Source organism: Actinomadura macra NBRC 14102, from assembly GCF_001552215.1.
GTDB lineage: Bacteria > Actinomycetota > Actinomycetes > Streptosporangiales > Streptosporangiaceae > Spirillospora > Spirillospora macra.
The window spans coordinates 114,084-171,338 of the sequence record NZ_BCQT01000015.1 but is presented as its reverse complement, the minus strand read 5'-3'; the positions used below and the strand labels follow the sequence as shown (position 1 = coordinate 171,338).

Genomic DNA, 57,255 nt, shown 5'->3' with positions numbered 1-57,255 from the left:
CCACGCCGCGGCTGTGCGGGGAGGTCCCAGGCGTGCACAAGGGACCGCATCCGTACGAGGGGAAGGCGGAGATCTTCTGATGCGGACTCTGGATGCCCTTGCGCGGGTCTGCGGCGATGTCCGTCCAGGTGAGCCCGCTGAGGGGATACTCGGTGTCGAACCGGCGATGGTGGCGGCGCCGAAGACCCTGGACGAGGCCGCAGAGGTCATGCGCGTGGCCGCGCAGACGGGTCTCACCGTCGTTCCGCGTGGTGCCGAGACACGTCTGGATTGGGGGGCTCCCCCGCGACGCTGCGATCTGCTGGTGGACACCCACCGGCTGGACGAAGTGGTAGAGCACGCTTCGGGTGACCTTGTGGTGAAGGCGCAGGCGGGACTTTCCATGGACCGCCTTGGTGAGGTGCTGGCCGAGAAGGGTCAGCGGCTGACCTTGGACGTGCCCCTGCCAGGTTCCACGGTCGGCGGCACGGTCGCGGCGGGTGCGGCGGGTCCGCTCCGGTTCTTGTACGGCTCGCCCCGCGATCTGGTCATCGGGCTCACGATCGTCCGCGCGGACGGCCAGGTGGCCCACTCGGGCGGCAAGGTCGTCAAGAACGTCGCCGGGTACGACCTGGGCCGGCTCTTCTGCGGCTCGTACGGGACGCTGGGGCTGATCGTGGAGGTGACCTTCCGACTGCATCCGATCCCGGCCGCACGGGCGTGGGTGTGCTGTCCCGTGGGTGATGCTGGGGAGGCGTACGAGGCCGTGCAGTCCGTACTGCATTCGACGGTGGCACCGAGCGCGATCGAGTACCTCGGCCCCGGCTCGGTCGCGGTCCTGCTGGAAGGTGTCCCAGACGGGGTCGCCGCCCGCGCTCAGCGGACAGCTGATCTTCTGGGTGGCCAGGTCGCAGAGAAGGCCCCGGCCGGGTGGGGCGCCTACCCAGAGGGCAACGCCCTTGTCGACGTCACCGCACCGCCCACGGCTCTCCCCCAGCTGATCACCGCGGTGGAACAAGCGGCACCGGGGATCGGCATGACGTGGAGCGCCAACGGGCACGGCCATATCGGGCTTCCCCCGGGCCTGGCACCCGGCGAGGTAGCCGGTGTCCTGGAGACGCTCCGCACCGCCCTGGCGCCCCATAAGGGCGGCGCCGTCGTCCGTTACGCGCCGCAGGAGGTGCGGGGCGACATCGACTTTTGGGGACCTGTCCCGGCCCTCGCGCTGATGCGGCGCGTCAAGGACCAGTTCGATCCCGACCACCGGCTGTCCCCCGGACGGTTCGTGGGAGGTATCTGATGAACATTGAGGTATCTGATGAGCGCTGGGGTATCTGATGAGCGCTGAGGACGACTTTCCGAACCTGCTCGGCGACTGCGTGCACTGTGGTTTCTGCTTGCCGACCTGCCCGACGTACGTCCTGTGGGGCGAGGAGATGGACTCTCCCCGGGGCCGCATCCATCTGATGCAGCAGCACGCGGAGGGAGCGCCGCTGAGCGGACCGATGGTCGAGCATTTCGACCGTTGCCTGGGGTGCATGGCGTGTGTCACGGCTTGTCCGTCCGGTGTGCAGTACGACCGGCTCATCGAGACGACCCGCGCAAACGTGGAACGTGAGCATCCTCGTCCGCTGCAAGAGCGCGTGATACGTGAGGCCATCTTCCGTCTGTTCCCGTACCGGCGGCGTCTCCGCGCCCTGCGCGGCCCCCTGCGCGCCTACCAGAAGACGGGTCTGGACCGTCTCGTCCGGCGTACGGGCGTGCTGGAGCGCATCTCGCCGTCCCTCGCGGCGATGGAGCGACTCGCCCCGCCGCTCGGCAGGGCACCCCGGTTGCCGGAACGGGTCGCCGCGCGCGGCGGCCGTCGCGCCACCGTCGGGATGCTGACGGGCTGTGTCCAGAGCGAGTTCTTCCCGGGCGTCAACGCGGCCACGGCGCGCGTCCTGGCGCTTGAGGGTTGCGACGTGGTGATCCCGAAGGGGCAGGGGTGCTGCGGGGCCCTCTCCCTGCACTCGGGTCGCGAGGACGAGGCCCGCGCGTTCGCCCGCCGCACGGTCGAGACCTTCGAGCACGTCGACGTCCTCGTGGTGAACGCGGCAGGCTGCGGCTCGGCGATGAAGGACTACGCGACGCTGCTCGCGGACGATCCGGCATGGTCGCGCCGTGCGACCGCGCTGTCCGCCAGGACGCGCGACCTGGCCGAGTTCCTGGTGGAGCTAGGGCCGCGAGCCACACGCGCACCGCTGCCGGTCACCGTCGCCTATCACGACGCCTGTCACCTCTCTCACGCCCAAGGGATTCGCAGCCAGCCCCGCTCTCTGCTGGCGGGGATCCCGGAGTTGACCGTCCGGGAGATCACAGACCCGGAGATCTGCTGTGGCTCCGCCGGGACCTACAACCTCCTGCAGCCCGAGGCGGCCGCCGAACTCGGCGACCGGAAGGCGGTGAACGTGGACGCGACCGGGGCCGAACTACTGGTCGCCGCCAACCCCGGCTGCTCCATGCAGATCGCCACCGCGTTGCGTCGCCGTGGCACGGACATCGCGGTCGCGCACACCGCACAGGTGCTCGACGCCTCGCTGCGAGCGCTCGGTCGCGATGCCCTTATCAGGCGTACTTCGTAGCGTCCTGACCGGCAGGTTTGTCCGGATCCCGCCTGGTGGGCGGGCTTCGGCCACCGATTCGGGCGTCCGGTAGTCTGTCTGGCCCGCTGGGAGGAGCGCTTTCTGGGCCCGCTCAGAGGGCCTGAGGGGAGCACGGAGGACCATGCGCACCAGTCACCAGTCGCCCGGCAACCACCGCTCGCACCGCCGGCGAAAACGCGGCGGCCTTGGCCGACTTGGCCTCGCCGGGGCGCTCACGGGGGTCGTCGGCATCGCCGCCGTCGCCGCCGGGATCGTCTATCTCCGTCCGGATTCTGATTCGGCCGGAGAATCCGGCCGCCCTTCGCTGACCAGTCAGGGCGGCACCGACACGCGGATCCCCGCGGAGTCCGCCCCCAAGGCCGGTCCTCCGCTGAGCATCACAACCCCGGAGGGGTACGGCTACAACCTGGCCGCCGTCAGGGCCGGGACCTCCCGGCGACCGCTGGGCGCCACGCAGGCCCCACCGGCGGGTACCACCTACGCTTACGCCGACTACGTCCTCACCAACAGTCAGCGCCGGCCGGTCCTGCTGGACTACCCCGCGGACTTGTTCATGCCGAAGGCGCAGATCACCCCGGCCGCGCAGGAGCGGTGCATGCCGCAGGTAGGCATCCCGGACGAGTTGTGCACGCTCCCCAACCACAGCGAGATCACCGCACGGGTCGGCGAGGCGAAGGCGCCGGTCGACGAGAACGGCAGCACGATGATCCCGGCGGGTGCCTCCTACATCGTGCGGATCGCCTCCGATCTTCCGCTCAAGGAAGGCGTGTCGGCGGATGACCTGCGGCTCTACGTATGGAATGCCCGTTTCACAAGCGACCGCAGGGGCATCGGCCTCGCCTTCCCCTGATCGCCAGGCCCGGGAAACGACATCCCTGGCCGGGTTTCAGCCGTCAGCCCTGCCGTCCGGGTTCTTCAGTCCGTGCTTGTGAAACCGATGTCCTGATAGGCAGGTTCGAAGAAGCCGCAAGCACCGAAGTTGGCCAGGTCTGCGCGCGCGGCGACGATCTGGGGACGCTGGTAAAGCGGCAAGACGGATGCCTGGCGCCAGACCAGCCGATCGACCTCGTTCACCAGAACGTGCGTTCGCGCCGGATCGACTTCGGCTATCGCACGGTCCATGGCCGTGTCGATCGCTTCCGTCCCGGTGCGGGAGTAGTTCTGCTGGATGCGGCCATCGTTCGGGCGCGCGAAGACCGATTTCATCGGCGAGACCGGGAACGACGTGCCGAGCCAGGAGAAGGGGACGATGTCGAAGTCGCCGGGGGTCACGTACCGGTCGAAGACGTCGTCGGCGGGCACGGTCTCGATGTCCACCCGGACGCCGACCCGTTCGAGCAGCGCGCGCGCCAACTCCCCCTCCTGCTTTCCGCCGGGTACTCCGGCCGGAACCACGAACCGCAGGGCGAGAACCCGCCCGTCCTTGGCGCGGTACTCGCCACCGGGCGTCCAACCCGCCTCGTCGAGAAGCCGCCGGGCCGCTGCGGGATCGTAGCCACCGAGTTCCCCGGAATTGTCCTGGTAGCCGTCCTGGGTGTTGACGTAGAAGTGGTTGCCCAGGGTCTGCACGGGCACACCGAGGCCGGACAGATCGGAGCGTGCGATGGCCCGCCGGTCGATGCCCAGCATCACGGCCCGCCGCACGCGCGGATCGGACAGGATCGGCCCAGCGGCATTGAAGGTGAAGTGCCGCCAGTCCGGCCCTCCGGCCCTCCGCACCGTTGCGCCGCGTACCTGCTCGGCCCGGCGCAGCGCGCCCGCGTCGAGACCGACGTCCATCAGGTCTATCTCGTTGTTGGCGAACGCGCCCGGAATAGCGCTGCCGTCGATCGTGCGGTAGACGATCCGATCGAGCTTGGCGGGCGCGCCCCACCAGGCCGGATCGCGCACCATCGTCACCGTCTTCGCGGTTTGGTCAAGCCTCTGGAGTTTGAAGGGGCCCGCCGTGACGGGTAGACGATCCAACCAACCGGTGTTGAACGCGGCTGGGTCCGCATAGGCGGACGCCGGATAGAGGGGGCTGAACAGGCTCCTCCAGTCCGCGTAGGTCCCGGCGAAGCTCACCTTGACCTCGTCGGCGCTGGTTCCCTGCTCGATACGCGTGATCTGCCGGTAGCCGGTGACGGTCGCGACCTGGAAACGCGGGTCTCGTCCAGAGAGGGCGTGGGCCTGCGCGGCGAAATCGCTGGAGCCGAGGGGGCGGCCGTCAGACCACCTGGCCTTCGGGTTGAGCCGGTAGGTGACGATCTGACCGGCGCTAGTGCGCTCAAGGGTGGCCGATTGGAGGTACTCCGGAACGGGATGCGGCACGGCCTTCTCATCAGCGCGCATGAGATAGGGCAGCGCGCCTTGGACGACATGCTCGACGACGCCCTTCGTCCCGTTGACGTGGTTGAAGTTCCACTGGGACGGAAATTCGGGCAGCGGCCAACGCAGCGTCCCGCCGTCCGTGACGCGATCCCGCGGGGTGGGGTTGATGTCGTAGGCGGCGAGCCGTCCGGGCGCATAGGTCGCCCCCTCGCCCTCCGCTCCGCATCCGGCTGCGGCCAGCGTCACGACGAGTTGTACAGCGGCGACCACGGCTCGCCACGCTCGCCCTCGGGCCGTCACCGTCCGGCCCTCACAGCAACGAGGGGATGATGGCAGGCAACCACCCGCTCAGGATCGAGATCCACGGACCGGGTCTGCGGATCGCTCTCGTCGCACAGCCGGCTTTCACCGGCCGTCAGCGTGGTGTAGCGAAAGCAGCGTGAGCGGAAACGGCAACCGGCAGGCGGATCAGTCGGATCGGGCGGTTCCCCTTGCAGCGGCGTACGACGGCGGCGTCGTTCCAGGAACGGGTCTGGCAGCGGGACAGCGTCAAGCAGCGCGCGCGTGTACGGATGGGCGGGCTCGCCGTACACGTCGTCCACGGGTCCGATCTCCACGATCCGCCCCACGTGCATGACGGCGACCCTGTCGGCGATGCGCCGGACGACGGCAAGGTCATGGGCGACGAACAGGTACGCCAGGCCAAGACGGGCGCGCAGGTCTTCGAAAAGGTCCATGACACCGGCCTGCACAGAAACATCCAAGGAGGCGACCGGCTCATCCAGGAGCAGCAGACGCGGCTCCAAGGCAAGGGCCCTGGCGATGCCCACGCGTTGCCTCTGCCCACCCGAGAGGCCGTGCGGGTAGCGCCCGGCCTGGACGGGGTCCAAACCGACGAGGTCCAGCAGTTCTTCGACGCGCTCTCCGACCGGGAGGCCGTGCGTGGTCAGCGGCTCGGCGAGGATGTCGGCGACGCGCATCCGCGGGTCCAGCGATGTGAACGGGTCCTGGAACACGACCTGGACGTCGCGGCGCAGCGCCCTGCGCCGGGCGGGATGCAGTGCGGAGGTGTCCTCGCCGAGGACGGCGATGCGGCCGCGCTGCGGGCGCGACAGCCGCAGGATCTCCATCAGCGCCGTGGTCTTGCCGCAGCCCGACTCACCGACCAGGGCGAGCGTCTCGCCCTCCCGGACGTCGAAAGCGATGCCGTCCACAGCGTGCACCGTGCCCGCACGGCGCCGCAGAAGCGTTCCCCGGTACAGCGGATGGTGCCGTACGAGACCGTCCACCTCCAGGACGATGGGGCGCTCCTGCCGGGGCCTGCGCACGGGCGGCGGATCTGCCGCCTCCAGGACCGGGAAGACCTCCGCCGGATCGGCGGTCGCGGCCGTGTTGACGCAGGCGGCCGTGTGCCCGGCGGGGCCGACCGGGACCGGCTCCGGCTCGCCGCGCGCGCACTCCGCGGCCGCGACGGGGCAGCGCGGCAGGAACGGGCATCCGTCGAGCCTCGCTGAGGCGTCGGGTGGCACGCCCTCGATCGGCGCCTTTCGCGCCCTCCGTGGTGGGCCGCCCGCCGTGTCCGTCCCTGCCGCGCCGTCGATGCGCGGGAGGGACTGGAGCAGCCCGATCGTGTACGGCATGCGCGGGCGCCGGTAGATCTCGTCGACGGGTCCGGACTCGACCGCGCGTCCGGCGTACATCACCATGACGCGGTCGGCGAATCCGGCGACCATGGCGAGGTCGTGGGTGATGAGGACGATCGCGGCGCCGGTGGCCTGCTTGGCGACCGCGAGCACGTCCAGGACCTGCGCCTGGATCGTGACGTCCAGCGCGGTGGTCGGCTCGTCCGCGACGATCGCGACGGGGTCGTTGGCGATGGCCATGGCGATCATCACGCGCTGCCGCATACCGCCGGAGAACTCGTGGGGGTACGCCCGCGCCCGCCGAGACGCGCCGGGTATGCCGACCAGGTCGAGCAACTCGACGGCTCGCGCGCGCGCCGCCGAGCGTGTGGCACCCGCATGGATGCGGATGGTCTCGGCGATTTGGTCACCCACCGGGTACACGGGGGTGAGCGCCGACAGGGGGTCCTGGAACACCATCGCCAGGTCTCTGCCACGCATCCGTGACAGCTCGGCGTCCGACCGCCCCAGCAACTCGGAGCCACGCAGCCTCACCGATCCCGTTGCCGCGGCACCTGGAGGAAGCAGCCCCATGACGGCGAGGGCGAGGGCGGTCTTGCCCGAACCCGACTCCCCGACGATCCCGAGCACTTCGCCCTCCCTGACGGTCAAGCACACACCGCGCACGGCGTGCACGTCCGGCGCGTAGCCGACGTGCAGGCCGGTGACTTCCAGGACGTTCACCACCGACCTCTCCCGGACTCGGGGTCGAGGACGTCGCGTAGACCGTCCCCCAGCAGGTTCACGGCCAGGACGATGAGGACGAGCAGCCCGGCGGCGAACCCGAAAGGCCAGGGGTAGGTGGTCGCGGTGCTCCGCCCGTCGGCGATGACGGTGCCGAGCGAGACGTCGGGGGGCCGTACCCCGAACCCGAGGTAGGACAGCCCGCTCTCGGCGATGATCGCGACGCTGACGTTCAGGCTCGCGTCCACGACCAGCAGGGACGCCAGCTGCGGCAGGATGTGCCGGACGATGGTCCGCGGCGCGCCCACGCCGAGGAACCGGGCCGCCAGGACGTACTCGCGCTCCCGAAGCGAGATCGTCATCGCCCGTACGACCCGGGCGGTGACCATCCAGAGGAACGCGGCCAGCAGCGGCACCAGCACCGGCCAGCTCCCGCCCAGCCGCGGCGCCAGGACGGCGAGGACGAGAAAGGACGGCAGCACCAGCAGCAGGTCGACTCCCCACATCAGGGCGCGGTCGGGCCAGCCGCCCGCGAACCCGGCGACGGTGCCGACCACGGCGGCGAGCCCGGTCGAGACGATCGCGACGCACAAGCCGATCAGCAGGGACTTCTGCGTCCCGCGCAGAGTGAGGGCGAACACGTCCCGGCCGCTCTGCGTCGTGCCGCACCAGTGCTGGGAGGTCGGTCCCTGACGGAACGCGGCGAAGTCGGTCTCGTCCCAGCTCCAGGGCGAGAGAAGCGGTCCGGCGAAGGCCAGCGCGAACAGGAAGACGAGCAACATCAGCCCGCACAGGGCACGCCGGCTACCCACAACGCGTCGCGTGCTACCTGCCAGGCTTCGCGCGCGCGTCGCCGTCACGTCGCCGGCCCTGTCCGGACGCGGGGATCGAGGATTCCGTACATCACGTCCGAGGCCAGCCCGGCCAACAGCACCGCGACCGCGGCGAGGCAGTTGACGGCCGCGACCACGTTGACGTCGCCCCGGGTGATGGAGTCGACCAGCCACTCCCCCGTCCCGTGCCAGCCGAAGATCTTCTCGGTGAACATGCCGCCGAGGAGCAGCAGTCCGGACGTGTAGGCGAAGTAGGTGGTCATCGGGATCAGTGCCGTGCGCAGGCCGTGCCGCAGGAGGGCGTCGCGTCGCCGCAGCCCCTTGGCCCGGGCGGTGCGCACGAAATCGGCGTGCAGGACGTCCAGCATCATGCTGCGCTGGTAGCGGCTGTAGAGGGCGAGTTGGCCCAGCGCGATCGTGGCGGTGGGCAGCAGCAGGTGACGTACCCGGTCGCCGAGGCCGCCCAGCGCGCCGAACGGCCCCTCCGACGCGCCGGGGGTGGATTCGCCGACCCACTCGAAGGCGTGCACGCCGGTCGCGTCATTGATCGTGCTCGCGACGATCTGCAAGAGCACCGCCAGTACGAACACGGGCACGGCCAACAGGAGGTAGGAGAGAAGGGTGATGAACCGGTCGGCCGTATGGCCGCGCCTGACGGCCGCGTAGGCGCCGACCAGGACACCGAGCAGACTGCCCAGGACGGCTCCGAGGGACAACAGCCGCAGGCTGACGCCGACCCGGCGCCACAGTTCCTCGTTGACGGAGTCGCCCTGCCAGGTGCGTCCAAAGTCGCCGTGGGCGAGGCCCGAGACCCAGGTGACGTAGCGCTCGGCCAAGGGCGTGCGGTCGTTGAGGTTGTACCGGGTGAGCTGGGCGTCGACGACGGCCTCGGGAGGACGGGGCGCGCGGTCCTCGTAGTTGGCGCGCGGCCTGAGCGCGGCGGCGGCGAGCAGGTAGGCGAGGCTCGCCGCGAGCACGACCAGCACGGCGTAGTTCGCCAGCCGGCGCAGCAGGAACGCCGCCATGTCCCCCCTCCCGGCCGTGATTCCAGTCACAGAATGCTACTGGCCGATCACTGTCGGCGCGAAGAAACGCCGGGGCGCACCCCATTCGGGGGGAGGGACTTCGGGGGAAAGCGAACAGTGGCGGGCCGGCCTGGGAAGGCAGGCCGGTCCGCCACATCCGCAGTGTGCGGTTCAGTCCGCGTGGCGCGGTCCGGTCCCTGATACGTGGTCCGCGCGAGAAGGGTTCAGCACGGACGGTTTCAGGCGAGGGCGGGCTCCCGTTCGACGGGCTCCTCCTTGCCGCGAACACGCAGCTCGCCGACGACCAGCAGGGCAAGTCCCGCAGCGGCCCAGGCCATGAGGACGGTCAGCGCCCTGGCCGCCCCAGCGCCGTCGAAGAACGCCATGGAGCGGAGCAGGGTGACCGCGGCGCCGGGCGGGAGGAACTGTCCGAGGGCGCCCCACGGCTGCGGCAGCAGTTCGGGGGCCGACGAGGCGGCCGACAGGGGGTTGCCGAGGAACAGCAGCAGCAGTGCGCCGACGCCGAGGCCCGCGCGTCCCATGGCCGCAGCGAGCCCCGCGACCGTGCCGGCCACCGCCAGGATGGACAGCGACATGACCCCGGCAAGCGTGAGGTAGGAGCCGGGTAGCAGCGACAGCCAGCCCTGGGCGATGCCGGCCGCGCCGAAGCCGCCGAGCAACGCGAACACGACCACTCCGGCGGCGCGCCACGCGGGCGCGGAGATCGCGAATGTCAGCAGCACGGACGCGGCGATACCGGACATGATCAGCGGGAGGACGAGAGCGCCGAACCCGGCGCCGCGCGGGTCGTCCGGATCCGCGGCGACCACGTCCTGGACGGCCGGCGCCTGGCTCTGGGCCGAGCGGGCCTGGGTGCCTTGAGCCACCGCGCCTTGCTCTTGTGCCATCTTCTGGACGAGCTGTCCGAGTTGCTGCGCGATCATGGGGGAGGCCCCGGACGCGGTGAGAACCCGAGGGCCGGACGGAGTCGTGACGATGGCGCCGTAGGCCTTGCGGTCGGTGAGCGCCGCGCGCGCGGCCGCCTCGTCCCGTCGTGTCTCGATGGCGAAGGCGCCGGGCTGCGCGCGGCCGAGACGATCGGCGACCGCGGCGGCCTGGGGGCCGGTCACGACGATCGGCACGTCGCGCGGGGCGAGGCGGGCCGAGGGCCACGCGAACGCGATGATCATGACGAGCTGTAGGAGTGCCGCGCCCGCGGCGACACCGAGGGCACGCTTGGCGAGGGAGGGCTGCACGGCCGCCTCCAATTAAAGCGAATGTTCGTTCTCTTTAGATCTCCAGGCTCGCACCGATGTCGAGACTTGTCAAGAACGGATGTTCGTTTTATGTTGACTCCATGCCGCGAGTCAGCCCGGAGCACCTGGAGCGGCGCCGCCGCCAGATCATGGACGCCGCCCGCACCTGTTTCATCCGCAAGGGCATCCACGAGACGTCCATGCAGGACGTCTTCGCCGAGTCCGGGCTCTCGGCCGGTGCCGTCTACCGCTATTTCAAGAGCAAGAACGAGATCATCGAAGCCGTCATGTCCACCGTGATCGGCGACCTCCAGACGTTCTTCGTCGACCTCGCGGAGCGCGACCCGCTCCCCCCGCTGGACGAGATGGTCGAACAGCTCGCAAGCAAGATCGTCAACCTCTCCGGGGAGGACGGCCCGCTCCGGCTCGCGCCCCAGGCGTGGGGATTGACCATGCACGACGCCGAACTGGGCCGCTACGTCCGAGACAACATCCGGGCACTGCGGGAAACGTGGATGCGCTATGTGCGGCGCCATGTGGAGGCGGGGCTACTGCCCCCCGAGACGGACGTCGAGGCCGCAGGCAAGACGATCTTCGGTCTCATGCCCGGGTTCGTCCTCCAGCGGCTCATCCTCGAAGACGTCACCCCAGACGAGCTCCGGCGCGGGGTACGGACGCTGGCACGCGACAGCATGCTCACTCTTCTGGCCAGCCCCTAGGCACACTGAAAATCGAACAAGAGTTACTGAAGCGTCTCCTGTGATCGCTGTGCTCGTCACGGCCTAGATGTGCGTCCTACGGCTTGACTGTGTCGTTCACCGTAGAGGTATGCCCATGTCCGTTGCGATGTCCGGTGCCACATTCAGTGTTAAATCAAGCGTTCTGTCCGATGTGGACTGCCCGGCCGGCGCCGGCGGTGCTCCGAACCCGCCCCTGTTTGAGCTCGGGAGACGCCGCCCACGCCGCTCGGCCGGATCCCGGTGGACGGCACCGCGCAGAACGCCGGGCCGCTCCTCGCCCACTGCCGCTGGCCTGCGCCTTTGGTGCCATCAGCCGGTTCCCATGGTTACCATCGCGGCACGCGCCCACAGGCCGCGACGAAGACAGTTTCCGCAGCAGGGGGTCCCGATGTCCTGAGGCGGACGCCCCTAGAACTCCAGGACAGGGAGCAGGACGTTTTAACATTCCATTACTTTTGGTTCAGGAGTGGCGACGATGCAGACGGTGGAACACGACCGGGGGGCGGGACGCGCGGCGGTCCTGCTTGCCCTGGCGGCGGTCCTCACCGTCGCCGGATCGCTGATCCTGGGTGCCTGGCTTCCGGAGGACCGCCGGGTCGTCTGGTGGCATCCCGAGATCGTGATCGCGCTTTTCTGGACGCCTGTGGCCGCGACCCTCTTGCGGCACCGGCCGGGGCTGAGGGTCGGCTGGCTCATGGTCGGGTCCGGCTTCTGCGCGGCCCTGTACATCCTGGCGCTCAACCTCGGACCGTGGTTCGAGCTGCACGGCTGGGCCGGGGCGGGCTTCCTCACGTGGCTCGGAACGTGGCTGTGGGCGATCGACACGTTCGCGCTCACGCTCGTCCTGCCGCTGATCTTCCCGGACGGGCGGCTCGTGTCGCGCTGGTACCGGCCCGTGCTGGTCATGGCCCTGCTGGTGCCCATCGTCGTCTGCGCGCACCTGACGGTCGACCCCGACGCGCGGCGCTTCCACAACGGGGTGTCGGTCTACCCCTTCCAGGAGATCCCCCTGCCGATCAGCGCGCTCATCATCGCCACGCTGGTGGGCGGGCTGGCGTCGATCGTCGTGCGGTTCATCCGGTCGCCTCCCGACGTCCGGCGGCAGATCGCGTGGGTCGTCTACCCGGGCGTGCTCGCGCAGACGATCATTTACGTGGGCGAGAACAGCCCGATCGGCGACCCGCTGCGCAACGTCACGATCGCGGCCGTCCCGATCTGCATCGCCATCGCGATCACCCGTTACCGGCTGTACGACATCGACCTGGTGGTCAGCCGGACCCTGGTGTACGCCGGACTCGTCGTGGTGATCACCGGCGTGTACTTCGCCCTGGTCGGCGCCGCGAGCCTGCTGGCGCACGGCCGCGGCACCCTCGCGGGTCTCGCCGGCGCGATCGCGGCGGGCGCGGTGTTCGAACCGGTCCGGCGGCGGCTCCAGCGCGCGGTGGACGGGCTGATCCACGGCGAGCGCGACCCGTACCGGATCGCCGACCGGCTCAACCGGCGGCTGCAGACCGCCGCGGACCCGGGAGCCGCGCTCGCGGTCGCGGCCGAGGTCGCGCGCTCGGCGCTGCACGCCACCGGTGTCCTGATCGAGGTGCTGGACCGCGACGGCCGGACGATCTCCGCCGAGGACGGCGAGCTCGGCGACCGTCCCCAGCTCATCCCGCTGGTGTGGCACGGCGAGCCGGTGGGACGGCTGCTGTTCGGCGTCGCCCGTCCGCCCGACGCGCGGTTGTCCGGGATCCTGGCGCGCAACCTGGCCGAACTGGCGAACGCGGCGCGGCTGGCGGCGGACGTGCAGCGCTCACGGGAGCGCATCCTGCGCACCCGTGAGGAAGAACGGCGCCGCCTGCGCCGTGACCTGCACGACGGGCTCGGTCCCACGCTCGCCAGCCTCGCCATGACGGTGGACGCGGCGCGCATCACGCTGAAGACCGACCCCGGGTCCGTGGACGCGCTGCTGGAGAACCTGCGGGCGACGATGGGACGCACCATCGGCGACATCCGCGACCTGGTGTACGGGTTGCGTCCTCCGGCCCTGGACGACCTGGGTCTCGCCGGGGCGATCCAGGCTCTCGGCGGTGTCGTCGCGACAGGGGACGGCCCGAAGGTGGACGTCCATGTCGAAGGAGACCTGGAGCGGCTGCCCGCCGCCGCGGAGGTCGCCGCGTACCGGATCGTGCAGGAGGCGCTCACCAACGTGCACAGGCACGCGAACGCCGACTGCGCGGAGGTGTACCTGTATCTGAACGGTGACTTGCATGTCACTGTCGATGACGACGGTGTGGGGCTTCCTCCACGGGTGCGCTCCGGCATCGGCATGTCCTCCATGCGCGAGCGCGCAGCCGAGCTGGGCGGTTCCTGCACGGTCGGGCCCGGCCCCAAGGGCGGTACTTCGGTCCGGGCTCGGTTGCCCGTCAACGGCACTCATCCCTAGCGACCCCTCGCTCGCCACGAACGAGTCGATGGTGCTGATCAGTTGTGTCTGATCGCGCTGGTTGAAAACCACGCTGTTTGAAGGTGGATCGCGCGCCCGGGGCGACTCACCGGGGGCCACCCGGTGGGAGGGCCGGTGACCGCCCCCCGCCAAGAAGGTCGCCACCGGCCCTCGGGCTCCGTACGGCGCCGGGGCTCCCATCCCGGTCCATACGGGCCATTCACCAGAGGGTGTGCAAGAAGAAAGTTATCCCGTTCGGGTCCCGTTGGAGAGGGACAACTGTCCTGTTCGATCCGGGACCACCCCTAGGCGGTTGAAATCCCTGGTCGGGCAGGGTTTGTCAGGTACATGTCAGGGGCCTGTCAAAGCCAGCCGGGACGAGTCTCACCCTCGGCCACCAGTACCGCGGGCCCTCTCAAGAGACTGGTCTCGCCATCGAGGATCACGGTGACACGCCCGCCCGGTACGTCCACCGTCCACTCCCCCTTGGACCAGGCGAGATCAGACGAATCGTCGGCCTCTGCCGCGGCTGCGGCGGCAACAGCCACCGTCCCGGTGCCACAGGACCGCGTCTCGCCGGAGCCGCGCTCGTACACGCGCATCTCAACATGCCGCTCACCGATGGTTCGATAGAACTCAACGTTCACACCGTCCGGGAAGACCGCCGTATCGAAACCGGGGGCGCGCGACAGGTCGAGCGCCGTCACCGGACCGTCCACGGCGCAGGCCAGGTGGGGGTTCCCCACAGAAACACGCCGGCCTTGGAACACATCACCCGCGATGGATGCCTCGCCCAAACCGAGTACTTGGGGTGGCCCCATATCCACGGTCACGTCGCCGGACGGGCCCAGCGTCACGCCCCGCAGCCCCGCCCGGGTCGCCACGTTCCACTCACCGGGGGCGGCCAGCCCAGCGTCCACCAGGTAGCGCGCGAACACGCGCGCCCCGTTACCGCACATCTCGGCGATGCTGCCATCGGCGTTGCGGTAGTCCATGAACCATTCGGCATCCGCCTCGACGCCCATGGCCTTGGTCCGGACGGCGCGGAGGACGCCGTCGGCACCGATCCCGGCCCGCCGATCGCACAGCCGCGCCACAGTCTCCGGCGTGAGTTCCAGGGTTCCGTCGAAGTCGGGCAGGATCACGAAGTCGTTCTCGGTGCCATGCCCCTTAACAAACCGCATCCTTCGATCGTATTGCCTCCCTCTGACACCTCACCTGACGAGGGCGAGCGCGCGCTCCGCCAGATCAGGGGCGTCATAGGGCAGCCAGTGGACACGCGGGTCGCGGCGGAACCAGGATTCCTGCCGCCGGGCGAAGCGGCGGGTCGTCCGTACGGTCTCCGCCTTGGCCTGTTCCTCACTGCACTCCCCCGCGAGGAACGTGAGGACCTGCGCGTACCCGAGGGCGCGTCCGGCGGTCAAGCCGTCCCTCAGCCCCTTCTTCTCCAGGTCCCGGACCTCGTCGACCAGACCCGCCTCCCACATGCGCTCCACCCGCAGGCCGATCCGCTCGTCCAGTTCGTCACGCGGCACTTCCAGCCCTATCTGCACGACCGTCTCGTAGCGGTAGTCGTGCGCGGGCAAGGTGGCGCTGAACCGGCGACCAGAGATCTCGATCACTTCCAGGGCGCGGACTATGCGGCGACCGTTGCTGGGCAGGATCGCCTCTGCCGCCGCCGGGTCGAGCGCACACAACCGCTCGTGCAGGACGTCAGACCCCACTTCAGCTAGTTCGGTCTCCAAGCGCGCGCGGACATCCGGGTCCGTGCCGGGAAACTCCAGTCGGTCAAGGGCGGCCCGCACGTACAGCCCCGATCCGCCTACCAGCACCGGCATTCGGCTTCGCGCACGTATCTCGGCGATCGCGTCAGCGCTGAGCCGCTGATACTCGGCGACGCTCGCCGTCACGGTCACGTCCCAGATGTCCAGGAGATGGTGCGCGACACCGCGCATCTCGTCCGGGGCGAGCTTGGCGGTGCCGATGTCCATGCCGCGATACAGCTGCATCGAGTCGGCGTTGACCGCCTCACCGCCAACGCGCAGGGCCAGTTCCACGGCGAGGTCGGACTTGCCGGCGGCGGTCGGCCCGACGACCGCGATCACATCTGGAGAGGTCACAGGCTTAATTGTGGCAACAGAACGGGTATAGCCGGGTTGTACGGGTGTCGTGCGAGGTCGCGCGGCGCCGTCGAGACGAGGGATCCGGGGGGAGAACGAATGTCCATCGTCGACAAGGTCAAGCAGATGCTCGGCCAGCACCCCGACAAGGCCAGGAACACCGTGGACAAGAGCGGGGACATGATCGACCGGAAGACCGGCGGCAAGCACGCCGACAAGGTCGACAAGGCCCAGGACAAGGCCGGCGACTACATCGACAGGGGCGGTGAGGGCGGCCAGACCGGCGGCACGCACGGCGACGGCACGCCGGGCGGCGGGCAGCCCTCCTAGCTCGCGTCCTCGGCCGGCCCCGCGGTGAGGGCGCGGACGGTCCGCGTCCAGCTCGCGACGAGATAGCCCACGCCGTACGGCGCCTCTTCGGCGAGCAGACCGGCGGTGAGGCCGCCGGCACCCTGGACGCCACCCACGCCGGTCCAGGCGCCACGGGCGATCTGAGGGCCGTCCGCGGCCCCCGCTGCGCCGGCGAGGACCTGCCACGCCGCGCGCCCGGCCACCTGGAGTTCCCGGGACATCCCCGTATCCAGCTTGGCCAGGGCGTCGGCGTCGGCGTCGGCGAGAGCACGCGCAACGGCCTCGTCATAAGGGCGAGCGCGCTCGTCCAGGTAACCGGGAGCCTTCTCGGAGCGGCATGCCGAACCGTCGCCCATGACCAGCAGGGCGACCCGCTCAGCCGAGTCAGCGAGTCCCTGGCCAAGTCTTAGGCATTCCTCAGGCGAATTGTCGAATCCCACCGCCTGGTAGAGGGAGCCTGCGTCGGCATCCTGTCGCTGTAGAAGCCAATGCCCGATCGTCAGCGAGAGCGGCAGGGCCTCTGTGGCGGTCACCGTAGCGCTGACTGGACTCGTCCAGTCGAGGCCGTACGGACGAAGCGTCGCGAACGCGTCCGGCCCGTAGGCACGCGTTTCCGGAGCTCCGCCGACGACGATGAGAGCGTCCACAGTGGAAGCGCGCAGCCTCGGGGGCCTGACGGTCACATCCGTGTAGGCGACACCAAGACGACGGATGGCTTCGTCGCATGCGGCGCGCACACCGTCCAGTTCCGGCGCAGCCTCCCCGGCAAGAGCGGGCACGAGGGCGGGTGGGTGCGGGCATACCGCCGCCGAGATCAGCATGCTGCCTCCTTCAGGGCGGGCCCGTGGCGGGTGCCTCCGATCATGCCGGAGTTCAGGGGCAGGCTGCGCAGCCCGACGCGGCCGTGTCGGACGACATCGTCACAGGCGAGGCCGGACGTCCGATGGAAGGCATCCCGAGCGAAACACCCTTCTGCCTGGCGCCCCCGGCGCTCTCGTCCGGCTTCGCCTGGCGTGCCTCCCACGCGTCGCCGGCGCGGGTACGGCGGATGTCCCGCACGGGCTTGTCTGCGACCAGATGATGCGGGGCGGCGTAGGTGACCTCGACCGTGACCATGTCACCCGGCCTGACCGGCTCCTCCGGCGCCTTGAAGTGGACGAGACGGTTGTCCGCCGCACGTCCCGACAGTCGGCGGGTCGCGTCGTCCTTGCGGCCCTCTCCTTCGGCCACGAGCACTTCGAGGGTCCTCCCGAGCTGTTTCTTGTTCTCCGCCCAGGAGACCTCCTCCTGGAGGGCGACAAGCCGCTCGTACCGTTCCTGGACGATCTCCTTGGGCAGTTGGCCGTCCATGGTCGCGGCCGGAGTTCCCGGGCGCTTGGAGTACTGGAAGGTGAACGCGGACGAGAACCGGGCCTCACGCACGACGTGCAGGGTCTGCTCGAAGTCCGCCTCGGTCTCGCCGGGGAAGCCCACGATGATGTCGGTCGTGATCGCCGCGTCGGGGATCTCTGCCCGCACCTTCTCGATGATGCCGAGGTAGCGCTCCTGCCGGTACGAGCGGCGCATCGCGCGCAGCACCGCGTCGGAGCCCGACTGCAAGGGCATGTGCAGGGACGGCATCACGTTCGGCGTCTCCGCCATGGCCTCGATGACGTCGTCGGTGAAGTCCTTGGGGTGCGGCGAGGTGAACCGGACGCGTTCCAGTCCCTCGACGCTGCCGCACGCGCGCAGCAGTCCAGCGAAGGCCGACTGGCCGCCGGCCGTCATCGCACGGACGTCCTCGGGCGCCGCGGAAAGAGCACCGAAGCCCGAGCCGTACGCGTTGACGTTCTGACCGAGCAGGGTGACCTCGAGCACGCCCTCGCCCACCAGCGCCTCGACCTCGGCGAGGATCTCACCGGGGCGGCGGTCCTTCTCCTTGCCGCGCAGCGACGGGACGATGCAGAACGTGCAGGTGTTGTTACATCCGACCGAGATGGACACCCACGCCGCGTAGGGCGACTCCCGCCGGCTGGGCAGCGTCGAGGGGAAGGTCACCAGGGACTCTTCGATCTCAACCTGCGCTTCCTCCCGCACACGAGAGCGCTCTAGCAGGGCGGGCAATGAACCGATGTTGTGCGTACCGAACACCACGTCCACCCACGGCGCCCGCTTGACGATGCTGTCGCGGTCCTTCTGCGCAAGGCAGCCGCCAACGGCGATCTGCATACCGGGGCGCCCGTCCTTGACGGGTCGCAGATGTCCCAGGTTGCCGTACAAGCGGTTGTCGGCGTTCTCCCTGACGGCGCAGGTGTTGAACACCACGACATCGGGTTCGGCGTTCTCCGCGCGGACGTACCCGGCCGACTCCAGGAGCCCGGACAGCCGCTCAGAGTCGTGGACGTTCATCTGGCACCCGTAGGTACGGATCTCGTACGTGCGGGGGCCCATCTCCAAAGGCGTACTCATGACAGTCATCAAGGGTACGCGCCGGCCCGGGTCGCCGAGCATGATCACCAAAGGGTTACCGGCGGGTCACGAATCGGCGGAGGCGCCGTGTCCGGCCCGTTCCGGCCATGGCCCGCCAACCTGCGAGGACGCCCGCCAACATACGTTTTCGTGATCGTATCGGTACCGCCCGGAGTCTTGCCGTCAGCACGGATGACGTAAAGTCCGAGCGCATGACAGGCAGCGAAGGCGGGCCCGACCTCTCCAAGGGCGGCGGGCCGGACGACTCCGTCCCGGAGCAGGCCACCGCGGGCGCCGGGCCCCTCGTCGTGGTCGAGCACGTCGACAAGCACTTCGGCGAGCTGCACGTCCTCAAGGACATCAACCTCACCGTGGACCGCGGTGAGGTCGTCGTCGTCATCGGGCCGTCCGGCGGCGGCAAGTCGACCCTGTGCCGATCGATCAACCGCCTGGAGCCCATCGACGGCGGCACGATCCGCGTGGACGGCAAGGAGCTGCCCAAGGAAGGCAAGGACCTGGCGAAGCTGCGCGCCGATGTCGGCATGGTGTTCCAGTCGTTCAACCTGTTCGCACACAAGACGATCCTGGAGAACGTCACGCTCGGACCCATCAAGGTCCGCAAACAGGGCAAGCAGGAGTCAGAGAAGCACGCGCTGGAACTGCTGGACCGGGTGGGCATCGCCAACCAGGCCCAGAAGTACCCCGCCCAGCTCTCCGGCGGGCAGCAGCAGCGCGCCGCGATCGCGCGTTCCCTCGCCATGAAGCCCAAGGTGATGCTGTTCGACGAGCCTACGTCGGCTCTCGACCCGGAGATGGTCAACGAGGTCCTGGACGTCATGACCGGACTCGCCAGAGACGGTATGACGATGATCGTGGTCACCCATGAGATGGGCTTCGCCCGCAGGGCCGCGCAGAAGGTCGTGTTCATGGCGGACGGCCAGATCGTGGAAGAGAACACGCCCGACGAGTTCTTCACCAACGCGCGTACGGACCGCGCGAAGGACTTCCTTTCCAAGATCCTCACGCACTGAACCCTTCCGCCCGACGTCACACAAGAGCAGAGGTAGACGAGAGCATGCGAGCACGTCGTATCGGCGCCTTCATCGGCGCGGGGATGGCGCTGTCCCTGGCGCTCAGCGCTTGTGGCAGCGACAAGGAGAAGACCGAGGCCAAGTCCGTCGTCCAGAAGGCCAAGGACGACAAGAAGCTGACCATCGGCATCAAGTTCGACCAGCCCGCACTGGGCCTGAAGAAGCCGGACGGCTCATACGACGGTTTCGACGTGGACGTCGCCAAGTACGTTGCCCAGAAGCTGGGCGTGCCCGAGAGCGGCATCACGTTCAAGGAGACGACGTCGGCGAACCGCGAGTCGTTCCTGGGCGGCGGCCAGGTCGACCTCGTCTTCGCGACGTACTCCATCACCGAGGCCCGCAAGGCCCAGGTCACCTTCGGCGGCCCGTACTACGTCGCGCACCAGGACACGATGGTGCAGGCCAGCAACACCTCCATCAAGAAGCCCGAGGAGCTCAAGGGCAAGAAGCTGTGCAAGGCGGCCGGGTCCAACTCCTTCCGCCGCATCACCGAGGGCCCCCCGGACGGCAAGCTCAACATCAAGGGCGTCACCCTCGTCGAGGCCAGCAGCTATTCCGACTGCGCCGCCAAGCTCCAAGCGGGCGCCCTGGACGCGGTCAGCACCGACGACCTGATCCTGGCCGGCTTCGCCAACCAGCAGAAGGGCAAGTTCAAGGTCATCAACGCGCCCTTCACCGACGAGAAGTACGGCATCGGCATCAAGAAGGGCGACAAGGAGACCTGCGAGGCCGTCAATACCGCCGTCACGCAGATGTACTCCGACGGCACCGCCAAGACCCTGCTGGACAAGCACTTCTCGGGCACGGGGCTGAAGCTCGTCACGACCGTCCCGCAGATGGAAGGTTGTGCCTGATCCGAGGCTGAGCCCGTCACGCCGGTGCGTCCCGGGGAGGCCAACGCCTTCCCGGACGCGCCGACATGGCACGACCCTCTGGAACGCCATGGAACAGCTATTCAATGTTTGACTTCGGCCCGTTCTTCGACAACATCGACCAGGTCCTCGACGGATTCTGGGCGACGATACGGCTCGCCGCGCTCTCGGCCGTGTTCTCCCTGCTGATCGGCACGGTCCTGGTGAGCTTCCGGGTCGCCCCGGTCCCGCTGCTGCGCGTCGTCGGCACCACCTACATCAACCTCGTGCGCAACACGCCTCTGACCCTGGTGCTGCTGATGTGCAGCCTCGGTCTCAACGACGTCCTGGCGCTGAAGTTCTCCGATAGCCCGTCGACCACCTACTACTGGTGGGCGGTGCTCGGCCTGTCCGGGTACACCGCCGCGTTCGTCTGCGAGTCGCTGCGCGCGGGCATCAACACGGTGCCGCTGGGGCAGGCCGAGGCGGCGCGCTCGATCGGGCTGACCTTCAGCCAGTCGCTGCGCATCGTGATCCTGCCGCAGGCGTTCCGCGCGGTCATCGCACCGCTGGGCAGCGTGCTGATCGCGATGATCAAGAACACGACGGTGGCCTCGGCCGCGAGCTACACCGAGGCCGCGGCGGTCACGAAGGACCTTCTCGACCTGCCCTCGTTCACCAGCGGGGCCCTCCCGCTGTTCATCGGCGTGGCCGTCGGCTTCATGATCCTCACGCTGCCCACCGGGTTCTTCTTCGGATGGCTGCACAAGCGGATGGCGGTGGCGCGATGAGCAAGGAAGCGACCGTCCTGTTCGATGCTCCCGGGCCCCGGGCGCGCGCGCGGAACAACGTGGTGACCGTCGTCGCGTCGGTCGTCCTCCTCGGCATCTTCGCCGCGTTCCTTTGGCGCTTCAACGAGAAGGGCCAGTTCGCCGGCGAGTTGTGGAGTCCGTTCACCAAGTGGACGGTGTGGGACAAGCTGATCCTGCCCGGCCTGTGGGCCACGCTGAAGGCCGCGGCGGTGGCGTCCGTCCTGGCCCTGCTGTTCGGCGTGGTCTTCGGCCTGGCGCGGTTGTCGGACCACTGGTGGGTGCGGGTCCCGGCCGGGATCGTGGTGGAGTTCTTCCGGGCGATCCCGCTGCTGATCTTGATCTTCCTGGCGTTCTTCATCCCGAACAAGATCAGCCCGACGATCGCAGACTCCCCGCTCGGCACCTTCCAGCGCGTGCTGGTGGACAACTTCTTCTCGCTCTTCGGAGTGGAGATCAACGCCGGGACCATCACGGTGCCCGCGTTCGCGGCGGTCGTCTTCGGCCTCGTGATGTACAACGGCTCGGTGCTGGCCGAGGTGGTGCGCGCTGGCGTCCAGTCGATCCCGAAGGGCCAGGCGGAGGCCGCCTACTCCGTCGGCCTGCGCAAGAACGGCGTGATGCGCCTGGTCCTGCTCCCGCAGGCGGTCACGGTGATGATGCCGGCGATCGTGAGCCAGCTCGTCGTCCTGCTCAAGGACACCGCGCTTGGGTTCATCATCGCCTACTCCGAGCTGCTCAGCGTCGGCTTCCGGACGGTGCCCGCCAACTACCACAACAACAAGCTCCAGGCCGGCATCGTGGTCGCGGTCATCTACATCGCGATCAACATGGCCGTGAGCCGGCTCGCGACCTGGCTGGAGGCTCGCAGCCGGCGCAGCCGCAAGACCGAGGCCAGGACCATGGGCGCCGACGTCGTCGCGCCGCCGGTGCCGGGAATGGGCGCCGGCGGGGCAGGGGCGGTGCCCCCGGTGTGAGATCCGCCGCTGTTGCGCTCAGTTTCACGTTCCAGTTCACGTTTCAGGGGCGCCGACCGGAGACCACCGGTCGGTGCCCCTGTTCGCGCGACAGGGCCCGCTCCGTCGCGCGAACAGGTCGTCACCCAGGGGTCGCCTGGTGACCGGCTTGTATCTTTCCGAAGTCAAACCGCCCGTCACGGCCCCAACCGATCCCCGTATGCGAGACGATTCCTGTTATGACCGCTCGTGCGCCCCTCCCCTACGGCTCCTGGCCCTCACCCATCTCTGCGGCCGATGTCGCCCGCGCCCGGCTGCGCTTGAGTTTTCCGACCGTCGCGGGTGATGACGTGTGGTGGCAGGAGGCCCGACCCGAGGAGGGTGGGCGGACCACGGTCGTCCATCTCCAGGGCGGTCAGCGGACGGATCTGTTGCAAGCCCCCTGGGACGCGCGCACGCGCGTGCACGAGTACGGCGGGCGGTCATACCTGCCGGTCCGCACCGCCGAGGGCCCGTCGCTCGTCTTCGCCAACTACGAAGATCAGCGCCTCCACCGGCTCGACGAGGGCGACCCGAAGCCGTATCCGCTGACACCCGAGCCGGCCGTCCAGGCGGGGCTGCGCTATGCCGACTTCGTGCTGTCGCCGGACGGTACCGAGATCTGGTGCGTGTGCGAGGGGCACATCGCGGCGCCCGGCGAGGGTGAGGAGGGCGTCGCGGGGATCCGGCGCGCCATCGTGGCCGTGCCCCTGGACGGCAGCGCGGCGGAGAACGCCGGGGCGATCCGGGAACTGGTGACCGGTGCGCACTTCTACGCCTCCCCCACACCGTCCCCCAGCGGCGGTCATCTGGCCTGGGTCCAGTGGAACCACCCGCGGATGCCCTGGGATGGCACAGAGCTGCGTGTGGCCGCGGTAGAGGACGGCAAGACGGTCGCGCCCCGAACGGTCAAGGGCGGCCTCACCGAGTCCGCGGTGGCCCCCCTGTGGCGCGACGACCAATCGCTGTACGTCATCTCCGACTGGCCTGGCTGGTGGAACATCTATCAGGTGGGCCTGCACGGCGAATCACCGCAGGCGCTCTACCCGGCCGAGGAGGAGTTCACCGGCCCGCTCTGGCAACTGGGAGGCATGCCGTACGCGCTCCTGGGCGACGGCCGTCTCGCCGTCCTGCACGGTGAAGGCGACATGCGCCTCGGCATCTACGACCCGGAGACGCTGGACCTCATCGACCTGGAGGTCCCGTACGAGCACTGGCTGCCGCAACTGTCGGCGGACGGCACGACCATCGTCGGGATCGGCGGCGGACCGGACGTCCCACCGTCTGTCGTGCGGATCGACTCCACGACGGGACGGGTCGAGGGGCTACGCCGTGAGCTGGCTGAGGTACCGGATGTCGCGTACCTGTCCAAGCCGCGCGCAGAACGCCTGGAAGGGCCGTTCGGACGGCCCGTCCACGCCTACGTCTTCCCTCCGACCAACCCGGAGGCCACCGCCCCAGAAGGGGAACTGCCGCCGTACGTGGTGTTCGTACACGGCGGGCCCACCAGCCGGGTCTCCACGGTGCTCAACCTGGAACGGGCGTACTTCACCAGCCGCGGCATCGGTGTCATCGACGTCAACTACGGCGGCTCCACCGGCTACGGCCGCGCCTACAGGGAGCGTCTGCGCCGCCAATGGGGCGTGGTGGACGTGGAGGACGCCGTCGCCGCCGCGCGGGCGCTCGTGGACGGCGGCATCGCCGATCCCGCGCGCCTGGCGATCCGCGGGGGCTCCGCCGGCGGCTGGACGACGCTCGCCGCGGTTACCCAGAACGACGTGTTCAAGGCCGCCACCTCCTACTTCGGGATCAGTGAGCTGCAGAGCTTCGCCGAGGCCACGCACGACTTCGAATCGCAGTACCTGTTCGGCCTGATCGGCCCGCTGCCCGGTTTCGAGCGCGCCTACGAGGAGCGCTCGCCGCTGAACCACGCGGACCGCACGGCCTGCCCCGTCCTGCTCTTGCAGGGGCTGAACGATCCGGTGGTGCCGCCAGACCAGTCCGAGCGGTTCGCCGTGGCGCTCGCCGAGAAGAAGATGCCGTACGCCTACCTCACCTTCGAGGGCGAGTCGCACGGCTTCCGGCGCGCGGGGACGGTCATCGCGTGCCTGGAGGCCGAGCTGGCCTTCTACGGTCAGACCCTCGGTTTCGAGCCTCGCGACATCGATCCCATCGATCTGACCGTCGGCTGACGGCCGGCCCGTCCGTCACCGGGAACACCCGTTGGCGGACGGGAATCGCGTGACGACCGGCAAGCTCGGGCGGCTCAGCGGGCGAACTCGATGGCCCGCGACTCCCGCACCACGGTCACGCGGATCTGCCCCGGGTAGGTCAGCTCGTCCTCGACCTGCTTCGCGATGTCGCGGGCGATGACCTGTGCCTGGATGTCGTCCACGGAGTCGGGCTTGACCATCACCCTGATCTCCCGGCCCGCCTGCATCGCGAAGACCTTCTCCACCCCCTCGTGCCGGTCCCGGGCGATCTCCTCCAGCCGCTCCAGCCGCTTGACGTACGCCTCCAGGGACTCCCTGCGTGCGCCCGGGCGACTGCCGCTGATGGCGTCCGCGGCCTGGGTGAGGACGGCCTCCACCGTCCGTACCTCGACCTCGTTGTGATGCGCCTCGATCGCGTGCACCACGTCCTCGTGCTCGCCGTAGCGGCGCGCGATCTCCGCCCCGATCAGCGCGTGGCTGCCCTCCACCTCGTGGGTGAGGGCCTTGCCGATGTCGTGCAGCAGCGTGCACCGCTTGGCCACGTCTACGGGCAACCGCAGCTCGCTCGCCATGATCCCGGCGATGTGCGCGGACTCGATGAGGTGCTTCAGGACGTTCTGTCCATAGGACGTCCTGTAGCGGAGCTGGCCCAGCAGGGCGATGAGCTCCGGGTGCATGTCCGCGATGCCGACCTCGACCAGGGCGTCCTCGCCCGCGCGCACACACAGTTGCTCCACGTCGCTCTTGCTGCGCTCGTAGATCTCCTCGATCCGCTGCGGATGGATGCGCCCGTCCAGGACGAGCTTCTCCAGGGTCAGCCTGCCGACCTCCCGCCGCACCGGGTCGAAGCAGCTCAGCAGCACCGCCTCGGGCGTGTCGTCGATGATGAGGTTCACGCCCGTGGTCGTCTCGAAGGCGCGGATGTTGCGGCCCTCGCGCCCGATGATGCGGCCCTTCATCTCGTCGCTCGGCAGGTGCAGCACCGACACGACCGACTCGGCCGTCTGCTCGCTGGCGACCCGCTGGATCGCCAGCGTCACGATCTTGCGGGCGCGTTTGTCGCCCTCCGCCCGCGCCGAGTTCTCGATCTCCCGCGTGATCGGGATGGCCTCCCGTTTGGCCTGGTTCTCGATCGCCGCGACCAGCTCGATCTTGGCCTGCTCGGCGGTGAGCCCCGCCGCACGTTCCAGGACCTGGCGCCGCTCTTCCTCGACCTTGGCCAGTTCCTGTTTGCGTCCCTCCAGCGTCCGTTTGGCCTCCGCGAGGCGGCCGGACCACTCCTCCAGCCGCCGGACCTCGCCGTCCAGCCGCTGTTCGCGCTCGGCGAGGCGGCTCTCCCGGCGCTCCAGATCCTCCCTGAGCGTCCGCAGATCCTCCCGGAGGGCGCGCCCCTCCTCCTCCAGCTCCGCGCGCGTCTCGGCGGCGATGCGGCGCGCCTGCCCTTCGGCCTTCTCCAGCACGCTCTGGGCGTCCAGCTTGGCCTTCGTCCTGACCTCGTCCGCCTCGCTGTGCGCCCGGGCCATCTCCGCCGCCGCCCGGCCCGGCATGCCGGGCCGCCGGAGGACGACGATGACGAGAGCGACCAGGGTCACCAGCAGCGCTGCACCCAGCAGGACGCTCTCCATGAGGCAGATCCTTCCTCGCCGCGGGCCCAGCCTGTCGGGGCCCTCCAAGCGAGGACTTACTCGCGCCCGGCCGGGGCGCGCGACATCACCGGGCCGCGGCGCACGCGTCCCCGGTACCTCGGCCGAATCCGGCCAACGAACCTGCCCCTTATGCCTCTCAGCTGCTCGAACGTGCTCGGCCGTATAGCAATCCGCAAGACGCGGAGTAACTCCTCACTGCCGTAACGGTAAGCGGCATGGAGGTAATGAGCAAGCAAACGTCGGGCATTCCGGACTAACCGAACGCCCGCGTGACTCCTTACTTACCACCTTCCTTGACCCGGCGAACGGGGGGCGTGGCAGGAATCGGCGAGTCAGTCGAGGGGCGGGGCGGGGAGGTCTTCCAGGGTGACGCCTTCTTCTTCCAGGGCTTCTTTGACCACGCGGTAGGAAAGGGCTGGAGAGTAGCCCTTCCGGGCCAGGAGACCGACCAGGCGGCGGGTGCGTTTGGCGGGGTCAAGGCCGCGGGTGGCACGAAGCCTGCGATCGACCAGGGTTCGGGCGGTCGCCTCCTCCTGGCCCGGGTTCAGGGACTCGACGGCGTCGCTGACGGTGTCGTCGGCCACGCCGCGGCGGCGAAGCTCGGCGGCCAGGGCGCGTTTGGCGAGGCCGCGGCCGGCGTGACGGGATTGGACCCAGGCTTGCGCGAACGCCTCGTCGTCGATGAGGCCGACGTCGGTGAAACGCGACAGGACGCGGTCGGCCACCTCGTCGGGGATGCTCTTGCGGCGTAGCGCGTCCGCGAGCTGCGCACGGGTACGGGGAGACGCCGCCAGCAGCCGCAGGCACAGCTCCCGCGCGGCGGCCTCGGGATCGGCCGGGCGCTTGCCGGTGGCACGTTCCGTCACGGCCGTCGCCGCCCGGATGGAGTGCCCCGGTCACCGCCGAACCCGGCCGGCTCGGCGACCCGGCCCAGGGGAGCGGCGGCGCCATCGGGGAAGGTCCGTCCACCGGCAGGCCGGTGCCGGGTAAGGCGCCGCCGCCCTACATACGAGATCATCGCTTACTCTTCGTCAAGAGTCACCCGTATCGGGGGATTCGCCGTCAGGAATCACCCGATTTGACGGCCTTGGTGGACTTCCTCCCACCGGAGGCGGCCTTGGTGGTGGCGGGCGGGGTCGTCGGGGCCGGCGGCGCCGCGTCGACCGCGGCGGGCTCGGCCTCCTTGTCGACCTTCGGGCCGATGCCCAGCTTCTCCTTGATCTTCTTCTCGATGCCGTCCGCCATGTCGGGGTTGGCCTTGAGGAAGTTGCGAGCGTTCTCCTTGCCCTGGCCGAGCTGGTCGCCGTCGTAGGTGTACCAGGCACCGGACTTGCGGACGAAGCCGTGCTCCACGCCGAGGTCGATCAGGCCGCCCTCGCGGCTGATGCCCTGACCGTAGAGAAGGTCGAAGTCGGCGACCCGGAACGGCGGAGCCATCTTGTTCTTGACGACCTTGACACGGACGCGGTTGCCGACGGCCTCGGTGCCGTCCTTGAGTGTCTCGATGCGCCGGACGTCGAGGCGGACGGAGGCGTAGAACTTCAGCGCCTTCCCGCCGGTGGTGGTCTCCGGCGAGCCGAACATGACGCCGACCTTCTCGCGGAGCTGGTTGATGAACAGGACGGTCGTCTTGGTCTGGTTGATCGCGCCGGTGAGCTTACGGAGCGCCTGCGACATCAGACGGGCCTGGAGGCCGACGTGGCTGTCGCCCATCTCGCCCTCGATCTCGGCGCGCGGGACCAGCGCGGCCACCGAGTCGATGATCACGATGTCGATCGACCCGGAGCGGATCAACATGTCGGTGATCTCCAGGGCCTGCTCACCGGTGTCGGGCTGGGAGACCAGCAGGGCGTCGATGTCGACGCCGAGCTTGGCGGCGTACTCGGGGTCGAGGGCGTGCTCGGCGTCGACGAACGCGGCGATGCCGCCCTTCTTCTGGACGCTGGCCACCGCGTGCAGGGCGATGGAGGTCTTGCCGGAGCCCTCGGGGCCGTACACCTCGACGACGCGTCCGCGGGGCAGGCCGCCGATGCCGAGCGCGATGTCGAGCGCGATGGCGCCGGTGGGGATCACCTCGACCGGTGCCCGCGCCTCCTGGCCCATCCGCATGACCGAGCCCTTGCCGAACTGCCGCTCGATCTGGGCGAGTGCGGTCTCGAGAGCCTTCTCCCGGTCGTTCGCTGCCATGAGATGTCCTTCTCGTCGTGACTGTCGGCTCTCGGCCGCTGCTTGCGATGTCGAAGGCGACGTTACGGCGGGCCACCGACACTTTCGAATCCCCGGCGCGCCTGTGGACGACGCCGCGGACCGGGTCAGCTTACCGAACATCAGTTCGATCAACATCTCACGTACGGAATTGACCGGGAATCTCCGTGCGTATGTTGGTCCGGACACCGTACGCTGGCGCCGTCCACGGAGGGTTCCATCATGACGCTGACCGTCCTCTTCTGCGTCGATCCGCTCCACCCACGGCGCGTTGACCCGCACTTCTCCCGCGAGGCGGCGGCCGTGCGGGACCACTACGGCGAGATCGCCCTGCTCGACCACGACGCGCTGAGACGCGGGGACGTGGAGGGGGCGGTGCGCGCGGTGCCGTCCGAGATGGGCGCGGTCTGGTACCGCGGCTGGATGCTCACGGGCGATGAGTACGCCGCGGCCGCCGCCGCAATGAAACGGCGCGGGACGGTGCTACTGACCCACCCCGACGACTACCGGCGGGCCCACGAACTGCCGGGCTGGCACGACACGTTCGCCGGCTTGACCCCGCACAGTGTGTGGCGCCCCTTGGCGGTTGGGCAGGACCCGGGCGACCTGAACGAGCTGAGCGAACTCGTCCGTCCGCTGAACGGCGGGCCTGGTGTGATCAAGGACTATGTGAAGTCACGCAAGCACGAGTGGGACGAGGCCTGCTTCGTACCCGACGTGAAGAACCTCGCCCAATTGCACGACATCGCGGCCAAGATGATCGCATTGCAGGATGACCACTTGGCGGGCGGCCTTGTCGTGCGCGAGTACGAGCCGTACGACGGCGAGGGCGAGGCGCGTGTGTGGTGGGTGGACGGGGAGCCGGCCCTGGTGGGGCCGCACCCCGACAGTCCGGATGTGGAACCCGACCCGGATCTGACCGGCGTCGCCCCCGCCGTGCGGGCGCTCGGCTGCCGGTTCATCACCACCGACCTCGCACGTCGTACGGACGGCGAATGGCGCGTAGTGGAGGTCGGCGACGGGCAGGTCAGTGATCTGCCCGCGACCGTGGACGCGATGGACCTGTACGCGCACCTGCCCGTTCCAGACTGACGTCCGGGCAGGCCCGCTCGTTACGGCCCGACCTCCGACGGCGACGAGGATGTGACGGAACCGGAACACACGTCACTTCCGTCCCATGTAGGGCGCCTCTAGGCTATGGCTCCGCATGTCGGATTCCTTCTCTATGGGGGTGTCCGACCATGCAGTCCGGAACCTTCCGGATGCTTGCCGCCTCGTTTCGAAGGACGTGTTCTCCTTGCCCCCACAGGAGCCCCCTCGCCGGCTCAGCTCTCGCGCCGTCAAGGTCGGGATGCTAAGCGCGCTGTCGCTCACTCTGGTCGCCTGCGGTTCCAAGTCGACCACCGCGTACTGCGTGGACCGGAGCGCCTCGGCGATAGGCAAGACGCAGGGCGGCTACAAGGTGGTGTCGGACGGCCTCTGCAACCCGAACGACATCGACAGCGGTCACACCTCGTCCTACAACCGATATTTCTGGTACTACGGCGGCAAGCGCGACTCCGCGGGCTTCGCGACGGGCGGCAGCAGCTTTCGGCCCAGCAAGGGCAAGATCAAGTCGGGTAGCGGGCACACCCTGAGCCGCGGTGGGTTCGGCGGCGGCGGCCGGAGCGGGAGCTGACCGGTGCGCCGTACCCGTTCGACGCCCCGGGACGGCTGGGCGGAGAAAATCGAGTCCCAGGGGCTTGCCTTCCACAAGACCGCGCACCCCGAGCATCTGTCCCGGCCCTACTGGGACGAGTCCGTCCACTACATCTTCGACATGGACGAGGTGCTCGCGCTCGAAGAGGTCGTCGAGGAACTGCACCGGATGTGCCTGCAGGTCGTGGAGCACGTCGTCGCCACTGGGCGCTACCACGTCCTCGGCATACCGGAGTGGGTCGCGCCCTTGATCGAGGAGTCGTGGCGGCGCCGTGACCCGCATCTGTACGGCCGGTTCGACCTGCGCTACGACGGCGACGGCCCGGCCAAGCTCCTGGAGTACAACGCCGACACCCCGACCGCGCTGGTCGAGAGCTCCATCGTCCAGTGGTACTGGCTGCAGGACACCCATCCCGGCGACGACCAGTGGAACTCCATCCACGAGCGCTTGGTGGCCCGCTGGAAGGAGATCGCTCCCGACGTGGCCGAGGGCCCGGCGCACTTCGCCTGGACGAACGGCGACGAGACCGGCGAGGAGGTCATGACGATCGCCTACATGCAGGAGACCGCCGAGGAGGCGGGCCTGCCCGGCGTGGCCATCGCCATGGAGGACATCGGCTGGGACTCCGGGCGCGAGCGGTTCGTCGACCTGGACGAGCAGGAGATCCGCGCGCTCTGCAAGCTCTACCCCTGGGAATGGATCGTCGCCGAACCGTTCGGGCGGCACATCCCCGGCACCCCGACGTCGTGGATCGAGCCGATCTGGAAGATGGTGCTGTCGAACAAGGCGTTGCTCGTCCTGCTGTGGGAGTTGTTCCCAGGGCATCCCAATCTGCTGCCCACTTACCTGAACACGCCGGGAAGCCTCACGTCGTACGTGCAGAAGCCCCTGCTCGGCCGCGAGGGGGCGAGCATGCGCATCGTCACTCCGGACGGCGGTGAGCAGCGCACAGAGGGCGGCTATGGCGCGGAGGGGTTCGTCTTTCAGGAGTTCTGCGCGCTGCCTGACTTCGACGGTGAGCATCCGGTGCTCGGAGCGTGGGTCGTCGAGGACGAGTCCGCGGGGGTCGGCATCCGTGAGACCTCCGGCCTCATCACCGACGACACGTCTTCCTTCGTGCCGCACCGCATCCCTCTGTAGCCCCCGGTAAGAGCGCCGGACCCTGCCGGCACCAGAAGACCTCTGCAACCCCTGCAATACCGAAACCCCTGCAGTACCGAAGGAGAACCATGACAACCCTGGCGGCGAACGACGACAGCCTTGGCCAGATCCTCCTGGACGGGACCGGAGCACTCTTCGCGTACGCCGGGGTCGGTCTGGTGCTGTTCATCATCGGCTTCTACATGACCGACTTCGCCACGCCGGGACGCCTGATCACGGTGATCCGCGAGCACCGCAACCCGAACGCGACGCTGCTCGCGTGCGCCGCCACGGTCGGCGTCGGGCTGATCGTCGCCATGTCGATCTTCGCGTCGGGTGGTGACCTCGCCGAGGGCCTGAGCAGGACGCTGGTGTTCGGCGGCGCCGGTATCGTCGCGCAGACGCTCGCGACGGTGATCTTCGACCGGCTGATCGGGATCAGCATCGGGAAGATGGCCGACGACGCCGACGACCGGCTGGAGCCCGCCGCGATCCTGCTCGCGGTCGCCAACCTGATGATCGGCTTCGTCATCGCGGTGGCCGTCTACTGACCGTCCCGCGGGTGGTCGGCCCCCGGCACGGTCCTTACTGGAGCTTGGAGGGGACGTCGAAGGTGGCCACCACCGCCTGCCAGACCTTCTTGGCGGGTTCCCCATCCGCCAGAGCCTGCTCGACGGTGCGGCCCCCCAGTGCGGCCATGACGTGGTCCTTGGCGACGCTCGCCGCGTAGCCTTCTCCGAACTGCTGGTTCATCCGATCCCAGAAAACTGTGAGCCGCACCCGCCCACGCTATCCGACGGTCGGTTCGTCCAAGGACGCCGTGACCTCGCCGGACAAGCGCTTGCTGCCAATGTGACGCGCGCCACGCGACCGTGTTCTGTCCGACCCGCGAGGCAGGATGGTCCCCATGAGGGGTGACGTGCTCGAACGCTTCTCCCCGGCGACCCGCGCATGGTTCGCCGGGGCGTTCGCCGCACCCACCGCCGCGCAGGCCGGGGCGTGGGAGTCGATCGCCGCCGGCGACGACACCCTGGTCGTCGCCCCGACCGGATCCGGCAAGACCCTCGCCGCGTTCCTGTGGTCGCTCGATCGGCTCGCGGCGGGCGAGGCCGCCGCCGAGCCGCTCAAGCGATGCCGCGTCCTGTACGTCTCGCCGCTCAAGGCCCTCGCCGTGGACGTCGAGCGCAACCTCCGCGCGCCGCTGACGGGCATCCGGCAGGCGGCGCGGCGGCTCGGACTGCCCGAACCCGACGTGCGGGTCGGGATGCGGTCGGGCGACACTCCGGCAGACGAGCGCCGCAGGCTGGCCGTCAAGCCGCCCGACATCCTCATCACGACGCCCGAGTCGCTGTTCCTGATCCTCACCTCGCGGGCTCGCGAGTCGCTGCGCGGCGTGGAGACCGTGATCGTGGACGAGGTGCACGCCGTCGCCGGGACCAAGCGCGGCGCGCACCTGGCGCTCTCGCTCGCGCGGCTCGACGCCCTCCTGGAACGTCCGGCCCAGCGAATCGGACTGTCGGCGACCGTCCGTCCCACCGACGAGGTGGCGGCGTTCCTCGGCGGTACGCGTCCCGCCTCCGTCGTCCAACCGCCTTCCGACAAGGTCTTCGACCTCGACATCGTCGTCCCGGTGGAGGACATGGGCGAGGTGGGGCAGTTCGTCGACGACGCGGGCGCCGCAGATCCGCGCCAGCGCAGTATCTGGCCGCATGTGGAGCACCGCCTGCTCGACCTGATCGAGTCGCACCGCTCGACGCTGGTGTTCGCCAACTCACGGCGCCTCGCCGAACGCCTCTGCGGCCGGCTCAACGAACTGGCCTACGAACGCGCGACCGGTGAGCCTCTGCCCGAAGACCACTCCCCCGCAGCGACGATGGCCCAGGCCGGCGCCGGCCGGGGGGCGCCCGTGGAGATAGCCCGCGCGCACCACGGTTCGGTCTCCAAGGAGGAACGCGCCGGCATCGAGAACGCCCTGAAGGAGGGCCGCCTCCCGGCCGTCGTGGCGACGTCCAGCCTTGAGCTGGGCATCGACATGGGTGCCGTCGATCTGGTCGTCCAGGTGGAGTCACCGCCCTCCGTGGCGAGCGGCCTTCAGCGCGTGGGGCGCGCGGGCCACCAGGTGGGTGCGGTGTCCAAGGGCGTCATCTTCCCCAAGTACCGGGGCGACCTCGTGCAGACGGCGGTGGTGTCGGAGCGGATGCGCAGCGGCGGGATCGAGGAGCTCCGCTACCCGCGCAACCCGCTGGACGTCCTGGCACAGCAGATCGTCGCGATGGTGTCCATGGACGAGTGGACCGTCGACGACCTCGAGACCCTCTGCAAGCACGCCGCCCCTTATGCCACGCTGCCCCGCTCGGCGCTGGAGGCGACGCTGGACATGCTCGCCGGGCGCTACCCCAGTGACGAGTTCGGCGAGTTGCGTCCCCGCCTCGTCTGGGACCGCGTCACCGGCGTCCTGCGCGAACGTCCCGGAGCGCAGCGCCTCGCGGTGACCAGCGGGGGCACCATCCCCGACCGGGGGCTGTTCGGGGTGTTCCTCGTCGGCGAGAAGTCCTCACGGGTGGGGGAACTGGACGAGGAGATGGTGTACGAGTCACGTGTCGGTGACGTGTTCGTGCTCGGCGCCAGCTCGTGGCGGATCGAGGACATCACGCCCGACCGGGTGCTGGTCTCGCCGGCCCCGGGGCAGCCCGGCAAACTCCCGTTCTGGCACGGCGACGCGCTCGGCCGTCCCGCCGAACTCGGACGCGCCCTGGGCGAGTTCACCCGCGAGTTGGCCGCGCTCCCCGCCGACGCCGCGCGTGAGCGCGTCTCCGCCGCGGGCCTGGACGAGTGGGCCGCCGGGAACCTCGTCTCCTACGTCGGGGAGCAGCGCGAGGCCACCGGGCACGTCCCCGACGACCGCACGATGGTCGTCGAGCGGTTCCGCGACGAGCTCGGCGACTGGCGCATGATCGTCCACTCGCCGCTGGGCGCGCGCGTGCACGCGCCGTGGGCCCTGGCCATAGCCGGCCGTCTACGCGAGCGGTACGGCGACGCGCAGGCCATGCACGCCGACGACGGCATCGTCATCCGCGTCCCCGACTCCGACGAGCCGCCGGGGCTCGACACGGCGGTGTTCGACGCCGACGACATCGAACGTGTCGTGGTGGACGAGCTGGGCGGATCGGCCTTGTTCGCGGCCCGGTTCCGCGAATGCGCGGCGCGTTCGCTGCTGCTGCCCCGGCGCCGTCCCGACAAGCGCATGCCGCTCTGGCAGCAGCGCCAGCGCGCCGCGCAGCTCTTGTCGGTCGCGAGCAAGTACCCGTCGTTCCCGATCGTCCTGGAGACGATGCGCGAGTGCCTCCAGGACGTCTTCGACGTCCCGGGGCTGGTCCAGCTGATGCGGGATCTGTCCGGGCGCAAGGTCCGCATGGTCGAGGTGGAGACGTCCGAGCCGTCCCCCTATGCCCGCTCCTTGCTGTTCGACTACGTCGGCGCGTTCATGTACGAGGGCGACTCCCCCCTCGCCGAGCGCCGCGCTCAGGCGCTCGCGCTCGACTCCGCGCTGCTGGCCGAGTTGCTCGGCCAGGCCGATCTGCGCGAGTTGCTCGACCCGGAGGCCGTCGCCGAGACCGAACGCGAACTGCAACGCCGTGCCGATGACCGCCGGGCCCGTGACTTGGAGGGCGTCGCCGACCTCCTGCGCGGCCTCGGTCCCCTCACCACCGCCGAGGTCGCCGACCGTACCGCGGCGGGCACGGGCGAAGTCCCGGCCGTGGCGCGGTGGCTGGTGGAGTTGGAGGGGGCACGGCGGGCGATACGCGTCCGTCTGGGCGGCGCGGAGCGCTGGGCCGCCATCGAGGACGCGGGGCGGCTCCGGGACGCGCTCGGCGCGCCGCTCCCCGTCGGGATTCCCGAGGCGTTCCTCGAACCGGTGGACGATCCCCTCGGCGATCTGATCTCCCGCTACGCGCGCACGCACGGGCCGTTCCGCCCGGCCGATCCGGCGGCGCGCTTCGGGCTGGGCACCGCCGTGGTCGTCGAGACGTTGCGGCGCCTGGCCGGTGCGGGACGCGTGGTCGAGGGCGAGTTCCTGCCCGTCGAGGCGGTGTCGGGGCCTCTGACCAGCGAATGGTGTGACACCGGGGTGCTGCGGACGCTGCGGCGCCGCTCGCTCGCCCGGCTGCGCGCCGAGGTCGAGCCGTCGCCGCCGGAGTCGCTCGGCCGGTTCCTGCCGGCCTGGCACGGCATCGCGGGCGGGGCGCGGCTGCGCGGGATCGACGCGCTCGTCCAGGCGATCGAGCAGCTCCAGGGCGCGGCGGTGCCCGCGTCCGCGCTGGAGTCGCTGATCCTGCCGTCTCGGGTGCCCGGCTACACGCCCGCCATGCTGGACGAGCTGACCTCCGTCGGCGAGGTGGTGTGGGCGGGACAGGGCGGCCTTCCTGGCGGCGACGGCTGGGTGTCGTTGTACCTGGCCGACACCGCGCCGCTCCTGATGCCGGAGCCCGCGGAGATCACGGTCACGCCCGCGCACCAGGCCGTCCTGGAGGCACTCGGCGACGGCGGCGCTCTGTTCTTCCGTACGCTCTCCGACCGGGTCAATCAGCAGGTCACCACCGTTGACGCCGATCTCGTCACCGCCGTGTGGGACCTCGTGTGGGCCGGTCACCTCACCAACGACACCTTGGCCCCGCTACGCGCCGCGCTCGGTTCGGGCCGTCCGACGCACCGCTCCAGGACGACCCGTCGTGGACGGCCTGTCCTGCCGTCCAGGACAGGTCCGCCTACCGTCGCCGGGCGCTGGTGGCCGCTCCCCGAGCGCGAAGGCGAGGCGACCTTGCGCTCGCACGCGCTGGCGGAGTCGCTGTTGGAGCGGTACGGCATCGTCATCCGCGGCGCAGTGGCCGCCGAGCGGACGCCGGGGGGCTTCTCCGCCGTCTATCCCGTCCTGCGCGCGTTCGAGGAGAGCGGCCGGTGCAGGCGTGGCTACTTCGTCGAAGGGCTGGGAGCGGCCCAGTTCGCGCTGCCGGGTGCCGTCGACCGGCTCCGGGCCCTGCGTCCGTCCACCGCTCCCCCGGACGACCTCGCCTCCCTTTGGGAGTCGCCGGGCAGACCCGCCGGTCGGGCGCTGGTGCTGGCCGCCGCTGATCCGGCCAATCCGTACGGCGCGGCCCTGCCCTGGCCCTCGCGCGACGACGAGGTCGCCAGCGGCCACAAGCCGGGACGCAAGGCGGGCGCGCTCGTCATCCTGGTGGAGGGCCGTCTCGCCCTCTACGTCGAACGCGGCGGCCGCACGCTGCTGACCTGGGATGACGATCCTGACGTCCTGCAACCCGCGGTGGACGCGCTCGCCCTGGCCGTCCGCGAGGGCGCCCTCGGCAAGCTGACCGTCGAACGCGCCGACGGAGGGTCGATCGGTGACTCCCCCTTGGCCGCCGCCCTGGAATCGGCTGGGTTCCATCCCACTCCCCGCGGCCTCCGGCTGCGCAGATAGCGACCCCGGCGGGGTCCGCTGTCCAGCACGGCGTCCAGCGCCGTGCTCTCGTTGAAAATCCTCTGGGCTCACTCCTTGGTTCGCGCGAGGCGGTCGGCGAACCAGTCCGCAACGAAGGCGGTGCGCTCATCAGCGTGGTTGTAGATGGTGTGCTCGCCATCGTCCCAGGTGTGCATCGTCGCGTCGTCGCCGGCCGCGTCCAGGAATGGCTGCTGGTCGGCAAGGGTGATGATCGGATCCTGCCCGCCGTGCAGCACCAGTAGCGGGCAGGTGATCCGGTCGGTGGGGGCGAGCGCGAGCCGGTCGAAGTTGCGCTGGATCTCGTCAGGGTCCGTGGTGCCGAGCATTGCGGCCGCCTGCTGGACGAAGGTGCGGAAGTCCAGCAGGCGGGGACGGGCGGGTGCGCCGTTGACGCACACCGCCGAGACCCGCGGGTCGGACGCGGCGGTGGTGGCGGCGTAGAGCCCACCGAGGCTGTTGCCCCACAGGCCGACACCGGATCCGAGTGCCGTGCGGTCGCGGACGTGGCTCACAAAGGTGCTGTAGGCGGCGCGGACGTCGGCGTCCAGCATGACTCCACCACGCCAGCGGGCCTCTCCCTGACCCGGGCCTTCCGCGAGCAGCGCCGCCACCCCGCGTGCCGCCAGCGCCTCGGCCTGACGCTGGTAGGCCGCGCCCCAGCCGCTCTGCCCGCCGAAGATGATCACCGTGCCCGTCGCCGGGCCGGCAGGCCGGACGAGCCAGCCGAACAGGCGGCCGCTGGCGAACGGCAGTTCCACCCGCTCCCAGGCCGGGGTGCGCAGGGCACCCGCGGCGGCGATCGCACTGGTGAACCGGGTGTAGAGCTCGATCTTCCGGGGCGTGTCGAAGTCGTGCGCCATCTGCGCGAACAGGAGGTCGGCGGCGGCCGCCCGGTACGCCTCGATCGCGGTGATGGTGTGGCCCGCGGTCCGCGCCGCGTCCGCACGCGCGAGGTGCGCGGTCGCCAGATCCTTGGCGGCGTCGTCCCATGACGTGCCCGCATCGGTCGCCTGGCGCAGGGCGAGCACGTCAGCGTAGATCATGCCGCAGTCGAGCATCCGCGTCGGCGGCATGGCCCGCCACAGCGCGTCCGCCGGCGCGAGCGTGTCGGTGATCTTCATGCGCCCGCCTCCACCTGGGCGGGGGCGGCCACCCACGACAGCCTGGCGCGCAGCCCGTCCACGACCGCCGGCAGTTCACCGATCTTCCCCGCCCAGTACAGGTGGAAGTCCGGTCGCCCGATGAACGCGTCCACCCCGTGCTGTTCGAGGTAGCCGGCGTAGGTGCCGTCGATGTCGGTGACGGAGTCCGGTGAGCCGGCCGCCAGGCAGGCCCGGCGGACGCCGAGCGCGTCGAGGAAGGCCGTCTGATCGGTGCTGAGCACATCGCGGGCGTCCGCGCGGCTGATCAGGCTGAACCCGCCGCCGATGACATCGTCGCACCTGCCCTCGGCGGCGCCCTTGCCGATGATGCCCTGCGGCGCCAGCGTCCCGGCGAGCGGAGCCGGGGTGCCGTCGGCCGGGGTGTGGATGACACCGGCGACGAGCGTCGGGAACTGCGGAGGCGGCGGGACGTTGCCGGTGCGGAACGCCTCGTCACGTGCGGCGGCCTCGTCGGGGTCGTGGGTGTTGGCGATCCTGCCTAGCGCGATGGACATCTCGGCGATGGCGGTCGCGTGCGGGCGGCGCTCGGTCTCGTAGGTGTCCAGCAGCGCCTCGTCCGCGAGCCCGCGCAGCACCAGGTCCAGTTTCCACCCCAGGGTGATCCCGTCGCGCATGCCAGAGCACGCGCCCTGCCCCATGTACGGCGGAGTGGTGTGCGCGGCGTCGCCGGCCAGGAACGTCCTGCCCGTCCGCCAGGACCGGGCGATGCGGGCCTGGAAGACATAGACCACCTGGCGAAGGATCTTGACATCCTCGGGGCCGAGGTCGCACTGGTCGCGCAGCCAGGTCCAGGCGTAGTCGGGTCTCTCGAACACCGCCTGGTCCTCACCGGGAAGGACGGCCACCTCGAATCGCTGGCGGCCGCGCCCGATCGGCATCCACATGTGGCCGCGGGCGGGGTCGCAGAACTGGGTGAGCCGGTCGAAGCGCTCCGGGAGAGGGCGCAGCCGCTGGGTGTCGATGTTCAGCCACCGGTCGTCGACACCGTGGTCGATGCGCTCGATGCCCAGGGTCGCGCGGACGAAGCTGTTGGCCCCGTCCGCGCCGACCAGGTACTTCGCGGTGATCGTGCGCTCCTCGCCCGCGTGCGACCACTGCCCGGTCCGCGACTGGGTCCACGGACGCGCCGTCACCTGGACGTGGCCGTCGTCCTGGTGGACGTTGACCACGGCGAAGCCCTGGTTGACCTCCACGTGCCCGGTGGACCGCACCTGCTCGTCGATGGCGTCCTCGATGTCGGGCTGATACATCGAGATGTGGCTTGCGTAACCACAGCTGTCGCCGTGCCAGTCCAGTTCGACCAGCAACTCACCGGCACCGTTGAGGTAGCGGTAGTTGGGGATCGGCCAGGCGTCGCGCAGGGCGTGGTCGATGTCACCGACGGATTGGATGATCCGGGCGGTCTCACCATCGATGTGCGTCAGGCGCGGGAGACCGTACAGTCCCGGCCAGCGCTCGAACACGATCACGCGGTGACCTGCTTTGCCCAGGGCCGACGCCAGTACCAGCCCCGTCGGCCCGTAGCCTACGATCGCCACATCGCAGTCGAAATCCATGGTGAACCTGCCCTTCGAGCCAAAGCCCCGCATGATGGGTCGACGGTAGGCTCGGCGGGCCATTGGGCCTATCCGCGCGGCGACAGGGCGATCCAGCCCGCGACAACGGATGCCGGTAAGTGGCCCGGCTGCTACGACTCGGCGCGCAGGGTGGTCGACGGAAGCTGGCCGTAGCGCTCCTGATAGGCGGCCGCGAAGCGCGGCAGGTGGGTGAACCCCCACCGGAACGCCACCTCGGCCACGGTGACGCCGGAGCCCGGCTGCGTCGACCGCAACTCGTCGTGGACCCGCGTTAGCCGTGCCTGCTGGACGTACTCACGGGGTGGGACGCCGACATACTCCCGGAAGTACCGCTGCAGAGACCGGGCGGTCACCCCGGCCACGCGGGCCAGCCGATCGATCGACAGCTCTTCCTCCGGGCAAGTGTCGATGTGCGCGATCGCCCGGCGCAGCGGCGTGGGCCGGTGCTCGCCGATGCCCCGATCGGCGAGCTGTTCGGAGAAGTTGTGGGGCTGCGCCAGCAGCAGGCCGGTCATCAGCATGCCCGCCCACGGGCCGGCGGCCACCGGGTGCGCGGTGAGCCCGGACGGCTGGTCGAGGTCGCGGACCAGCAGCCGGACCGAGCGGACCCACGAGTCGGCCGCCGGGGTGCGCAGGTCCATCCTCGGCTGGAATCGGATCGGCGCGGCCACCGGACGGTCGAGCAGTTCCTCAAGGCGACGTTCCAGCGCGTACCGCTCGATGCGAACGTGCAACTGCCGGTAGTCGGTGCTCAGCCGCATCTGCGCACGCATACGGGGCGAGATGATCGCCGCGGTCGAGCGGTCGACGAGGACCTCGTCGGTGGCGTAGCGGATGCGGTTGAAGCCACCGAGCGAGAGGTTGACGTCGTAGTAGTCGACCTCCTCGGTCAGCTGGACGTTCAGCTCGCAGTTGCGGTGCCATCCGTAGATGAGGGAGAGCGGACCGAGATCGGCCATGGAGACGTCGGTGCGGATCCTGGCGCCGCCGGGGCCGGCGGGGACCGAGCGGTGCGGGGTGAGGTACCGCGAGACGCACGCACGGAACTCGTCGAGGTCGGCGGAGCGCAGAACCGAGAAGCGCTTGAGGGCACCCATCGCCTCACCGCCTTCGCGAGCCTGTCCCGCATCCTAGTCGCAGCCGCTTCATGCCGATACGTCTCACCTGGCGGTTCTTGGCGGGCGAGCCCGCTTCTCAGCGGCGGCCCTTGAACATGGAGACGAGGCCCCGGAACGCGCGCTCGTCCAGGGATCCGAAGGGGTTGTCATGGACGAGGTAGGTCCACGTGGCGGAGGGGCGCTGAAGGCCGGCGGCGTCCAGATCGATGCCGTCCTCGGAGGCGGTGAGGGCCTCGAAGGCGGTGACCGAACGCCGCGTGGCGTCGGCGAGGATGCGTTTGCCCGCGGGGACGGCCTCGCGGTTGAACTCGATCAGCGGATCGAGGCCGCGGCCGAGCGAGCGCAGGTGGATGCCCTCGCGGAGATCGGCGAGGAAGGCCAGATGCTCGGCCCAGCAGCGGTCCAGCTCGTACAGGACGATCTGGCGCGCGGCCGCCGCCACCGCCTCCGCGCCGGCGATCTCGGTCAGCTCGGCGTGCCTGCCGGGCGCCTCGGCTGCGAGCAGCCGGTCGGCGCGGTCACCGCGCAGGACGTCGTCGCGTTCGGCGAGGACCTCGCGACGTTGGAGCCCGATCAGGTGGTTGTAGCGCCAGGTGTTGCGGTGGATCTCCAGGTCGACGCCCTCGGCGACGCGCTGGGCGTGGCCGACGATCCAGTGCGCGCCCTTGTCGTGGACGCGTCCGTCGTCGTCGGTGGCGGTCCTGCCCTTGCCCTGCGAGGGCTTGTCGTCGGGTGCGTAGCGGGTCACGAGATCGTCTTGGAGGCTGGTGAAGAACACCGAGCCGCCGGGGTCGCCCTGACGTCCGGCACGGCCTCTGAGCTGGTCATCCAGACGGCTGCTGTGGTAGCGGCCGGTCCCGATCACCAGCAGCCCGCCGGCCGCCGCGACCCGGTCGCGGCCGGCGCCGGCGGCCTCGGCCGGGGCGGTGCCCGGCGCCTTCGGCGACGGGCTGCCGCCCAGCCGGATGTCGGTGCCGCGCCCGGCCATCTGCGTCGAGACGGTGATCGCGCCCTCCGCACCGGCCTCGGCGATGATCGCGGCCTCCTCCGCGTCGTTCTTGGCGTTGAGGACGACGCGGTCCAGCCCGGCGCGGGCGAGGCGGCGGGCGAGGCGCTCGGACTCGGCGACGTCGCCCGTGCCGACCAGGACCGGACGCCCGGACGCGTGCGCCGCGGCGATCGCCTCGACGATCGCCACCTCCTTGTCGACGACGGTCGCGTGCAGGCGGTCGGGCTCGTCGTCGCGGACGCACGGCCTGTTCGGCGGGACGACCGCGATCTCCAGCGAGTAGAACTCGGTGAGCTGCCCGGCGACGGCCAGCGCCGTGCCCGTCATGCCGCAGCGGACCGGATACCGCCCGACCAGCTCCTGGACGGTGATCGAGTCGAGGATCTCCCCGCTGGGGGAGGCCTCCAGGGCCTCCTTCGCCTCGACCGCCGCCTGCAGCCCGTCCGGCCAGCGTTGCAGCAGCGCCACCCGGCCACGCGACTCGCTGATCAGCTTCACCGCGCCGTCCCGGACGATGTAGTCCACGTCGCGGTGCAGCAGGACCTCGGCGTGCAGGGCGACGTTCACGGCGGTGAGGGTGTCGAGGTGCTCGGCGGCGTACAGGTCGACGCCGAGAGCGCGCTCCACCTCGCGCGCGCCCGACGGGGTCAGCTGGACGTTGCGGGCCTCGTCGTCGGCGGAGTAGTGCAGGCCCGGCCGCAGCCGCCGCACCAGGTCGGCGTACCGGGGGTCGGCCTCGTCGAGATCGGAGGCCCCGGCGAGGACGAGCGGGACCATGGCCTCGTCCACCAGCACGGAGTCGGCCTCGTCGACCAGCGCGACGGACGGCTCGGTCAGGACGAGGTCGGCGGGGTCGGTGACGAGACGGTCGCGCAGCAGGTCGAAGCCGATCTCGCTGACCGGCGCGTAGGTCACGTCCGCCCGGTACGCCTCGCGCCGCTTCTGCGGAGTGGACGCCTGCCCCACCCAGGCGGCCGACACGCCGAGCAGGTCGTACAGCGGCCCCATCCACTCGGCGTCGCGCCGGGCGAGGTAGTCGTTGACCGACATCACGTGCACGCGGCGGCCGCGCAGCACGTGCCCGGCGGCGGCGAGCGCGCCCGCGAGGGTCTTTCCCTCGCCGGTGGCCATCTCCGCGACGTGGCCGGACAGCAGCGCGAGCGTGCCGACGAGCTGGACGTCGAACGGCCGCTCCCCCAGTGCCCGCCGGGCCGCCTCCCGGCCGAGGGCGCACAGCTCCGCGAGGTCCTCCTCGTCGCGCAGGGCGGACGCGGCGGCGGTCAGCCCCTCGTCGTCCAGTTCCCGGACACGGGCCTCGCGCGCACCCGCCTCGGCCACGATCGCCCGGAACGGCGCCAGATCGACGCTCCCCGGCTTCTGGACGAGCCGCCGCAGCCGGTCACGCAGCGCCATGGCATCCCCTCGGTTCCTCGATCACGGACCCCAACGGGCGAACACAGGTCCGCGTTCCCCCCATGATCGCAGTGGAGCGAGCGGTAGCCCAGGGCGGAAACCCCGCCATAAGCCCTCCCTAGAAGGTCTGACCTCGACTTCATCCCCAAGGCGGATCCCCGGGGCGCCTCCCGTTTGAGAACATGAGGACATACGGGGTTGCGGTGACCAGGGGAAAGAGTCACCGCGGAACGGGGTTCGTCATGACACCTACGGCACGGTGGGCCGCCGCGCAGCGGCGCAAGCGCCAGATCATCAGTCAGACGGTCATCGACCGCGCGTTGAACGACCCGCGGCGCCATGATCAGGACGCGGAGGGCGCGACGTCCGCCAAGTAGGCGCTCCCAAGCAGGCGCTCCCAGGTAGACGCTCCGCCACAATGAGGGCCCCCGCCATCGGCGGGGGCCCTCGTCCGTCTCCGGCCCTGTCCGTTCAACGCAGTGCCCGTCCAAGTCAGTGCCCGTCCACGTCAGTGCCCGTCCAGGTCAGTGCCCGTCCACGTCAGTGCCCGTCCAGGTCAGTGCCCGTTCGGCTCAGTGCTCGTCCACGTCAGTGCCCGGTCAGCCCTTCTCCGCCGAGAACACCTCGTCCCGGGCCTGTTCGAGGGCGGCGTGCAGGGCGCCGCGCAGGACCGGGTTGCCCTCCACCTCCGTCACCGCGACGGACGGCCGGGTCGGGCTGATGCGTCCGACCGCCCGCTCGATGCGGGTGGCCAGGGGCCTGCCGCCGGCGCGGCCGAGGTGGCCCGACAGCACGACCAGACCGGGGTCCAGGACGATGTTGACCGACGTCACACCGTAGGAGATGCGGTTGGCGAGCTCGTCCAGGAAGGTGCCGCCGCGGCCTTCGTCGGCCGCCGCGGCACGGACGCAGTCCACGGCGGTCGGCTCGGTGAAGCCGTGCGCGTGGGCGAGGGTCCGCACGGCGTCCGCGCCCACGAGTGATCCGTAGCCGCCGGCGAGGGTGGGGATGCCCCACGTCGTCGACTCGGTCACACCCTCGTCCTCCTGGCCACGTCTGGCCGTGCCCAGCGGGAGCGGAGCCCCCGGGACGGGCAGGTAGCCGATCTCACCGGCGCCCCCGGACCGCCCGCGATGCAACCGGCCGCCGAGCATCACCGACAGGCCGATGCCGCGGTCGAACCACATGAGCGCGAAGTCGTCGGCGGCGCGTGCCGCGCCGTAGGCCCGCTCGGCGATGGCGGCGAGGTTGACGTCGTTCTCGATCGTCACCGGGCGGCGCAGGTCGGTCCGCAGGGCCTCCAGGACACCCTCATGCCAGGCCGGGAGGTCGAAGGAGAACTGCACGTCCCCGGACCGGGGGTCGACCACGCCGGGGGTGCCGATGACGAAGGCGCTGAGCCGCGACAGCGCCACCCGGGCCGAGCGGCAGGCCTTGACGACGGCGCTGTGCACCATCTTCACGGGCTCGTCGGCGCCGTTCGGGTCGACGGTAACCTGGGCGATGAGGCAGCCGGTGATGTCGGCGACCCCTGCGGTGACGCCGTCGGGCCCCACCTCAAGACCGGCGACATAGGCCGAGGACGGGACCACCGCGTACAGCGCGGCGTTGGGTCCCCGGCCCCCCGCCTGCTCCCCGACGACCTCGACCAGCCCGCGTTCCTCAAGCCTGGACAGCAGTTGGGAGGCGGTGACCTTCGACAGCCCGGTGTGCTCGCCGATCTGGGCGCGGGTGAGCGGGCCCTGCTCGACGAGCAGGTCCAGCGCCGCGCGGTCGTTGAGCTCACGCAGCAGCCGCGGTGTTCCCGGGCGTCTGGCCATCCTTGCACCCCTCGATGTCTCAATCCGCTAACGGGCGGTTTTGTTTAGGAAAGTTTCTTGTTAGTTTACGCCCAAGCGCCAACCGGTCCCGTACCCGGGAGGGTGGCGCGCGCAGAACGCCGAGTGGCGAGCAGGGCGCCGCGAGCGATGCGACGTCGAGAGGGGCATGGCTGGACCCTAAAGGGTCTGGTCATGCTCCACTCGCACCGCAGGCCACAAGGCCGCGCAAGGCGATGCCGGAAAGGACCCCCAGTGAGGTACATCAAGGTTGCGGCAGCAGCAGCCGCAATTGCCCTGGCCGCCACGGCCTGCGGCGGTGACGACAAGGACGACAAGTCCAGTTCGGGCAAGGACCCAGCGCAGCTGAAGGTCTGGATGATGGGCGAGGGCACGCCCGAGCAGACCAAGTTCCTCGACACCGTCGAGACCGAGTTCAAGCAGAAGCACCCGGGCACCGACGTCCAGATCAAGTACGTTCCGTGGCCGCAAGTCGCCACGACTTTCCAGAAGGCCGCCGCCGGTGGTGAGGGCCCCGACGTGACGGAGCTGGGCAACACCGACGTCCAGTCCCACATCGAGCAGGGCAGCCTGGCCGACATCACCGACAAGTACTCCGGCTGGGCGGACGGCAAGACCCTTAACAAGACCGCGCTTGGCAACGACCAGTCGAACGGCAAGACCTACGCGGTGCCGTGGTATGGCGGCGTGCGGGCCATCTGGTATCGGACGGACTGGTTCCAGCAGCTCGGCATTCAGCCTCCCAAGACCTGGACCGAGCTGAGCGCCGCCGCCAAGAAGGTCCAGGACGCCAAGAAGGTCCCCGGCATCGGCGTGCCCTCCGACCAGACCAACGCTCTCGTCAGCTTCATCTGGGGCAACGGCGGCGAGGTGGCCACCAAGGACGGCGGCAAGTGGGCGGGCAAGCTCGACCAGCCGCAGGCCGTCGAGGCGGTGAACTTCTACACCGGGCTGGTGACCAAGGACAAGGTCGCGCCGGCGAAGTACATCGGCAAGAACGAGCTGGAGGGCCCGCAGCGCGACTTCGCGCTCGGCAAGCTCGGCATGTACATCGACGGCAGCTGGTCCCTGAAGGAGATGAAGAAGATCTCCGACAAGGACGCCGACAAGTGGGCCGTGTTCCCGATCCCGAGCAAGGCCGGCGGCAACGCCCCGGTCATGGCGGGCGGCTCCGACCTGGCCGTGTGGAAGGACAGCAAGGCCCCGGACGCGGCGTTCGACTACATCACGATCCTGAACAACGCCAAGAACGCCGCCGCGTGGGCCGACTACAGCGGCTTCTCGTCCATGCGCTCGGATGTGAAGTTCTCCGACCCGAAGCTGGCGATCTTCACCGAGATCGCCGGTAACACGAAGTTCACCCCGATCAGCTCCGGCTGGGGCGAGTTCGAGCAGGCCAAGAAGGTCCTGCCGAACGCCATGAAGGCGATCATGCAGGGCAAGCCCGCCGATGCCGAGTTGAAGAAGGCCAACGAGCAGGCCAATACCCTGCTCAACCCGTAAGGATCTGGCACCGGCCGCCCGTCCGCGCCGCGGGCGGCCGGAGCCGGAAGGCCACCCGTCCCCGCTGATCGGAAATCTCGACATGCTCGATACCGCTCCCGCGGTCAGGGGCACGCCCGGCAGGAAGACCCCTGGCCGGGCGCGCTCCCTCCGCAGGCCCCGATTCGGGCCCTACCTCTTGATCGCGCCGACCGTGGTCGTGATCGCCCTGCTCATGTTCTGGCCCATGATCCAAATCGGGATCATGTCGTTCCAGAAGGTCGGCAACCGCCAGCTGCGCGGCGAGCCGGCCGAGTCGGTGGGCACCGAGAACTTCCGCACGATCTTCGATGACCCGTTCTTCTGGCAGACCCTCCGGCACACCGTGCTGTTCGCCGTGGTCGCGGTGTCGCTGACCCTGGTGGTCGGCACGCTGGTGGGGCTCCTGCTGAACAAGCTCGGCAAGAAGATGTCGAGCTTCGTCGCGGGCGGCGTCATGGTCGCCTGGGCGACGCCGCCGGTCACCGCGGCGATCATCTTCACGTGGCTGTTCGGCACCACCGGCGGCCTCGTCAACTGGTGCCTGGACCTGCTGCCGGACTTCCTGATCGGCGGCGGCTGGGACGACTACAACTGGTTCGCCAAGCCGCTGTCCACCTACACGGTGCTGACCGTGTGCGTGGTGTGGCAGGCGTGCCCGTTCGTCGCCGTGTCCGTCCTGGCCGGCTTGAAGAGCGTGCCCAGCGAGCTCTACGAGGCGGCGCGCGTGGACGGGTCGGGCCCGTGGCGGACGTTCTGGAGCATCACCTACCCGATCCTCAAGCCCATCTTCCTCGTCCTGCTCGTCATGTCGATCATCTGGGACTTCAAGGTGTTCACCCAGCTGTTCGTCATGGCCGGCATGGCCAACCGCGACTCGTTCAACCTGTCGCTGTACGCCTACAGCGAGGCGTTCGGATCGATGAATCCGAAGCTCGGCATGGGATCGGCCATCGCGCTGGTGCTCACGCTGATCCTGCTCATCGTCACGGCCCTGTACGTGCGGGTCATGGTCCGTCAAGGGGAGACCCGATGAAGCGCTCCCTGGTCCGCAGGATCGTCCTCAACGGGACGGGCCTGCTCGTCTTCGTGTTCGCGGTGTTCCCCGTCTTCTGGATGGCCTCCACCGCGTTCAAGCCCAACAACGAGATCTTCAGCACCACGCCGAAGCCGTTCCCGTCGCACCCGACGCTGGAGCATTTCGACCTGGTGCTGAACGGCGGCATCGCGGAGGTCTCCTTCTGGGAGTACTTCCGCAACAGCGCCATCCTCGCGCTGGTCACGGTCGTGGTGTCGAGCCTGCTCGCGCTGCTGGCCGCGACGGCCGTCGCCCGGTTCCGCTTCCGGTTCCGCACCACGTTCCTGATCATGCTCCTGGTGGTGCAGATGGTGCCGTTGGAGGCCCTGGTCATTCCACTGTTCCTGGACCTCAAGAAGCTGGACCTGCTCAACACCCTGCCCGGACTCGCGATGGTCTACATCGGCTTCGCGGTCCCGTTCGCGATCTGGATGCTGCGCGGCTTCGTCGCCGCGGTACCGCGCGAACTGGAGGAGGCCGCCGCGATCGACGGCGCCGGCCCCGTCCGGACGTTCTTCAAGGTCATGCTCCCGCTCGTCGCGCCCGGACTGGTCGCGACCAGCATCTTCTCCTTCATCACCGCCTGGAACGAGTTCATCTTCGCGTTCACCTTCCTGGACGACCAGGAAAAATACACCCTGCCGATCATGCTGCAGTTCTTCTTTGGCCGCAGCGGCAACGCCTGGGGGCCCATCATGGCAGCGTCCACGCTGCTCACCATTCCCGTCATCGCCTTCTTCCTCATCGTCCAGCGCCGAATGGTGTCCGGACTGACCGCAGGGGCGGTGAAGGGGTGATGAGCGACGACATCGCACGGCTCGCCCGCGGCACGCTCCTCCCGTCCTTCCCCGGCCCGACAGCGCCACGCTGGCTGCTGGACGAGCTGGAGGCCGGACTCGGCGGCGTCACGCTCTTCGCACTGACCGGCAACGTGCCGAGTCCCGAGTCCCTCGCCGCCCTGACCGCGCAGATGCGCAAGGCCGGCGACCCGTTCGTGACCATCGACGAGGAGGGCGGGGACGTCACCCGGCTGGGCGGGCACGCCACCGGCAGTCCCTACCCCGGAAACGCCGCCCTCGGCGCGGTGGACGATCCGGAGCTGACCCGGCGCGTCTACCGCTCGCTGGGCGCCGAACTGGCCGAGGTGGGCGTCAACTTCAACTTCGCGCCCTCGGTGGACGTCAACACCGCCGACGACAACCCCGTGATCGGGACCCGCTCGTTCGGCCCGGACCCCGAACTGGTCGCGCGGCACGCCGCGGCGGCCGTGACGGGCACCCAGGAGGCCGGCGTGGCGGCGTGCGCGAAGCACTTCCCCGGGCACGGGGCCACCGTGGAGGACTCCCATCTGTCCGTCCCGCTCGTCGACGCCGACCTGGAACTGCTGGACCGCCGTGAGCTGGTCCCGTTCCGGGCGGCGATCGAGGCCGGCACCCGCGCGGTGATGACCGGGCATCTCAACCTGCCCGCGATCACCCGCGGGGTGCCGGCCACCCTCTCCGCCGCCGCGATCACCGGGCTGCTGCGCGAGCGGCTCGGCTACCGGGGGGTGATCGTCACCGACGCGCTCGACATGGAGGGCGCGAGCGGTGAGATCGGCATCCCGGAGGCGTCCGTCCGGGCGCTGATCGCCGGCGCGGACCTGCTGTGCCTTGGCCCCAACGAGCATGCCGAGACCCTCTCCGCGACGCTGGAGGCCATCGCAGCGGCCGTGCGGGCGGGCAGGCTGGCCCCGGAACGGCTCGCCGACGCGGCGGAGCGCACCGGCGCTCTGAAGCGCTGGCTGGCCGGGCACAGTCCCGCGGTGATCGACCGCGCCGCCGGTCTGGAGGCCGCCCGCCGCGCCATCCGCGTCTCGGGCTCGCTGCCCGGCTGGATCGGCGCGCCACTGGTGGTCGAGCTGGAGGCGACCGGCAATATCGCGGTCGGCCCGACCCCGTGGGGGTTGAACCCGTGGGCACCTGACGCCGTACAAGCTGACGGGGCCGAAGGGGAGGCAGACCGTGTCCTGGAACGTGCCACGGGCCGTGGATTGGTCGTCGTCCTGCGGGACGCGCACCGCCACGCGGGCCAGCGCGCGCTCACCAACGCGCTCCTGACGGCCCGTCCGGACGCGGTCGTGGTGGAGATGGGGTTGCCCGTCTGGCGGCCCGGCTCCGCGGTCTATCTGGCCACCTACGGCGCCGCCGCGGCCAACGCCCAGGCGGCCGCCGAGCTCCTCGGCCTCACCACCGCCGCCTGAGGCCCGCCCGCCGGGCGGCACCTCCCCCACCCGGCGGGCGCTCGGTCCGTGGCGTGCCCGTCGGACGAGAGCCCGGTTCCGGCGGGCACGTCACGCCGCATGAACTCCCCGGCCACACTGCCCGCACCCCCCGCCACGCCACCCGAACTCACGAGTCAGAGCGGGGTAAGACCAACCAGTCCGATCGGCAAGGGATAATACAAGCATGCGATTGTCCGCCCGGGTCGACTACGCGCTGCGCGCCGCCGCCGAGCTGGCTGTCGCCGGAAGCCATCCGGTGACCGCCGTCCAGCTCGCTGAGGCCCAGCAAATTCCGCCCAAATTCCTGGAGAACATCCTCGGTCAGCTACGCCGGTCCGGCCTCGTCCGGAGCCAGCGCGGCCCCGAGGGCGGCTACTGGCTGGCGAAGCCGGCCGAGAAGATCTCCCTCGCCGACATCATCCGTGCGATCGACGGGCCGCTGCTCGGAGTCCGCGGGGAGCGGCCCGAGCACGTCGGCTACGAGGGCCCCGCACGCTCCTTGCAGGACGTGTGGATCGCGCTGCGCGCCAGCGAGCGCGCCATCCTCGAATCGGTCTCCCTCGCCCACATCGCCGAGGGCGAGCTTCCGAGCCCCGTCCGCAAGCTCACCGAGGACCCGACGGCCTGGGAGAGCCCGTCCCTGATCTGACCTGACCCTCTGAGGCATCCATGCCGGAAGGCGACGTCGTCTGGCTGGCCGCCCGGCGCCTGCACGAGGCGCTCGCCGGGCGGCCGCTGGCGCGCTCGGACTTCCGCGTCCCCCGACTCGCCACCACCGACCTGCGCGGCCGGGGGGTGCTGTGCGCGTTGTCGCTCGGCAAGCACATCCTGGTGCGCGTCGAGGGCGGGCTGACCGTCCACACGCACCTGTTGATGGAGGGCCGCTGGCAGATCCGCCGCGCCGGGCCCACCCCCCACGACCACCGGATCCGGCTCGTGCTGGCGAACGCCGAGTGGCAGGCGCTCGGCTACTCCCTCGGGCTGGTGGAACTGCTGCGCACCGCCGAGGAGGACAAGGCCGTCGGCCACCTCGGGCCCGATCTGCTCGGCCCGGGCTGGGGCGCCGAGCCCGCCGCCGTGGCGGTCTTGCGGCTGGGCGAGCAACCGGCGCGGGCGATCGGCGAGGCCCTGCTCGACCAATCCCTGCTCGCGGGGGTCGGCAACGTGTACAAGGCCGAGATCCTGTTCCTGCGTGGCGTCAACCCGTGGACGCCCGTCCGCGACGTGCCCGACCTGCCCGCGATGGTGGATCTCGCCCACCGGCTGCTGGAGGCCAACAAGGAGCGGCACGGCCACATCACCACCGGCGACCGGCGGCGCGGCCGGGAGCACTGGGTGTACGGACGGGCCGGGCAGCCCTGCCGCCGCTGCGGCGCCCGCGTCCGGCGGGCCGCGCAGGCGTCCGACGTCGGCGACCGGGTCACCTACTGGTGCCCGCGCTGCCAGCCTCCGCCGGACGGCCCCTGAGCGGGCCGGAGGCGCCCGGTGCGCAAGGCCGCCGGCGCGGGTCGGCGCCCGCCCAGGTCCCGGGCCGTCGGACGGGTCGCCGCCTGTTCCGGGTCGCCGGATCCTGCGCCCGCACCGTCGATCCTCCGCCTCCCTTCCTCTCCAAGTCAATTCTCGGGTTTTCTTCACAATCCCTTAGGTATAGCTTGGGTATATGACCCTGGACGACCTCCGGGTGTTCGTCGCCGTATGCGAGGCGGGGAACCTGAGCGCCGTGGCACGCGACCTGTCGTGCAGCCAGTCGGCGGTGAGTCAGCACGTCAAACGGCTCGAACGCGAGACCGGGCTCGTTCTGCTGGAGCGGCGCCCGCGCGGCGTCCTGGCCACCCGAGCGGGGACCATCCTGCGCGAGGCCGCCGCCGACGGGATCGCCGGGCTGGACGCGGCGCTGCACCGGCTGGACGACCTGCGCCGCGGTGTGGGCGGCACCGTCCGGATCGCGACGGGCGCCACCACGGTCCGGCACTTCATGGCCGCCGGCGTTGCCGCGTTCCGCGCCCGCCATCCCGAGGCCGCGCTGCAGTTCGAGACCGCCGGATCCAGCCGCCGCTGCCTGGAGGCGGTGCGCGAGCACAAGGCCGACCTGGCCTGGGTCACGATCGGCCCGCCGCTGGACGGCGTCGAGCAGCGCCCCTCGTGCGAGCTGCCGTGGATGCTCGCCGTCCACGCGGGCGATCCGCTGGCCGCACGGTCGTCGATCACGCTCGGCGACCTCGCGGAGATCCGGCACATCGAGCTGCCCGCCCACTCCACGTCCCGCGCCCATCTGGAGACGCACCTCGGACGGCACGGCGTGCGGTTGGCGTCCACCACGAGCGTCGCCGACTGGGACACCGCGCTGCTGCTCGCCGAACTGGGCCTCGGCCACGCGATCGTGCCCGCGCTGCCCGGGTGGGGCGGCGGGGCGGCGGGCGGGGCCGGCCTCGTTCCCATCCCGGAGCTGCCACCGCTCACCGCCGGATGGGCCGCACGGCGCTGGGACGCGCTGAGCCCGCTCGCCCTTGAGTTCGCCGGGATGGTCCTCGACCACCTTGAGGCCTTGGCCGTCCGGCCACACCCTCGTGTCGTCGACCAGAACGTGCCCTGACGACCTGAGAAGCCGCGTGCCGGTGTCGCAGCCAGATCGAGCAGCCGCCCTAGCGAACGGTTATCCGGCCGCCAGCCACGACCAGCCCGGCCTGGGGGTCGCCCTCGCCGCAGTGCGGCCCGTTGGGGAACGAGGGCTTCGGAGTGAGACCGACCCGCCGGTCGAGCAGCTTGCGGCCTCTGGCGTCGCGGAGCACGAGGAAGATCCGGACCGGCTTCTTCGGCAGCCCCGTGACTCGCGCGAAGCCGGTCTTCCCCCCGTCGGGTGATGCCGACGCGCCGCAGGCGGCATCGAGCTCGCCGCCGTCACAGCCGGTCGACACCGAGGTCGAGGACGGACTCAGCTCGATGCGCGGTCTCCGGCAGGTCCCGTTCCAGCACACCCGCAGCGACGCCGAGGCGACGCGGGCCGCAAAGGGCGGCCGGATGTCCACGCCCACACCCGGCAGAGACCCGATCAAGGTGCAGGGCCGTCCCGTCCCGGGGGAATCGGAGCCGCAGGCGGTGAGGACGAACAACGCGGCACCGAGCACCGCGCCCTGAGTGAGGGTGGCCATCCCCCATGATCCTCACACCACCAACACCCGAAAGGCACGAATGCACGAAGACCCCGGAGAGAAACCGGGGTCGACACACAGGGGCATCGGGTGTCTCCGCTCAGCCACCGTCCAGGGCACGCGGACCCGCTCTGACACTCCCACAGTCACGCGAACGCGCCACCGCTTCGCGATGGCGCGTTCGCGTGATCACGGTCAAGGGGAAGCCGCTAGGCGGGTCCTTGGGCCAGGGTCGTTCACAGTTGAGCCTGGAACATCCAGTGCTGCTTCTCCAGTTCGGCCGCGAGGCCGATGAGGAGGTCCTGGGTGACCGGATCGGATTCGTCGGTCTCGGCGATCCGCTCCCGGAAGCGGGCGATGATCTGTGCGAGGGCGTCGGTGATCGCGGCGACGACCTTGTCGTCGGCGAGATAGCCGGCCTCCAGCTGGGGCAACTCGGTACGGTCGGCGACCGTGCGGGCCCGGCCGTCGGGGTTGACGCCGATCGCGACGGCGCGCTCGGCGACGTCGTCCTGGCCCTGCCGCGCCAGATCGACGATCTCGTCGAGGTGCTCGTGGACGACCTTGAAGTTGCGCCCGGTCAGGTTCCAGTGGGCCTGCTTGGCCACCAGAGCGAGATCTATGAGGTCCACCAGAGCGCCCTGCAAGGCGTTGCCGGTGACTTTCTGGGCCGTCTCGGTGAGCGGGCTCTTGACCGCCGCCATGGTGGGGCTCCTTCCGCATCGTTACGGTTATCCGCTACAACACAGAACGGTCCCCGCAAATGCCGCGCTCATGCGTGAGGCCGCGCACACCCGCGGCCCCGGTAGGGCATGACCACGCCAAAGACGGCCAGTGGCGCCGGCAAGGACGACTCAGGCCGCGACCATGTCGGCGCGGAGCTCCCCTGTGATCTCCTCGGGCGTCGCCGGAATGCTCTCGGCCGTGATGCGCTCATGCTCGGGTGCGCCCGCCATGACGGGCTCGTGCTGCAGCTCGGCGAGGGCCAGTTGATCCGCCACTTCCCTGAGCACATGCGACAGCGGCACACCTAGGGCCTTGCAGATAGAGGAGAGCAACTCGGAAGAAGCCTCTTTCTGCCCTCGCTCGACCTCAGAGAGGTAGCCGAGGGAAACCCGTGCCGCCGCGGACACCTCACGGAGGGTGCGTCCCTGGCGCAGCCGCAACTGCCGCAGTACGTCACCGAGCAGCTGGCGAAGCAGGACCATCGTCTCGCTCCCTCCCTCAGTTCGGACCATCTGCCGGTTCCACCGTACCCGGCTTGACGGTGGCCATGGCAGACCGTTGATTTCGTGTTCGCTTGGAACGTAACGCTGTAATCAGCCTCACTCTTCCCGATCTGCCCGAGCGTCCTCACTCCCCTCCCCGCCGTCAAGGCCCAGCAAAGTACGTCTTAGCAGCTCAAGGGCGTGTACGACGGTCATCCTGCGGATCACGGCACGGATCTCAGGGCCATTACCGGGCACCGGGAGTCTCGGGCTGACCACAGTGTGCATGTTTCCAGGTCCGGCCAGGCCGATGTAGACCGTTCCGACGGGATGGCCGTCCTGCGACTCCGGACCCGCCACCCCGGTCACGGCGAGCCCGTACGCGGCGCCGAGCCTGTCCCTGACGCCCGCGGCCATCGCGGCGGCCACGTCCGGGTGGACGGCTCCGTGCTCGCCGAGGAGGTCGTGCGGGACACCGAGCAGGCGCGACTTCAACTCCGTCGCGTAGGTCACCACGCCGCCCGCGTACGTGGCGGACGAGCCCGGCATCGCGGTCAGCTCCGCGCCGATGAGCCCGCCGGTGAGCGACTCCGCCACCGCGACGGTCGCCCCCCGCTCGGCGAGCAGCCGGTGTACCACCCGGTCCAGCGTCTCGTCCTCCACCCCGTAGACGACCGGGCCGAGCAGTTCGCGGACGCGCGTCTCGGCAACGGCAAGCCGTCCCGGCGCGTCCGGGCCCGCGGCGGTGATCCGGATCTTCACCTCGGCGGGGTCGGGAAGGTAGGCGAGCCGAACACCGTCCATCGCCTCGACCTCGGCGAGCCGCGTCGCGACGACCGACTCCCACACGCCGGCGGTGCGCAGTGTGCGGCGGGCGACGGCGGGCAGCCCGGCGATCTCCGCCAGCTCCGGCAGCACCACCTCGTCCATGATCGTGCGCATCTCGAACGGGACACCGGGCAACGCGTAGGCGACGCCGCCCGGCAGCTCGACACGCAGCCCCGGCGCGGTCCCGGCGGAGTTGTGCAGGAGCCCGGCGCCTTCCGGCACCTCCGCCATCCGCATGGCCATCGGTTGCAGCTCACGCCCGGACGCGGCGGACCGGTCGCGCAACCGGCGTTCCAGGGCCGGGTCCCGGACGAGCGCGACGCCGGCCGCCTTGGCGAGCGCGTCACGGGTCAGGTCGTCGTAGGTGGGGCCGAGGCCGCCGGTGGTGATGACCGCGTCGGCCCGTTCCAGCGCGGCGGCGACGGCCTCGACGATGACGTCCGTCTCGTCCCCGACGACCACGCTGCGGGTCACCTCGACGCCGTGATCGGCCAGCCGCCGCCCGAGCCACGCCGCGTTCCCGTTGACCGTGTCGCCGAGGAGTAGCTCGTCCCCGACGGTGAGCAGTTCGACCCGCATCGCGCCCCTGTCCTCATCCTGATCCCGTGCAGCGCCCCGAATCTACAGCGGCCCTCCGCGGCGAGCGGGCCCGGCAGCGGCGAGGGCGCCACCACCGATCGGCACGTGCCGGCGTCCGCATGAGGACGGATCGGGGAGAGTGCGACGAGAATTGGGAACGTGCCCAACCGACATCACAGGCATATCTCTTTCCTTGCGAAGAATGCGGCCGGCCACCTCATTGTGTTCCCCCACCGGGCCGGATCGTCCACCGCGCGCGAGCGGGAACGCCCCCAAAGCGTGCATCGTCGGTGCACCGCACCCCATATCTCCGGCACGTCATCCCGACTTGTGGAGGGTCGACGGTCACATTGTGAGTCAGAACTCATTTGCCATGGCGCGAGGCATAGTCATGTGCAGGGATAATTGCCTCGGGGCCGCAGACCGGGCTGCGGGGCCACGACCGGGGTGGGCGTGGCCTCGCAGCCCACCCCCTTCCGCAACCTGACGAATCCGTGTCAGGTACCGCCCCGATCTCTGGCCACGCCGCGCCGACCGCCCGTACCGTCCGACGCATGATCGCCGTTGTCGCCGGGCTGAACGTCTTCCCGATCAAGAGCGCGGCCGCCGTCGCGCTGCCCGAGGCCGACCTGACCCCGGCAGGGCTCCGGCACGACCGCGAGTTCATGCTCGTCCGCCCGGACGGGCACCACCTCTCGCAGCGGGAGGTCCCGGAACTGGCACTGCTGCGCCCCGGGTTCGACGGTGTGAAGCTCACCGTCCACACGACGCTCGCCCGCGCGCCGCTGGTGTGGGAGGCGATCGACGGCCCGGCGCGGGACGTGACCGTGCACCACCGTCCGTGCCTGGGCATCGACCAGGGCGACGAACCGGCGGAGTGGTTCAGCTCGGCACTGGGACTCTCCTGCCGCCTCGTCCGCTTCACCGGGACGCGTTCCACCCGGCTCGGCGGCGGCACGCTGGCGTTCGCGGACGGCTACCCCGTCTCCGTGCTCTCCCGCGAGTCGCTGGACGACCTCAACCGACGGACGGACGTCCGGCTCCCGGTGGATCGGTTCCGGGCCAACCTCGTCCTGGAGGGGCTCGGCCCGTACGGCGAGGACCGCGTCACCCGGCTGCGCGGCGGCGGCGCCGAGATCGAGCTGATCAGGCCGTGCGGGCGTTGCGTCATCATCAACACCGACCAGGAGACGGCCCGCCGCGGCCCCGCCCCGCTGCGCACTCTCGCCGGCTACCGGACGGAGCGCTTCGACGGCGAGCGCGGGATCATGTTCGGCCGCCTCGGCATCCCCCGCTCCCCCGGCGCGGTCCGGCTGGGCGATGTCCTCACCGCTTCCTGACGGTCGCCTGAGGTCGGCCGACGCGCCGGAGGGCCTCGGGCCCTGAGCCCTGCCCGTCAGGCGCGGCCCTTGCGGCGCAGCCTCCACGCCTGGACGACGTAGTCCACACCGGTGACGACCGTGACGACGAGGGCCGCACCCATCGTCGTCCACCGGAGGGGGTCCAGCGGTCCGGGCAGGATGTAGAATCCGATCGCGAAGACCTGCAGCGTCGTCTTCAGCTTGCCGCCCTTGCTGGCCGGGATCACCCCGTAGCGGATGACGACGAACCGCATCAGCGTGATGCCGATCTCGCGGATCATGATGGCGGCGGTCACCCACCACCACAACTCCCCCATGACCGACAGGCTGACCAGCGCGGCGCCGGTGAGTGCCTTGTCTGCGATCGGGTCCGCGATCTTCCCGAAGTCGGTGACCAGGCCCCGGGCACGGGCGAGGTCGCCGTCGATCTTGTCGGTGATGGACGCGACGGCGAACACCCCGAACGCGGCGAGCCGCCATCCGGTGCCGTCCAG

General features: G+C 70.2%; 49 protein-coding genes (2 of these 49 running past the window's edge). 26 read left to right on the top strand and 23 right to left on the bottom strand.

The window, feature by feature from the left end; genetic code table 11:
• The 4 genes from AMA02S_RS24705 to AMA02S_RS24690 form a co-directional block, all read left to right on the top strand.
• Positions 1-80: the end of an FAD-linked oxidase C-terminal domain-containing protein gene (locus AMA02S_RS24705; protein ID WP_067462043.1), read on the top strand. The gene continues 1,369 nt to the left of window position 1, outside the view; the window shows 80 of its 1,449 coding nt (coding positions 1,370-1,449); its start codon lies off the left edge, out of view; its stop codon occupies positions 78-80.
• Complete coding sequence (locus tag AMA02S_RS24700; RefSeq protein ID WP_067461767.1) at positions 80-1,279, top strand: FAD-binding oxidoreductase; 1,200 nt, start codon at positions 80-82, stop codon at positions 1,277-1,279. The genes AMA02S_RS24705 and AMA02S_RS24700 overlap by 1 nt, the downstream gene beginning before the upstream one ends.
• A gap of 37 nt (positions 1,280-1,316) precedes the next feature.
• On the top strand, positions 1,317-2,603 hold the full coding sequence (locus AMA02S_RS24695) for a (Fe-S)-binding protein (protein WP_067461766.1): 1,287 nt from the start codon (positions 1,317-1,319) through the stop codon (positions 2,601-2,603).
• Positions 2,604-2,745: 142 nt separating this feature from the next.
• Positions 2,746-3,474 (top strand): hypothetical protein, encoded by a 729-nt coding sequence (locus AMA02S_RS24690; protein ID WP_067461765.1) that lies wholly within the window; start codon positions 2,746-2,748, stop codon positions 3,472-3,474.
• A 65-nt stretch (positions 3,475-3,539) separates the two neighbouring features.
• On the opposite strand, the gene AMA02S_RS24685 is transcribed toward AMA02S_RS24690, so the two are convergent.
• The 5 genes from AMA02S_RS24685 to AMA02S_RS24665 all read right to left on the bottom strand — a co-directional run bounded on the left by AMA02S_RS24685 (position 3,540) and on the right by AMA02S_RS24665 (position 10,414).
• Entirely contained in the window at positions 3,540-5,204 is a 1,665-nt protein-coding gene (locus AMA02S_RS24685; RefSeq protein ID WP_157430819.1) for an ABC transporter family substrate-binding protein, read from the bottom strand.
• A gap of 26 nt (positions 5,205-5,230) precedes the next feature.
• Entirely contained in the window at positions 5,231-7,300 is a 2,070-nt protein-coding gene (locus tag AMA02S_RS24680) for a dipeptide ABC transporter ATP-binding protein (protein ID WP_067462042.1), read from the bottom strand.
• Positions 7,297-8,136 carry an ABC transporter permease gene (locus AMA02S_RS24675; RefSeq protein WP_439951607.1) on the bottom strand — a complete coding sequence of 280 codons (840 nt, stop codon included), beginning with the start codon at positions 8,134-8,136 and terminating at the stop codon, positions 7,297-7,299. Before AMA02S_RS24675 ends, AMA02S_RS24680 begins: the two co-directional genes overlap by 4 nt.
• A gap of 20 nt (positions 8,137-8,156) precedes the next feature.
• On the bottom strand, positions 8,157-9,158 hold the full coding sequence (locus tag AMA02S_RS24670; RefSeq protein ID WP_067461762.1) for an ABC transporter permease: 1,002 nt from the start codon (positions 9,156-9,158) through the stop codon (positions 8,157-8,159).
• A 239-nt stretch (positions 9,159-9,397) separates the two neighbouring features.
• On the bottom strand, positions 9,398-10,414 hold the full coding sequence (locus tag AMA02S_RS24665) for a hypothetical protein (protein ID WP_218005109.1): 1,017 nt from the start codon (positions 10,412-10,414) through the stop codon (positions 9,398-9,400).
• Between the two features lie 101 nt (positions 10,415-10,515).
• Here AMA02S_RS24665 and AMA02S_RS24660 point away from each other — a divergent pair, with 101 nt between their 5' ends.
• Positions 10,516-11,133 carry a TetR/AcrR family transcriptional regulator gene (locus tag AMA02S_RS24660; RefSeq protein ID WP_067461761.1) on the top strand — a complete coding sequence of 206 codons (618 nt, stop codon included), beginning with the start codon at positions 10,516-10,518 and terminating at the stop codon, positions 11,131-11,133.
• 496 nt (positions 11,134-11,629) lie between these two features.
• A complete protein-coding gene (locus AMA02S_RS24655) occupies positions 11,630-13,591 on the top strand; it encodes a sensor histidine kinase (protein WP_067461760.1) in 1,962 nt (653 codons plus the stop codon).
• Positions 13,592-13,953: 362 nt separating this feature from the next.
• Here AMA02S_RS24655 and dapF read toward each other — a convergent pair whose 3' ends face one another.
• Together dapF and miaA are read right to left on the bottom strand one after the other, a co-directional pair.
• A complete protein-coding gene (gene dapF / locus AMA02S_RS24650; protein WP_067461759.1) occupies positions 13,954-14,775 on the bottom strand; it encodes a diaminopimelate epimerase in 822 nt (273 codons plus the stop codon).
• 30 nt (positions 14,776-14,805) lie between these two features.
• Complete coding sequence (gene miaA / locus AMA02S_RS24645) at positions 14,806-15,696, bottom strand: tRNA (adenosine(37)-N6)-dimethylallyltransferase MiaA (RefSeq protein WP_084265553.1); 891 nt, start codon at positions 15,694-15,696, stop codon at positions 14,806-14,808.
• 114 nt (positions 15,697-15,810) lie between these two features.
• On the opposite strand from miaA, the gene AMA02S_RS24640 reads away from it, so the two are divergent.
• Positions 15,811-16,041, top strand: a complete 231-nt coding sequence (locus AMA02S_RS24640; RefSeq protein WP_067462036.1) for an antitoxin — start codon at positions 15,811-15,813, stop codon at positions 16,039-16,041.
• On the opposite strand, the gene AMA02S_RS24635 is transcribed toward AMA02S_RS24640, so the two are convergent.
• Positions 16,038-16,883: a class III extradiol ring-cleavage dioxygenase family protein gene (locus AMA02S_RS24635; RefSeq protein WP_067461758.1), complete on the bottom strand. Its 846-nt coding sequence runs from the start codon at positions 16,881-16,883 to the stop codon at positions 16,038-16,040. The genes AMA02S_RS24640 and AMA02S_RS24635 overlap by 4 nt on opposite strands.
• A gap of 52 nt (positions 16,884-16,935) precedes the next feature.
• Complete coding sequence (gene miaB, locus AMA02S_RS24630) at positions 16,936-18,510, bottom strand: tRNA (N6-isopentenyl adenosine(37)-C2)-methylthiotransferase MiaB (protein WP_218005108.1); 1,575 nt, start codon at positions 18,508-18,510, stop codon at positions 16,936-16,938.
• A 308-nt stretch (positions 18,511-18,818) separates the two neighbouring features.
• On the opposite strand from miaB, the gene AMA02S_RS24625 reads away from it, so the two are divergent.
• The 5 genes from AMA02S_RS24625 to AMA02S_RS24605 all read left to right on the top strand — a co-directional run bounded on the left by AMA02S_RS24625 (position 18,819) and on the right by AMA02S_RS24605 (position 24,448).
• Positions 18,819-19,541, top strand: coding sequence for an amino acid ABC transporter ATP-binding protein (locus AMA02S_RS24625; RefSeq protein ID WP_067462032.1), 723 nt, complete (start codon positions 18,819-18,821; stop codon positions 19,539-19,541).
• Between the two features lie 44 nt (positions 19,542-19,585).
• Entirely contained in the window at positions 19,586-20,455 is an 870-nt protein-coding gene (locus tag AMA02S_RS24620) for a glutamate ABC transporter substrate-binding protein (RefSeq protein ID WP_067461757.1), read from the top strand.
• Positions 20,456-20,559: 104 nt separating this feature from the next.
• The gene (locus AMA02S_RS24615) at positions 20,560-21,243 is read left to right on the top strand and encodes an amino acid ABC transporter permease (RefSeq protein WP_067461756.1); all 684 of its coding nucleotides are present in this window, start codon (positions 20,560-20,562) and stop codon (positions 21,241-21,243) included.
• On the top strand, positions 21,240-22,238 hold the full coding sequence (locus AMA02S_RS24610; protein ID WP_067461755.1) for an amino acid ABC transporter permease: 999 nt from the start codon (positions 21,240-21,242) through the stop codon (positions 22,236-22,238). The genes AMA02S_RS24615 and AMA02S_RS24610 overlap by 4 nt, the downstream gene beginning before the upstream one ends.
• A 218-nt stretch (positions 22,239-22,456) precedes the next feature.
• Positions 22,457-24,448, top strand: a complete 1,992-nt coding sequence (locus AMA02S_RS24605) for a S9 family peptidase (protein WP_067461754.1) — start codon at positions 22,457-22,459, stop codon at positions 24,446-24,448.
• 74 nt (positions 24,449-24,522) lie between these two features.
• Here the strand turns inward: AMA02S_RS24605 and rny are convergent, their stop codons facing one another.
• From rny to recA, 3 genes are all read right to left on the bottom strand, one after another.
• The gene (gene rny, locus AMA02S_RS24600) at positions 24,523-26,094 is read right to left on the bottom strand and encodes a ribonuclease Y (RefSeq protein ID WP_067461753.1); all 1,572 of its coding nucleotides are present in this window, start codon (positions 26,092-26,094) and stop codon (positions 24,523-24,525) included.
• Positions 26,095-26,447: 353 nt separating this feature from the next.
• Positions 26,448-26,981: a regulatory protein RecX gene (locus AMA02S_RS24595; RefSeq protein WP_245667808.1), complete on the bottom strand. Its 534-nt coding sequence runs from the start codon at positions 26,979-26,981 to the stop codon at positions 26,448-26,450.
• A 196-nt stretch (positions 26,982-27,177) separates the two neighbouring features.
• Positions 27,178-28,302 (bottom strand): recombinase RecA, encoded by a 1,125-nt coding sequence (gene recA / locus AMA02S_RS24590; RefSeq protein ID WP_067461751.1) that lies wholly within the window; start codon positions 28,300-28,302, stop codon positions 27,178-27,180.
• A gap of 240 nt (positions 28,303-28,542) precedes the next feature.
• Between recA and AMA02S_RS24585 the strand changes: the two genes are divergently transcribed.
• The 4 genes from AMA02S_RS24585 (at position 28,543) to AMA02S_RS24570 (ending at position 31,710) form a co-directional block, all read left to right on the top strand.
• Positions 28,543-29,412: an ATP-grasp domain-containing protein gene (locus AMA02S_RS24585; RefSeq protein WP_067461750.1), complete on the top strand. Its 870-nt coding sequence runs from the start codon at positions 28,543-28,545 to the stop codon at positions 29,410-29,412.
• 259 nt (positions 29,413-29,671) lie between these two features.
• Positions 29,672-29,998, top strand: coding sequence for a hypothetical protein (locus tag AMA02S_RS24580; RefSeq protein ID WP_174550984.1), 327 nt, complete (start codon positions 29,672-29,674; stop codon positions 29,996-29,998).
• 3 nt (positions 29,999-30,001) lie between these two features.
• On the top strand, positions 30,002-31,159 hold the full coding sequence (locus tag AMA02S_RS24575; protein ID WP_067461748.1) for a glutathionylspermidine synthase family protein: 1,158 nt from the start codon (positions 30,002-30,004) through the stop codon (positions 31,157-31,159).
• 89 nt (positions 31,160-31,248) lie between these two features.
• Positions 31,249-31,710 carry a DUF350 domain-containing protein gene (locus tag AMA02S_RS24570; RefSeq protein ID WP_067461747.1) on the top strand — a complete coding sequence of 154 codons (462 nt, stop codon included), beginning with the start codon at positions 31,249-31,251 and terminating at the stop codon, positions 31,708-31,710.
• Positions 31,711-31,744: 34 nt separating this feature from the next.
• Here AMA02S_RS24570 and AMA02S_RS24565 read toward each other — a convergent pair whose 3' ends face one another.
• On the bottom strand, positions 31,745-31,939 hold the full coding sequence (locus AMA02S_RS24565) for a DUF3046 domain-containing protein (RefSeq protein ID WP_067461746.1): 195 nt from the start codon (positions 31,937-31,939) through the stop codon (positions 31,745-31,747).
• Positions 31,940-32,066: 127 nt separating this feature from the next.
• Here AMA02S_RS24565 and AMA02S_RS24560 point away from each other — a divergent pair, with 127 nt between their 5' ends.
• A complete protein-coding gene (locus tag AMA02S_RS24560) occupies positions 32,067-36,635 on the top strand; it encodes an ATP-dependent helicase (protein ID WP_067461745.1) in 4,569 nt (1,522 codons plus the stop codon).
• Positions 36,636-36,703: 68 nt separating this feature from the next.
• Here the strand turns inward: AMA02S_RS24560 and AMA02S_RS24555 are convergent, their stop codons facing one another.
• The 4 genes from AMA02S_RS24555 to secA2 form a co-directional block, all read right to left on the bottom strand.
• Positions 36,704-37,777, bottom strand: a complete 1,074-nt coding sequence (locus AMA02S_RS24555; RefSeq protein WP_218005107.1) for an alpha/beta hydrolase — start codon at positions 37,775-37,777, stop codon at positions 36,704-36,706.
• A complete protein-coding gene (gene mhpA / locus AMA02S_RS24550; RefSeq protein ID WP_067461744.1) occupies positions 37,774-39,375 on the bottom strand; it encodes a bifunctional 3-(3-hydroxy-phenyl)propionate/3-hydroxycinnamic acid hydroxylase MhpA in 1,602 nt (533 codons plus the stop codon). Before mhpA ends, AMA02S_RS24555 begins: the two co-directional genes overlap by 4 nt.
• A gap of 131 nt (positions 39,376-39,506) precedes the next feature.
• Entirely contained in the window at positions 39,507-40,493 is a 987-nt protein-coding gene (locus AMA02S_RS24545) for an AraC family transcriptional regulator (RefSeq protein ID WP_067461743.1), read from the bottom strand.
• Between the two features lie 97 nt (positions 40,494-40,590).
• Positions 40,591-42,936 carry an accessory Sec system translocase SecA2 gene (secA2, locus tag AMA02S_RS24540; protein ID WP_084265551.1) on the bottom strand — a complete coding sequence of 782 codons (2,346 nt, stop codon included), beginning with the start codon at positions 42,934-42,936 and terminating at the stop codon, positions 40,591-40,593.
• A gap of 242 nt (positions 42,937-43,178) precedes the next feature.
• On the opposite strand from secA2, the gene AMA02S_RS44740 reads away from it, so the two are divergent.
• A complete protein-coding gene (locus AMA02S_RS44740) occupies positions 43,179-43,313 on the top strand; it encodes a hypothetical protein (RefSeq protein ID WP_281181912.1) in 135 nt (44 codons plus the stop codon).
• A gap of 222 nt (positions 43,314-43,535) precedes the next feature.
• Here AMA02S_RS44740 and AMA02S_RS24535 read toward each other — a convergent pair whose 3' ends face one another.
• A complete protein-coding gene (locus AMA02S_RS24535) occupies positions 43,536-44,756 on the bottom strand; it encodes an ROK family transcriptional regulator (RefSeq protein ID WP_067461742.1) in 1,221 nt (406 codons plus the stop codon).
• Between the two features lie 252 nt (positions 44,757-45,008).
• Here AMA02S_RS24535 and AMA02S_RS24530 point away from each other — a divergent pair, with 252 nt between their 5' ends.
• From AMA02S_RS24530 to AMA02S_RS24500, 7 genes are all read left to right on the top strand, one after another.
• Positions 45,009-46,277 (top strand): extracellular solute-binding protein, encoded by a 1,269-nt coding sequence (locus AMA02S_RS24530; RefSeq protein ID WP_067461741.1) that lies wholly within the window; start codon positions 45,009-45,011, stop codon positions 46,275-46,277.
• Positions 46,278-46,503: 226 nt separating this feature from the next.
• Positions 46,504-47,331 carry a carbohydrate ABC transporter permease gene (locus tag AMA02S_RS24525; RefSeq protein ID WP_245667806.1) on the top strand — a complete coding sequence of 276 codons (828 nt, stop codon included), beginning with the start codon at positions 46,504-46,506 and terminating at the stop codon, positions 47,329-47,331.
• Complete coding sequence (locus tag AMA02S_RS24520; RefSeq protein ID WP_174550983.1) at positions 47,328-48,170, top strand: carbohydrate ABC transporter permease; 843 nt, start codon at positions 47,328-47,330, stop codon at positions 48,168-48,170. Before AMA02S_RS24525 ends, AMA02S_RS24520 begins: the two co-directional genes overlap by 4 nt.
• The gene (locus AMA02S_RS24515) at positions 48,170-49,615 is read left to right on the top strand and encodes a glycoside hydrolase family 3 protein (RefSeq protein WP_067461739.1); all 1,446 of its coding nucleotides are present in this window, start codon (positions 48,170-48,172) and stop codon (positions 49,613-49,615) included. The genes AMA02S_RS24520 and AMA02S_RS24515 overlap by 1 nt, the downstream gene beginning before the upstream one ends.
• A 205-nt stretch (positions 49,616-49,820) precedes the next feature.
• Positions 49,821-50,285, top strand: coding sequence for an RrF2 family transcriptional regulator (locus tag AMA02S_RS24510; protein WP_067461738.1), 465 nt, complete (start codon positions 49,821-49,823; stop codon positions 50,283-50,285).
• 20 nt (positions 50,286-50,305) lie between these two features.
• Complete coding sequence (locus AMA02S_RS24505) at positions 50,306-51,103, top strand: DNA-formamidopyrimidine glycosylase family protein (protein ID WP_067461737.1); 798 nt, start codon at positions 50,306-50,308, stop codon at positions 51,101-51,103.
• 193 nt (positions 51,104-51,296) lie between these two features.
• Positions 51,297-52,229 (top strand): LysR family transcriptional regulator, encoded by a 933-nt coding sequence (locus AMA02S_RS24500; protein WP_067461736.1) that lies wholly within the window; start codon positions 51,297-51,299, stop codon positions 52,227-52,229.
• Between the two features lie 49 nt (positions 52,230-52,278).
• Here the strand turns inward: AMA02S_RS24500 and AMA02S_RS24495 are convergent, their stop codons facing one another.
• The 4 genes from AMA02S_RS24495 to AMA02S_RS24480 form a co-directional block, all read right to left on the bottom strand.
• Positions 52,279-52,785: a hypothetical protein gene (locus tag AMA02S_RS24495; RefSeq protein ID WP_067461735.1), complete on the bottom strand. Its 507-nt coding sequence runs from the start codon at positions 52,783-52,785 to the stop codon at positions 52,279-52,281.
• A 236-nt stretch (positions 52,786-53,021) separates the two neighbouring features.
• A complete protein-coding gene (locus tag AMA02S_RS24490) occupies positions 53,022-53,489 on the bottom strand; it encodes a Dps family protein (RefSeq protein WP_067461734.1) in 468 nt (155 codons plus the stop codon).
• 150 nt (positions 53,490-53,639) lie between these two features.
• Positions 53,640-53,993: a helix-turn-helix domain-containing protein gene (locus tag AMA02S_RS24485; protein ID WP_067462019.1), complete on the bottom strand. Its 354-nt coding sequence runs from the start codon at positions 53,991-53,993 to the stop codon at positions 53,640-53,642.
• A 117-nt stretch (positions 53,994-54,110) separates the two neighbouring features.
• The gene (locus AMA02S_RS24480) at positions 54,111-55,400 is read right to left on the bottom strand and encodes a CinA family nicotinamide mononucleotide deamidase-related protein (RefSeq protein WP_067461733.1); all 1,290 of its coding nucleotides are present in this window, start codon (positions 55,398-55,400) and stop codon (positions 54,111-54,113) included.
• A 554-nt stretch (positions 55,401-55,954) separates the two neighbouring features.
• Here AMA02S_RS24480 and AMA02S_RS24475 point away from each other — a divergent pair.
• On the top strand, positions 55,955-56,740 hold the full coding sequence (locus AMA02S_RS24475; protein WP_084265550.1) for an MOSC domain-containing protein: 786 nt from the start codon (positions 55,955-55,957) through the stop codon (positions 56,738-56,740).
• 56 nt (positions 56,741-56,796) lie between these two features.
• Here the strand turns inward: AMA02S_RS24475 and AMA02S_RS24470 are convergent, their stop codons facing one another.
• Positions 56,797-57,255 carry the 3' portion of a CDP-alcohol phosphatidyltransferase family protein gene (locus tag AMA02S_RS24470; RefSeq protein ID WP_067461732.1) on the bottom strand. The gene runs 129 nt beyond the window's last position, so 459 of the gene's 588 nt are visible here — the last part of the coding sequence; its start codon lies off the right edge, out of view; the stop codon is at positions 56,797-56,799.

Bases quoted from the DNA above. Each gene is read 5' to 3' on its own strand.
- AMA02S_RS24700 (WP_067461767.1), top strand. From the start codon at position 80: ATGCGGACTCTGGATGCCCTTGCGCGGGTCTGCGGCGATGTCCGTCCA.
- AMA02S_RS24695 (WP_067461766.1), top strand. From the start codon at position 1,317: ATGAGCGCTGAGGACGACTTTCCGAACCTGCTCGGCGACTGCGTGCAC.
- AMA02S_RS24690 (WP_067461765.1), top strand. From the start codon at position 2,746: ATGCGCACCAGTCACCAGTCGCCCGGCAACCACCGCTCGCACCGCCGG.
- AMA02S_RS24670 (WP_067461762.1), bottom strand. From the start codon at position 9,158: ATGGCGGCGTTCCTGCTGCGCCGGCTGGCGAACTACGCCGTGCTGGTC.
- AMA02S_RS24660 (WP_067461761.1), top strand. From the start codon at position 10,516: ATGCCGCGAGTCAGCCCGGAGCACCTGGAGCGGCGCCGCCGCCAGATC.
- AMA02S_RS24655 (WP_067461760.1), top strand. From the start codon at position 11,630: ATGCAGACGGTGGAACACGACCGGGGGGCGGGACGCGCGGCGGTCCTG.
- dapF (WP_067461759.1), bottom strand. From the start codon at position 14,775: ATGCGGTTTGTTAAGGGGCATGGCACCGAGAACGACTTCGTGATCCTG.
- AMA02S_RS24640 (WP_067462036.1), top strand. From the start codon at position 15,811: ATGTCCATCGTCGACAAGGTCAAGCAGATGCTCGGCCAGCACCCCGAC.
- AMA02S_RS24635 (WP_067461758.1), bottom strand. From the start codon at position 16,883: ATGCTGATCTCGGCGGCGGTATGCCCGCACCCACCCGCCCTCGTGCCC.
- miaB (WP_218005108.1), bottom strand. From the start codon at position 18,510: ATGAGTACGCCTTTGGAGATGGGCCCCCGCACGTACGAGATCCGTACC.
- AMA02S_RS24620 (WP_067461757.1), top strand. From the start codon at position 19,586: ATGCGAGCACGTCGTATCGGCGCCTTCATCGGCGCGGGGATGGCGCTG.
- AMA02S_RS24615 (WP_067461756.1), top strand. From the start codon at position 20,560: ATGTTTGACTTCGGCCCGTTCTTCGACAACATCGACCAGGTCCTCGAC.
- AMA02S_RS24610 (WP_067461755.1), top strand. From the start codon at position 21,240: ATGAGCAAGGAAGCGACCGTCCTGTTCGATGCTCCCGGGCCCCGGGCG.
- AMA02S_RS24605 (WP_067461754.1), top strand. From the start codon at position 22,457: ATGACCGCTCGTGCGCCCCTCCCCTACGGCTCCTGGCCCTCACCCATC.
- rny (WP_067461753.1), bottom strand. From the start codon at position 26,094: ATGGAGAGCGTCCTGCTGGGTGCAGCGCTGCTGGTGACCCTGGTCGCT.
- recA (WP_067461751.1), bottom strand. From the start codon at position 28,302: ATGGCAGCGAACGACCGGGAGAAGGCTCTCGAGACCGCACTCGCCCAG.
- AMA02S_RS24585 (WP_067461750.1), top strand. From the start codon at position 28,543: ATGACGCTGACCGTCCTCTTCTGCGTCGATCCGCTCCACCCACGGCGC.
- AMA02S_RS24580 (WP_174550984.1), top strand. From the start codon at position 29,672: ATGCTAAGCGCGCTGTCGCTCACTCTGGTCGCCTGCGGTTCCAAGTCG.
- AMA02S_RS24570 (WP_067461747.1), top strand. From the start codon at position 31,249: ATGACAACCCTGGCGGCGAACGACGACAGCCTTGGCCAGATCCTCCTG.
- AMA02S_RS24560 (WP_067461745.1), top strand. From the start codon at position 32,067: ATGAGGGGTGACGTGCTCGAACGCTTCTCCCCGGCGACCCGCGCATGG.
- AMA02S_RS24555 (WP_218005107.1), bottom strand. From the start codon at position 37,777: ATGAAGATCACCGACACGCTCGCGCCGGCGGACGCGCTGTGGCGGGCC.
- mhpA (WP_067461744.1), bottom strand. From the start codon at position 39,375: ATGGATTTCGACTGCGATGTGGCGATCGTAGGCTACGGGCCGACGGGG.
- AMA02S_RS24545 (WP_067461743.1), bottom strand. From the start codon at position 40,493: ATGGGTGCCCTCAAGCGCTTCTCGGTTCTGCGCTCCGCCGACCTCGAC.
- secA2 (WP_084265551.1), bottom strand. From the start codon at position 42,936: ATGGCGCTGCGTGACCGGCTGCGGCGGCTCGTCCAGAAGCCGGGGAGC.
- AMA02S_RS44740 (WP_281181912.1), top strand. From the start codon at position 43,179: ATGACACCTACGGCACGGTGGGCCGCCGCGCAGCGGCGCAAGCGCCAG.
- AMA02S_RS24535 (WP_067461742.1), bottom strand. From the start codon at position 44,756: ATGGCCAGACGCCCGGGAACACCGCGGCTGCTGCGTGAGCTCAACGAC.
- AMA02S_RS24525 (WP_245667806.1), top strand. From the start codon at position 46,504: ATGATCCAAATCGGGATCATGTCGTTCCAGAAGGTCGGCAACCGCCAG.
- AMA02S_RS24520 (WP_174550983.1), top strand. From the start codon at position 47,328: ATGAAGCGCTCCCTGGTCCGCAGGATCGTCCTCAACGGGACGGGCCTG.
- AMA02S_RS24515 (WP_067461739.1), top strand. From the start codon at position 48,170: ATGAGCGACGACATCGCACGGCTCGCCCGCGGCACGCTCCTCCCGTCC.
- AMA02S_RS24510 (WP_067461738.1), top strand. From the start codon at position 49,821: ATGCGATTGTCCGCCCGGGTCGACTACGCGCTGCGCGCCGCCGCCGAG.
- AMA02S_RS24505 (WP_067461737.1), top strand. From the start codon at position 50,306: ATGCCGGAAGGCGACGTCGTCTGGCTGGCCGCCCGGCGCCTGCACGAG.
- AMA02S_RS24500 (WP_067461736.1), top strand. From the start codon at position 51,297: ATGACCCTGGACGACCTCCGGGTGTTCGTCGCCGTATGCGAGGCGGGG.
- AMA02S_RS24495 (WP_067461735.1), bottom strand. From the start codon at position 52,785: ATGGCCACCCTCACTCAGGGCGCGGTGCTCGGTGCCGCGTTGTTCGTC.
- AMA02S_RS24490 (WP_067461734.1), bottom strand. From the start codon at position 53,489: ATGGCGGCGGTCAAGAGCCCGCTCACCGAGACGGCCCAGAAAGTCACC.
- AMA02S_RS24485 (WP_067462019.1), bottom strand. From the start codon at position 53,993: ATGGTCCTGCTTCGCCAGCTGCTCGGTGACGTACTGCGGCAGTTGCGG.
- AMA02S_RS24480 (WP_067461733.1), bottom strand. From the start codon at position 55,400: ATGCGGGTCGAACTGCTCACCGTCGGGGACGAGCTACTCCTCGGCGAC.
- AMA02S_RS24475 (WP_084265550.1), top strand. From the start codon at position 55,955: ATGATCGCCGTTGTCGCCGGGCTGAACGTCTTCCCGATCAAGAGCGCG.